Annotated in this window: 61 protein-coding genes (1 of these 61 running past the window's edge); 38 read left to right on the top strand and 23 right to left on the bottom strand. The window is 69.5% G+C overall.

Going from position 1 to position 54,425, the window contains the following annotated elements; all coding sequences use genetic code 11:
* Positions 1 to 499 precede the first annotated feature (499 nt).
* The 31 genes from AC2EAQ_RS13490 to AC2EAQ_RS13640 all read left to right on the top strand — a co-directional run bounded on the left by AC2EAQ_RS13490 (position 500) and on the right by AC2EAQ_RS13640 (position 21,826).
* Complete coding sequence (locus AC2EAQ_RS13490) at positions 500 to 985, top strand: hypothetical protein (RefSeq protein WP_484644853.1); 486 nt, start codon at positions 500 to 502, stop codon at positions 983 to 985.
* Positions 986 to 1,135: 150 nt separating this feature from the next.
* The gene (locus AC2EAQ_RS13495) at positions 1,136 to 1,657 is read left to right on the top strand and encodes a hypothetical protein (protein WP_484644854.1); all 522 of its coding nucleotides are present in this window, start codon (positions 1,136 to 1,138) and stop codon (positions 1,655 to 1,657) included.
* A gap of 1,668 nt (positions 1,658 to 3,325) precedes the next feature.
* On the top strand, positions 3,326 to 3,682 hold the full coding sequence (locus AC2EAQ_RS13500; RefSeq protein WP_484644855.1) for a hypothetical protein: 357 nt from the start codon (positions 3,326 to 3,328) through the stop codon (positions 3,680 to 3,682).
* A gap of 137 nt (positions 3,683 to 3,819) precedes the next feature.
* Positions 3,820 to 4,293, top strand: coding sequence for a hypothetical protein (locus AC2EAQ_RS13505; protein WP_484644856.1), 474 nt, complete (start codon positions 3,820 to 3,822; stop codon positions 4,291 to 4,293).
* A gap of 84 nt (positions 4,294 to 4,377) precedes the next feature.
* On the top strand, positions 4,378 to 4,761 hold the full coding sequence (locus tag AC2EAQ_RS13510; protein WP_484644857.1) for a hypothetical protein: 384 nt from the start codon (positions 4,378 to 4,380) through the stop codon (positions 4,759 to 4,761).
* Between the two features lie 166 nt (positions 4,762 to 4,927).
* A complete protein-coding gene (locus AC2EAQ_RS13515) occupies positions 4,928 to 5,308 on the top strand; it encodes a hypothetical protein (RefSeq protein WP_484644858.1) in 381 nt (126 codons plus the stop codon).
* Between the two features lie 75 nt (positions 5,309 to 5,383).
* Positions 5,384 to 5,941 (top strand): hypothetical protein, encoded by a 558-nt coding sequence (locus AC2EAQ_RS13520; protein ID WP_484644859.1) that lies wholly within the window; start codon positions 5,384 to 5,386, stop codon positions 5,939 to 5,941.
* A gap of 150 nt (positions 5,942 to 6,091) precedes the next feature.
* Positions 6,092 to 6,667, top strand: coding sequence for an HNH endonuclease signature motif containing protein (locus AC2EAQ_RS13525; RefSeq protein WP_484644860.1), 576 nt, complete (start codon positions 6,092 to 6,094; stop codon positions 6,665 to 6,667).
* A 1,716-nt stretch (positions 6,668 to 8,383) separates the two neighbouring features.
* Entirely contained in the window at positions 8,384 to 8,896 is a 513-nt protein-coding gene (locus AC2EAQ_RS13530; protein WP_484644861.1) for a GNAT family N-acetyltransferase, read from the top strand.
* 151 nt (positions 8,897 to 9,047) lie between these two features.
* Positions 9,048 to 9,509 (top strand): cupin domain-containing protein, encoded by a 462-nt coding sequence (locus AC2EAQ_RS13535; protein ID WP_484644862.1) that lies wholly within the window; start codon positions 9,048 to 9,050, stop codon positions 9,507 to 9,509.
* A 186-nt stretch (positions 9,510 to 9,695) separates the two neighbouring features.
* Complete coding sequence (locus AC2EAQ_RS13540) at positions 9,696 to 10,196, top strand: TlpA family protein disulfide reductase (RefSeq protein ID WP_484644863.1); 501 nt, start codon at positions 9,696 to 9,698, stop codon at positions 10,194 to 10,196.
* 246 nt (positions 10,197 to 10,442) lie between these two features.
* Complete coding sequence (locus AC2EAQ_RS13545; protein WP_484644864.1) at positions 10,443 to 10,880, top strand: hypothetical protein; 438 nt, start codon at positions 10,443 to 10,445, stop codon at positions 10,878 to 10,880.
* A gap of 105 nt (positions 10,881 to 10,985) precedes the next feature.
* Complete coding sequence (locus tag AC2EAQ_RS13550) at positions 10,986 to 11,537, top strand: GrpB family protein (RefSeq protein ID WP_484644865.1); 552 nt, start codon at positions 10,986 to 10,988, stop codon at positions 11,535 to 11,537.
* A gap of 143 nt (positions 11,538 to 11,680) precedes the next feature.
* Positions 11,681 to 12,157, top strand: coding sequence for a DM13 domain-containing protein (locus AC2EAQ_RS13555; protein ID WP_484644866.1), 477 nt, complete (start codon positions 11,681 to 11,683; stop codon positions 12,155 to 12,157).
* A gap of 188 nt (positions 12,158 to 12,345) precedes the next feature.
* On the top strand, positions 12,346 to 12,891 hold the full coding sequence (locus tag AC2EAQ_RS13560) for a hypothetical protein (protein WP_484644867.1): 546 nt from the start codon (positions 12,346 to 12,348) through the stop codon (positions 12,889 to 12,891).
* A gap of 105 nt (positions 12,892 to 12,996) precedes the next feature.
* The gene (locus tag AC2EAQ_RS13565; protein ID WP_484644868.1) at positions 12,997 to 13,407 is read left to right on the top strand and encodes a DUF2784 domain-containing protein; all 411 of its coding nucleotides are present in this window, start codon (positions 12,997 to 12,999) and stop codon (positions 13,405 to 13,407) included.
* Positions 13,394 to 13,969 (top strand): aminoglycoside 6'-N-acetyltransferase, encoded by a 576-nt coding sequence (gene aac(6'), locus AC2EAQ_RS13570; RefSeq protein WP_484644869.1) that lies wholly within the window; start codon positions 13,394 to 13,396, stop codon positions 13,967 to 13,969. Before AC2EAQ_RS13565 ends, aac(6') begins: the two co-directional genes overlap by 14 nt.
* A 69-nt stretch (positions 13,970 to 14,038) precedes the next feature.
* Positions 14,039 to 15,061, top strand: a complete 1,023-nt coding sequence (locus AC2EAQ_RS13575; RefSeq protein WP_484644870.1) for a DUF2268 domain-containing putative Zn-dependent protease — start codon at positions 14,039 to 14,041, stop codon at positions 15,059 to 15,061.
* 182 nt (positions 15,062 to 15,243) lie between these two features.
* The gene (locus AC2EAQ_RS13580) at positions 15,244 to 15,666 is read left to right on the top strand and encodes a gamma-glutamylcyclotransferase family protein (RefSeq protein ID WP_484644871.1); all 423 of its coding nucleotides are present in this window, start codon (positions 15,244 to 15,246) and stop codon (positions 15,664 to 15,666) included.
* A gap of 111 nt (positions 15,667 to 15,777) precedes the next feature.
* The gene (locus AC2EAQ_RS13585; RefSeq protein ID WP_484644872.1) at positions 15,778 to 16,026 is read left to right on the top strand and encodes a hypothetical protein; all 249 of its coding nucleotides are present in this window, start codon (positions 15,778 to 15,780) and stop codon (positions 16,024 to 16,026) included.
* Between the two features lie 170 nt (positions 16,027 to 16,196).
* Positions 16,197 to 16,487 carry a cupin domain-containing protein gene (locus AC2EAQ_RS13590; protein WP_484644873.1) on the top strand — a complete coding sequence of 97 codons (291 nt, stop codon included), beginning with the start codon at positions 16,197 to 16,199 and terminating at the stop codon, positions 16,485 to 16,487.
* Between the two features lie 149 nt (positions 16,488 to 16,636).
* Entirely contained in the window at positions 16,637 to 17,095 is a 459-nt protein-coding gene (locus AC2EAQ_RS13595; protein ID WP_484644874.1) for a YybH family protein, read from the top strand.
* Positions 17,096 to 17,195: 100 nt separating this feature from the next.
* Positions 17,196 to 17,648 (top strand): GNAT family N-acetyltransferase, encoded by a 453-nt coding sequence (locus AC2EAQ_RS13600; RefSeq protein WP_484644875.1) that lies wholly within the window; start codon positions 17,196 to 17,198, stop codon positions 17,646 to 17,648.
* 86 nt (positions 17,649 to 17,734) lie between these two features.
* Complete coding sequence (locus AC2EAQ_RS13605; RefSeq protein WP_484645065.1) at positions 17,735 to 18,136, top strand: GFA family protein; 402 nt, start codon at positions 17,735 to 17,737, stop codon at positions 18,134 to 18,136.
* Between the two features lie 48 nt (positions 18,137 to 18,184).
* A complete protein-coding gene (locus AC2EAQ_RS13610; protein WP_484644876.1) occupies positions 18,185 to 18,733 on the top strand; it encodes an AAA family ATPase in 549 nt (182 codons plus the stop codon).
* Between the two features lie 96 nt (positions 18,734 to 18,829).
* On the top strand, positions 18,830 to 19,228 hold the full coding sequence (locus AC2EAQ_RS13615; RefSeq protein WP_484644877.1) for a hypothetical protein: 399 nt from the start codon (positions 18,830 to 18,832) through the stop codon (positions 19,226 to 19,228).
* A gap of 79 nt (positions 19,229 to 19,307) precedes the next feature.
* On the top strand, positions 19,308 to 19,586 hold the full coding sequence (locus tag AC2EAQ_RS13620; protein ID WP_484645066.1) for a DUF1272 domain-containing protein: 279 nt from the start codon (positions 19,308 to 19,310) through the stop codon (positions 19,584 to 19,586).
* Positions 19,587 to 19,648: 62 nt separating this feature from the next.
* On the top strand, positions 19,649 to 20,251 hold the full coding sequence (locus tag AC2EAQ_RS13625) for a YdeI/OmpD-associated family protein (protein WP_484644878.1): 603 nt from the start codon (positions 19,649 to 19,651) through the stop codon (positions 20,249 to 20,251).
* Between the two features lie 34 nt (positions 20,252 to 20,285).
* Entirely contained in the window at positions 20,286 to 20,924 is a 639-nt protein-coding gene (locus tag AC2EAQ_RS13630) for an ureidoglycolate lyase (protein ID WP_484644879.1), read from the top strand.
* A 23-nt stretch (positions 20,925 to 20,947) separates the two neighbouring features.
* Positions 20,948 to 21,382 carry a GNAT family N-acetyltransferase gene (locus AC2EAQ_RS13635; protein ID WP_484644880.1) on the top strand — a complete coding sequence of 145 codons (435 nt, stop codon included), beginning with the start codon at positions 20,948 to 20,950 and terminating at the stop codon, positions 21,380 to 21,382.
* A gap of 84 nt (positions 21,383 to 21,466) precedes the next feature.
* Positions 21,467 to 21,826 (top strand): hypothetical protein, encoded by a 360-nt coding sequence (locus AC2EAQ_RS13640; RefSeq protein ID WP_484644881.1) that lies wholly within the window; start codon positions 21,467 to 21,469, stop codon positions 21,824 to 21,826.
* A gap of 38 nt (positions 21,827 to 21,864) precedes the next feature.
* Here the strand turns inward: AC2EAQ_RS13640 and AC2EAQ_RS13645 are convergent, their stop codons facing one another.
* The 6 genes from AC2EAQ_RS13645 to AC2EAQ_RS13670 all read right to left on the bottom strand — a co-directional run bounded on the left by AC2EAQ_RS13645 (position 21,865) and on the right by AC2EAQ_RS13670 (position 27,356).
* Positions 21,865 to 23,127, bottom strand: a complete 1,263-nt coding sequence (locus AC2EAQ_RS13645) for an FAD-dependent oxidoreductase (RefSeq protein WP_484644882.1) — start codon at positions 23,125 to 23,127, stop codon at positions 21,865 to 21,867.
* A gap of 41 nt (positions 23,128 to 23,168) precedes the next feature.
* Positions 23,169 to 23,867 (bottom strand): ankyrin repeat domain-containing protein, encoded by a 699-nt coding sequence (locus AC2EAQ_RS13650; protein WP_484645067.1) that lies wholly within the window; start codon positions 23,865 to 23,867, stop codon positions 23,169 to 23,171.
* Positions 23,868 to 23,872: 5 nt separating this feature from the next.
* Positions 23,873 to 24,379, bottom strand: a complete 507-nt coding sequence (locus tag AC2EAQ_RS13655; protein WP_484644883.1) for a GlcG/HbpS family heme-binding protein — start codon at positions 24,377 to 24,379, stop codon at positions 23,873 to 23,875.
* A 114-nt stretch (positions 24,380 to 24,493) separates the two neighbouring features.
* Positions 24,494 to 25,162 (bottom strand): response regulator transcription factor, encoded by a 669-nt coding sequence (locus tag AC2EAQ_RS13660; protein WP_484644884.1) that lies wholly within the window; start codon positions 25,160 to 25,162, stop codon positions 24,494 to 24,496.
* Positions 25,163 to 25,165: 3 nt separating this feature from the next.
* The gene (locus AC2EAQ_RS13665; protein ID WP_484644885.1) at positions 25,166 to 26,650 is read right to left on the bottom strand and encodes a sensor histidine kinase; all 1,485 of its coding nucleotides are present in this window, start codon (positions 26,648 to 26,650) and stop codon (positions 25,166 to 25,168) included.
* A 37-nt stretch (positions 26,651 to 26,687) separates the two neighbouring features.
* Entirely contained in the window at positions 26,688 to 27,356 is a 669-nt protein-coding gene (locus tag AC2EAQ_RS13670; RefSeq protein WP_484644886.1) for a hypothetical protein, read from the bottom strand.
* A gap of 162 nt (positions 27,357 to 27,518) precedes the next feature.
* Here AC2EAQ_RS13670 and AC2EAQ_RS13675 point away from each other — a divergent pair, with 162 nt between their 5' ends.
* Positions 27,519 to 27,788 carry a hypothetical protein gene (locus AC2EAQ_RS13675; RefSeq protein WP_484644887.1) on the top strand — a complete coding sequence of 90 codons (270 nt, stop codon included), beginning with the start codon at positions 27,519 to 27,521 and terminating at the stop codon, positions 27,786 to 27,788.
* 22 nt (positions 27,789 to 27,810) lie between these two features.
* On the opposite strand, the gene AC2EAQ_RS13680 is transcribed toward AC2EAQ_RS13675, so the two are convergent.
* The 9 genes from AC2EAQ_RS13680 to AC2EAQ_RS13720 all read right to left on the bottom strand — a co-directional run bounded on the left by AC2EAQ_RS13680 (position 27,811) and on the right by AC2EAQ_RS13720 (position 38,352).
* Positions 27,811 to 29,439: a hypothetical protein gene (locus AC2EAQ_RS13680; protein ID WP_484644888.1), complete on the bottom strand. Its 1,629-nt coding sequence runs from the start codon at positions 29,437 to 29,439 to the stop codon at positions 27,811 to 27,813.
* Between the two features lie 85 nt (positions 29,440 to 29,524).
* Positions 29,525 to 30,367, bottom strand: a complete 843-nt coding sequence (locus tag AC2EAQ_RS13685; protein WP_484644889.1) for an alpha/beta fold hydrolase — start codon at positions 30,365 to 30,367, stop codon at positions 29,525 to 29,527.
* A 140-nt stretch (positions 30,368 to 30,507) separates the two neighbouring features.
* Positions 30,508 to 32,670 (bottom strand): 3-hydroxybutyrate oligomer hydrolase family protein, encoded by a 2,163-nt coding sequence (locus AC2EAQ_RS13690; protein ID WP_484644890.1) that lies wholly within the window; start codon positions 32,668 to 32,670, stop codon positions 30,508 to 30,510.
* A gap of 11 nt (positions 32,671 to 32,681) precedes the next feature.
* Positions 32,682 to 33,764 (bottom strand): branched-chain amino acid ABC transporter permease, encoded by a 1,083-nt coding sequence (locus AC2EAQ_RS13695; protein ID WP_484644891.1) that lies wholly within the window; start codon positions 33,762 to 33,764, stop codon positions 32,682 to 32,684.
* A complete protein-coding gene (locus AC2EAQ_RS13700; RefSeq protein ID WP_484645068.1) occupies positions 33,761 to 34,756 on the bottom strand; it encodes a branched-chain amino acid ABC transporter permease in 996 nt (331 codons plus the stop codon). The genes AC2EAQ_RS13695 and AC2EAQ_RS13700 overlap by 4 nt, the downstream gene beginning before the upstream one ends.
* 106 nt (positions 34,757 to 34,862) lie before the next feature.
* Complete coding sequence (locus AC2EAQ_RS13705; RefSeq protein WP_484644892.1) at positions 34,863 to 35,624, bottom strand: ABC transporter ATP-binding protein; 762 nt, start codon at positions 35,622 to 35,624, stop codon at positions 34,863 to 34,865.
* A complete protein-coding gene (locus AC2EAQ_RS13710; RefSeq protein ID WP_484644893.1) occupies positions 35,621 to 36,385 on the bottom strand; it encodes an ABC transporter ATP-binding protein in 765 nt (254 codons plus the stop codon). The genes AC2EAQ_RS13705 and AC2EAQ_RS13710 overlap by 4 nt, the downstream gene beginning before the upstream one ends.
* Positions 36,386 to 36,486: 101 nt before the next feature.
* The gene (locus AC2EAQ_RS13715) at positions 36,487 to 37,689 is read right to left on the bottom strand and encodes a substrate-binding domain-containing protein (RefSeq protein WP_484645069.1); all 1,203 of its coding nucleotides are present in this window, start codon (positions 37,687 to 37,689) and stop codon (positions 36,487 to 36,489) included.
* A 207-nt stretch (positions 37,690 to 37,896) separates the two neighbouring features.
* Positions 37,897 to 38,352 (bottom strand): hypothetical protein, encoded by a 456-nt coding sequence (locus tag AC2EAQ_RS13720; RefSeq protein WP_484644894.1) that lies wholly within the window; start codon positions 38,350 to 38,352, stop codon positions 37,897 to 37,899.
* 148 nt (positions 38,353 to 38,500) lie between these two features.
* On the opposite strand from AC2EAQ_RS13720, the gene AC2EAQ_RS13725 reads away from it, so the two are divergent.
* Positions 38,501 to 39,976 (top strand): SLC13 family permease, encoded by a 1,476-nt coding sequence (locus AC2EAQ_RS13725; RefSeq protein ID WP_484644895.1) that lies wholly within the window; start codon positions 38,501 to 38,503, stop codon positions 39,974 to 39,976.
* 104 nt (positions 39,977 to 40,080) lie between these two features.
* Positions 40,081 to 41,301, top strand: coding sequence for a glycerate kinase family protein (locus tag AC2EAQ_RS13730; protein WP_484644896.1), 1,221 nt, complete (start codon positions 40,081 to 40,083; stop codon positions 41,299 to 41,301).
* A 9-nt stretch (positions 41,302 to 41,310) separates the two neighbouring features.
* Here AC2EAQ_RS13730 and AC2EAQ_RS13735 read toward each other — a convergent pair whose 3' ends face one another.
* Positions 41,311 to 42,024, bottom strand: a complete 714-nt coding sequence (locus AC2EAQ_RS13735) for an alpha/beta fold hydrolase (RefSeq protein WP_484644897.1) — start codon at positions 42,022 to 42,024, stop codon at positions 41,311 to 41,313.
* Entirely contained in the window at positions 42,021 to 43,502 is a 1,482-nt protein-coding gene (locus AC2EAQ_RS13740; RefSeq protein ID WP_484644898.1) for a sigma-54 interaction domain-containing protein, read from the bottom strand. Before AC2EAQ_RS13740 ends, AC2EAQ_RS13735 begins: the two co-directional genes overlap by 4 nt.
* Positions 43,503 to 43,558: 56 nt before the next feature.
* Here AC2EAQ_RS13740 and AC2EAQ_RS13745 point away from each other — a divergent pair, with 56 nt between their 5' ends.
* Positions 43,559 to 44,410: an endonuclease/exonuclease/phosphatase family protein gene (locus AC2EAQ_RS13745; protein WP_484644899.1), complete on the top strand. Its 852-nt coding sequence runs from the start codon at positions 43,559 to 43,561 to the stop codon at positions 44,408 to 44,410.
* Positions 44,411 to 44,557: 147 nt separating this feature from the next.
* On the opposite strand, the gene AC2EAQ_RS13750 is transcribed toward AC2EAQ_RS13745, so the two are convergent.
* From AC2EAQ_RS13750 to AC2EAQ_RS13775, 6 genes are read right to left on the bottom strand one after another with little or no spacing between them, the layout of a single operon-like run.
* Positions 44,558 to 45,532, bottom strand: a complete 975-nt coding sequence (locus AC2EAQ_RS13750; RefSeq protein WP_484645070.1) for a threo-3-hydroxy-L-aspartate ammonia-lyase — start codon at positions 45,530 to 45,532, stop codon at positions 44,558 to 44,560.
* 33 nt (positions 45,533 to 45,565) lie between these two features.
* Complete coding sequence (locus AC2EAQ_RS13755; RefSeq protein WP_484644900.1) at positions 45,566 to 46,777, bottom strand: MFS transporter; 1,212 nt, start codon at positions 46,775 to 46,777, stop codon at positions 45,566 to 45,568.
* A 25-nt stretch (positions 46,778 to 46,802) separates the two neighbouring features.
* On the bottom strand, positions 46,803 to 47,654 hold the full coding sequence (locus AC2EAQ_RS13760) for an ABC transporter permease (RefSeq protein WP_484644901.1): 852 nt from the start codon (positions 47,652 to 47,654) through the stop codon (positions 46,803 to 46,805).
* Positions 47,651 to 48,517 (bottom strand): ABC transporter permease, encoded by an 867-nt coding sequence (locus AC2EAQ_RS13765; protein ID WP_484644902.1) that lies wholly within the window; start codon positions 48,515 to 48,517, stop codon positions 47,651 to 47,653. Before AC2EAQ_RS13765 ends, AC2EAQ_RS13760 begins: the two co-directional genes overlap by 4 nt.
* A complete protein-coding gene (locus AC2EAQ_RS13770) occupies positions 48,514 to 49,647 on the bottom strand; it encodes an extracellular solute-binding protein (protein ID WP_484644903.1) in 1,134 nt (377 codons plus the stop codon). Before AC2EAQ_RS13770 ends, AC2EAQ_RS13765 begins: the two co-directional genes overlap by 4 nt.
* Before the next feature lie 10 nt (positions 49,648 to 49,657).
* Positions 49,658 to 50,650, bottom strand: coding sequence for an ABC transporter ATP-binding protein (locus AC2EAQ_RS13775; protein ID WP_484644904.1), 993 nt, complete (start codon positions 50,648 to 50,650; stop codon positions 49,658 to 49,660).
* A gap of 193 nt (positions 50,651 to 50,843) precedes the next feature.
* On the opposite strand from AC2EAQ_RS13775, the gene AC2EAQ_RS13780 reads away from it, so the two are divergent.
* The 3 genes in view from AC2EAQ_RS13780 to AC2EAQ_RS13790 are tightly spaced (at most 26 nt apart) and all read left to right on the top strand, a layout consistent with a single transcriptional unit that may run on beyond the window.
* The gene (locus AC2EAQ_RS13780) at positions 50,844 to 52,079 is read left to right on the top strand and encodes a malonyl-CoA decarboxylase domain-containing protein (RefSeq protein WP_484644905.1); all 1,236 of its coding nucleotides are present in this window, start codon (positions 50,844 to 50,846) and stop codon (positions 52,077 to 52,079) included.
* A 26-nt stretch (positions 52,080 to 52,105) separates the two neighbouring features.
* Positions 52,106 to 53,083, top strand: a complete 978-nt coding sequence (locus tag AC2EAQ_RS13785; RefSeq protein WP_484644906.1) for a Bug family tripartite tricarboxylate transporter substrate binding protein — start codon at positions 52,106 to 52,108, stop codon at positions 53,081 to 53,083.
* 19 nt (positions 53,084 to 53,102) lie between these two features.
* On the top strand, positions 53,103 to 54,425 hold the 5' portion of the coding sequence (locus AC2EAQ_RS13790; protein WP_484644907.1) for a malonate--CoA ligase. The gene runs 252 nt beyond the window's last position; 1,323 of the gene's 1,575 nt are visible here — the first part of the coding sequence; its start codon is at positions 53,103 to 53,105; its stop codon lies beyond the right edge, outside the window.

Consider the following 54,425-nt stretch of genomic DNA (forward strand, 5'->3'; position numbering starts at 1 on the left):
CTCCTCAAGGCCCTGGATGGCCGTCGCCCCGAAAGCGACAACGGCGCCGTCTTGAAGGCCGCGTAGCATGTCCACCGAGGAGCCGTCACCGGTCACGGTTCAACAGCGAGCGGGACATCGCCCGCCGACCCAGCAGTCTTGTCAACTTACCCTTTCAACGCAGAAGGCCCGGTCGCTGGTTTCCGGCACTACGCCAATCCGGAGATCTATTCGCGCTCTGCTGCCGTGCAGGGCGTCATCTCCACGGCACTGCTCGCCCTAGCCATCATTGCCGGTTGGCGCCGCTCCAGAAGGCTTCTCGCCAGTTGCATTCTGTTTGCCGTGGTCGCAACCGCGTGGAGCTTCGTGAGTGCGGCCTAACCCCTCGGTCAACCTGACCCGCTACGGCAGGCGCTATAAGCCCGGCCTGAGCCAGCGGTACCATCGTCTCAGGCCGGGCTTACAGCGCCTGCCTCCGCGGGCAGGTTACCTCGAACGTTAGGCCGCATTGGCACCGCTCTTGTCTTTCCTGCTGCATCCCAGTATTCCACTGTGGAAGTTCTGCCTTGTGGCATTTCCGCTTGCCCTCTTTCCTTCGCTGGCTCTGTTTGCTGGCGTCCTCTTCCTGTTTTCGGCCGCTGGCGTGGACACGAGTTCCATTCAGCCGCCTTATCGGTCCGCGACCGCAGGCGAAGTCTTCGGGTCGGTGATCTTCGCCCCTGTGGTTGAAACCTACCTACTGGCTCTCATCCTGCGTGGCCTACTCAAGGCAACCACCCGTCCGCTGTTGGCGGCCACTGCTTCAGCCATCGCGTGGGGCGCGTTTCACGGCCTCATTGCTCCTCTTTGGTTCTTTGGCTCGGTTTGGAGCTTCTTCGTGTTCTCGTGTGCCTTCATTGGTTGGCAGGAGCGCTCGTTCAAGCAAGCCTACATAGCGGCAGCGGTTCCCCATGCGCTCATCAACCTTACGGTCATGGCCACTGTGGCACTCGAGGATGCGGCCTAACCATTCGCTGGAGCCGACTCGCGCCGGCATGGCACTTGGCCCGCTTGCCGGAGTGGTCCATCATCCGTCCAGCGGGCCAAGCGCCACACCGGCGCTCGCGACTCAGCTCAAACGTTAGGCCGCACAAACATGCGCATCGCGTCACGCCACATGCCCAAGTACCAAGCCAAGCCTCTTGGGCTGGCTGGCTGGAGCCTGATTGCGGCACTTGCAGGCGCCTTTGTCTACCTCGTCTTCGCAGAACCGAAGGCCATTGCAGTCGTCCTTGCAGTTCTCTTAGGCGGGTACTTGCTCTCTCGCCCGCGAGTGAAGCGCGAGGAGGAGCAACTTCGCAAGCTAGCGGCAGCACGCAAGGGCCAGTCCATCTGCGAGTTCGCACGAGAGTTCGACCTAAGAGCCGTGGACCCCTGGATTGTCCGCGCCGTCTATGAACAGCTTCAAAGGCAGCTTGTACACGTCCACCCCGCTTTCCCTCTGCGCGCTGCAGACCGCCTCAAAGAGGACCTACGTCTCGATGACGATGACCTGGACATGGAAGTAGCCACTGAAGTGGAGCAACGCACTGGAAGGACCATCAAGGACGTGAGCGCGAACCCGTACTACGGTAAGGTTCGGACAGTTCAAGACTTGGTTCTGTTCTTCCAAGCTCAGGCTCAGCGCGGTGCGGCCTAACCCGTCGCTCAAGCCGACGCGCTACGGCAGGCGTCGTAAGCCTGGTCCGCGGCACACAGTGCATCATCGCGTACCAGGCTTACGCCGCCCGCCTCCGCACGCGGCTTAGCTCCCACGTTAGGCCTCGCATTCCCCTCATGACGCAATGAGTTCAGACGCTGACCTCCTGAAGCTAAGGCTCGACCTGCTGGCCGAAGAGATAAAGACTCTCAATGCCCAAGAGAGCTGGGGCACAACACTCTTCCTTACAGCGATCGCGCTTCTCACAAAGCAGTTGATCGACTGGAGTGTTGCTCCAGGTCCTTCCTTGCTGTCTACGCCTGGCATAGCGAATGCCCTGCATGCCATGCCCGCCCTCATTGGTCTCGTTGGATTCGTCTTCCTGAGAGTGGTCAACTACCGGATTCGTCGCGTTAGAACGCAGGCTTACCTCTTGCTTCAGCCTTCCGCCTCGCGCGTTTTCTCGTCGCTAGGGCTTGTTGGCTGGTCCATGGCTTTCTTGCCACCACTCTTGGGGTACCTGGCAACCGGTTGGTTTCTCTGGTTGAACCCTTCGCTGAAGAGTCTCTTCTACCCTCTACTTGCGGCGCTCTTGGTAGCCTTCGCTGTAGCAGTAGTACTCTTCGTTCGGCAGCCACACGCTAGCTCTGGTGTTCGCGGCGAGGCCTAACCCTTCGCTGGAGCCGACTCGCACCGGCATGGCACTTGGCCCGCCGGCCGGTGTGGTTCATCATCCGTCCGGCGGGCCAAGCGCCATCCCGGCGCTCGCGCCTCAGCTCAAGCGTTAGGTACCGGAAATGCCGTCGCACACACGTCCAGCGCCGCGGAGTTCACGCGGTTCTTGTGGTTCGAGTGAGGCCACTGGCAGCACCGCAGCGCACGGCCGCCTGTCGCCGTGCGCGCCGCACAGTTGACCACGGGCTGCATCGTGCCCTTCGAACTGTCACCCGCGCGCGTAGCGTTTGGCTGTGTCGTTCTGGTCTTCTTCGCCTTCCGCGTAGTCGCATGGCACGAAAAGCGTCGTGCTCTGCGAGACCTTCCACCAAACACATCGGGCGGTACGCCAGTAGCGCACACCACCCGCGAACGCATCTTGGTCGCTCTGTTCTGCTGTTTTGTAGCATGGCTCATCGCATGGTTGTGGTAAAGCCGGCACCTAACCAGTTGCTGGAGCGGACGGTCAAAAGCGGGCTTCGCCCGCTTTCGCCCGCCGCTCAGCGCCAACGTTAGAGCGCATATGTCGGAAGGCGCCCTGGGTCTGCTAGTCCTGCTAACGGTAGCTGTAGTCACGGCGGTGGCATCGCATTGGTTTCTGCGGTCCTTCCCGGTGGCAACATTGCTTGCCACCACCACAGCAGTTGCTCTGTTCCAAGTCGTCGCGTTCGCGCACTTGGGCTACCTAGATCCCTTCTTCATGGTGGCGGTCGCAACGTCGTCGGTGGTTTGCTTTGTGGTGTCTCTGCTTGTAGGCTGGGTGTTTGTTGTCATGCACCGCCGGAAGGGGAAGGCCTCTGTGCTCTAACCAGTCAATCGAGCGGACGGCTTCCGGCGTGCTGCGCACGCCTCCAGCATCCGCTCATCTCCAACGTTAGGCCTCACATGCAGCGCCCACCTACTTCATCGCAATACGAGCTTGAGTTGGTCTACGAGGGCGTACCGGAATCCGCCGTGACCGCAACTTTCCCTACGCCAGAGCAGACGCTGCGGTGGGTGGAGGATCGAGTTCAACCGAACTCCGTGCTCACCGTCGCGAACATGCGCGACGGTGCTGATCTTGGCAACTTCCTCATCTTCAATAACGACGATGGCGTCGCCCATGTTCGCCTACTGGAGCACATGGGCTTCTACGCCAAGCGAACTGAGGCAATCGCTACAGGACGCACAGTCGCGTTTACGAGCGACGTGGGCTCCACGTTCTCTGTAGACGAGAACTCAACTGTTCCGCTCCCGGCCGCCCTTGGAGCGCTAGCGCATTGGCTAGCAACTGGCAAACCCGATCCACGGCTCGTCTGGGGCGAGGAGTGAGGCCTAACCCTTCGCTCGAGCCGATCCGCTCCGGCAAGGCACCCTGGCCGCGAACCGGTGCTGTCTATCATCCGCTTCGCGGCCAGGGCGCCTTGCCTCCACGGTCGGCTCAGCTCAAACGTTAGGCCGCAGCCTTCATGCAGCGCTTCTCATACCTCGCGTGCTTGGTGTTGGTCGGCTGCTCGACCCTCGCGTTGGTCGGCTACTGGGTCGTCGGGCAGGTCGGCCTCACGCCACCATACGGTGTAGGCAACCTCGCCGCGTTCTTCGGTCACCCTGTTCCCGCGGCTATTCGCCCTTGGCTCCCGGGTTGGCTCAGTGTCGGTCTGGTGTTCGTGCAGGCGGCGCTGGTGCTAAGTCGTGTGGCGCAGATGGCCAGAGCCAGAGCACTAACGCCACCGAGCACGTACAAGGGGTTAGTCGCCGTGGTCATCACGGTCGCCATCGCATCAATAGGCCTGGGCATTGTTGTGTTGCTCGCCTCCATGGCGCTGGGTGCGGGATCGGGGGTCCCCGCAGGCATGCTGCTGCTCCCCGCAATCGTTATCCTTCCTTACGCGTGGCTTTGGGTTGAGGTCAGCGCCCTTGGGGTTCAGCGTGCAGCGGCCTAACTCTTCGCTGCACCGGAAGTGCTACAGCGGGCTTTGCCCGCTTTCGCTCTCCGGTAAGCTCAAACGTTAGGCCTCAGAAACTCCATGCAAATGTTCGCCTCAGAAGCTGAACTTCAGCGCTCGCTGGCTCAGCATGACGACCTCGTTCGAAGGTGCGCGCAGGGCGAAATCACCTTCGACCTCTTCTGCGACAAGTACAACAACTACTGGAGTTTCTACGCTCTCGACGGGCACGAGTCGGACGAGGAAGAGCGAGCAATCCTCGAACGTTACGAAGCCCGAATCGAACTGCACAGGCTCATTGCCTTCGAAGTGCTCGGCCGGCTGTGTTCGGACGAAGACGCAAAGAGAGAGATCTACATACAGGCTGGGAGATTCGGCTCAGCCGTCGCACAGCAGAGAATAGCCACCTTATGGCAGGCTCACCAGGGTGCCGCACTTGTGGCGCCACCCAAGTCAACGAAGTGAGCCGAAGGCCAAGTCCCACTTGGTCGCCGCAACTGAGGCCTAACATGTCGTTCAACCGGAGCGCCAACGGCTGGCCACCTTGCCCGCGCGGCGCTCGTTGTCTATCCTGCACCGCGCGGGCAAGGCCTCCATCCGTCGTCGCCCGGTTACCTCTACGTTAGCCCTCATGTTCCGCGCTGCTGCCATCACCGCGTTTGTCGAGTTGTTGCTGTACGTTGCTCTCGCGCTGGTCTCAATGGCAAAGGCAGGGCAAGGGAGCGGCGTCTTCATAGCCTTTCTGCCATTCATGTGGCTTGTCCTTGCTGTTCGGTTGTGGGTTGCCCTGTGGGTGGCGTCTGCACTTGCATCAGACGGCGGTGCACAGTTCCTCGTTGCGGCCGGAGCAGTTGGGCTTTTGTCAACCGTTCTTGTTGCGCTTGTTCTGGCGGGCAATGTGCAAGAGTGGGGTTCCATGTGGGCGTTTGCGCCATCGCTTCTCGCACATCTTTTCGCTGCAGTCCTCGCATTGCAAACGCCTGTCAGAGTCGGTAGTAAGCATGAGGGCTAACCCTTCCATCGAGCGGACGGCTTCCGGCAGGCTTTGCCTGCCTACAGCCACCGCTCACGTCAAACGTTAGCCGTCATGAACCTCCTGTCAAGGCTCTTCGGCAAGAAGTCCACTCCAGCGCCCGCTTCCCGCCATGGTGGCGCGGACATGGTCAGTCTCGTGGCGCTGCTGCCGTCCTGGCGTGAACTCCCACTTGATGAAGTGCGCCAAGCTCTCGACGACCTCTTTCCAGGCGCCTACCTCCCACCTCGCGAAGAAGGCAACTTCGTGATCGAAGGGCCGGTTCCTGGTGCTAGCTATCTCGTTCAGTGCACCGTACCGCAGCACAGTGGCATGTTCCTCATCCACAACGTGCCAGGTCCATACAGCGCCTTCTCAGACTTCCTCGCACACCTCAGCGATCCCGCGCTACGAGAGTTGGCCAGCCGACAACCCAACTGGATGTCGGTTGACATGATGCATCGCCACACGACCGACGACGATGCATACCGCTTTGTCAGTTCAGTCCTGGCAAAGCTCGCCCCATCCGACACCACTCTATTGGTTCACCCTAACCGCTATCTCGCGGTCCCCTTTTCGCCTGAGGTCCGCCGCACGCTCGCCGCTGGCGGTTCGCCATACGGCATAGCCTGAGCGCACCAGCGCAATGACGGCTAACCCTTCGCTGGAGCCGACTCGCACCGGCATGGCACTTGGCCCGCCTCCTGGAGTGGTTCATCATCCATCCGGCGGGCCAAGTGCCACACCGGCGCTCGCGCCTCAGCTCAAACGTTAGCCGTCACTATGGGCCATCCGGACTTCAATCCACCTGGCAAGCCGCCCAAACTCACCGGACGGCGCTCGACGCTCACCGGCTTGTTTTTTACGACGCTCACTCCATACATTGAGCCCACGGCACAGGAGGTTGACGAAGCTCTGGCCGTACTTGGCATGCAACGAGGCAAGTGTGTCTGTGCGTACTGCGGAGATGCGAAGTCTGAGTGGGATCACTTCCGCGCAATCGTTGAGGATCGGAAGCCTACGGGCTACATCACCGAGCTCCATAACCTCGTCCCTGCCTGTGGCAAGTGCAATCAATCTCGTGGCAACAAGCCTTGGCGCCAGTGGATGCTAAGCACTGCGCAGCACTCGCCCAAGTCCAGGGGCAAGGTCGACATCGATGAGCGCATGCGTTGCCTAGAGGCCTACGAACTCTGGTCAAAGCCGGTTCGGCTGGACTACCAAGCTATTGCCGGCGCCGAGCAATGGCATCAGCATGTCGAGAACCTGGAGCAGGTCCTTCGGCAGCTTGAGCACGCCGAGGAACTGGCATCTGCGATTCGTGCCAAGTCGGAAGCAGAGGCTCGACGCCAGCGGTGACGGCTACCCTTCGCTGGAGCGGGACCTCTCCGCCGGCATGGCACTTGGCCCGCGAGGCGCTGCAGGTCTATGCTCCGCCTCGCGGGCCAAGCGCCATTCCGGCTCCGGCCCCTCAGCTCTAACGTTAGGCGTCACCGGGCAGCTGCTGTTCTCCTCAGCGGTTCTCCCATATCCATCTGAAGACCGGGAGAGCGTAGCTCGCTGCAGCCGCTCGCGATCGCACCCCAGTATGGTTTCGGTATGCCTCAAGGTCGTCCACACCGCGACACCAGAGATCCCAGAACTCCATGAACCGGTCGGCGCTAACTGACTTGCTACCACCTGACTCTCGGAGGAACTCAACTCCAAGTCCTCGCCCAGCATCGCGAACGCACACAAAGTAATGCCCACCTCTGCCGCCCTCGGGTACAAACGGATGCTCCCTCGGGCAGAGCCGAAGGGCTGCAATAGGTCTTGGCTCATTCATGGCGGCTAGGGCTTTCTCTTGCTGTGGGCGCCAAGATTACCCGTAGTAACCGGGCGCCCGCAAGTTTGCGCAAAGCACTTCGAGCTCTGAGCGTTGGGCAGCTGCAAGGTGCTATTGCGTTGAACCGGCAAACCGGAGAGTGGCGCCTAACCCTTCACTGGAGCGGGACCTCCACCGACATGGCACTTGGCCCGCGAAGCGCTCGCTGTCATCATCCGCTCCGCGGGCCAAGCGCCATCCCGGTTCCGGCCCTTAGCTCAAACGTTAGCCGTCATGCCAACGCGTCGCTCGCTCGCGCTCCTCCTATTGGGCTTCATTGGCCTTGGCGCGGCGGTCCTGGGCGTTGGTGCCGGCTCGAGCATGCTCCCATCAAGGGGCGTGCTGCCTCCGTACAAGGAGGTCAAGCTGAAGAGTATCGAGCCTGGTTCGATCACCGCCGTTGTCGTTCGAGGTCAGCCGTATGCAGTTGTTCGAGCAACACCAGAAATGATTTCTGACTTGAGGGTGCTTACTCCGCACACCTGGAGTCAGAGGTCGATTCCAGACCCCAGTCCAGGCTACTTTGTCGTCTCTCTAGTGAGCACGAATCGGGGTTGTGGGCTGGTTCACGCACCCAAGGGTCAAGCACCATACGGGCGAGAGGTGATTTGGCTTGGAGGCTTCTATGACCCCTGTCATTATGGTGAGTGGGACTACGCGGGAAGAGCGGTACGACGAGCTCAGTCTCTTCCTGATCTCGTTGCGCCTGAGTACACGCAACCGTCTGATGGCACGCTGCGGTTTCCCAATGACGGCTAACCCCTCCTTCGAGCGGACGGCTTCCGGCAGGCTTCGCCTGCCTTCAGCCTCCGCTTACGTCGAACGTTAGGCGTACTACAACACCCATGCGCGGCTATCTCCTCTACTCGTTGCTCGTGCTAGGCGGGTTCGCGCTCTGGGTCGTCCTCTTCGCCGTTCTGCGCCGGAGTCGTGGTCAGGTCCGCCACGCAACAGGGTTCTTCTTTCTCGGTCCATTCCACTCGTACATGCGCAGTCGCAACTACTCGCTCAGCAAGCGAGAGCTCGTCGGTTGGGGTGTCGTCCTCGTGGTCATGCTGTTGGCACCATGGCTAAGTTGGTGGCTCTCGCGATGAAGGCGCAGCGGCCCGCTTGTACACATAACCCTTCGTTGCACCTGACGTGCTACGGCTGGCTTCGCCTGCCTACAGCCTCCGCACGCAGGTGAACTCAAACGTTTGGCTGCACAGACCATGCATGTCCGCACTCTGACGCCCGAAGATGCAGCCGAGTATCAGGCGCTTCGCCTGCGGGGGCTGGCTGAGGCGCCAACCGCCTTTGCTTCCAGCCACGAGGAAGAGGTCAACACACCGCTAGCTGAGATCTCCCGCCGCCTCCAGCCCAAGGCGTCCGGCGCCATCTTTGGCGCATTTTCCGAGGGTAGGCTTGCTGGTCTGGCAGGCATCGAGCGCGAGTCAATGGCTAAGCTCAGCCATAAGGCCTACCTGTGGGGCATGTATGTCAGTCCGGAGCATCGCGGAGCCGGGGTCGGTTCCCTGCTGCTGGAGCATGCACTGCCCTATGCATGGTGCTCTTTGGGGGTAGTCCAGGTCAACCTTGGCGTCCACACCGAGAACGCAAGCGCTATCGCGCTCTATCGTCGCCTCGGCTTCGTCGTGTGGGGCACGGAGCTCGGAGCGCTTGTCGTAGGTGGCAAGACGCAAGACGAGCATCACATGGTCTGCCGTGTGCCGAGTGCGGCCTGACCCCTCGCTCAATCCCCGACCGGCTACGGCAGGCGCTGTAAGCCCGGCCTGCGGTGTTCGCAGCATCATCGCAGCCCGGGCATACAGCACCTGACCCCGCGGTCGGGGTTGCTCGAACGTTAGGCTGCAGAACCCAAAGGATCGCCCCGTCATGCCCAAGCTCGACGTCACCAAGTGGGAGGTCTTCCCCGCCAAAGTCAATCGCTTCACGGGCTCGTCCAATGGACCCTTCAGCGAAGTCGTGCTCGGAGATCAAGCCGGCTTGTCGCAGTTTGGAGTGCACATCGAGCGCCTGCCTCCTGGCTCTCGATCGTCGTTCAGGCATTGGCATGAGACTGAAGACGAGCTTGTGTACGTGTTGGCAGGCGAAGTCGTTCTCATCGAGGACACTGAGTCAACCTTGAAGGCCGGCGAAGCAGCCGCGTGGAAAGCAGGTATCCCGGTAGGCCACTGCCTTGAAAATCGATCAAGCTGCGACGCCACTGTCTTGGTTGTAGGCACGCGGTCTGTGCACGGAGTGGTTCACTACTCCGATCACGACGTCGTTCTTCATCACGACCAGCACGGCCGGCGCTACTGCCGCAGAGACGGATCCCCTTGGCCCGACGAGTAGTCCAACCCGCAGGTGCGCCCAAGCTGCGGCCTAGCAGGTTGTTCAACCGGGGCGACAACGGCCGGCCACCTTGCCGGCGAGACGCTGCCTGCATATCCTGCGCCTCGCGGGCAAGGCGTCCATCCGCTGTCGCCCTGTTAACTCTGCGATAGGCCGGACAACGCCACCATTACCCCAGGAGCGCGCATGAACCGTCGTCAGTTCACCCTCGCCGCCTCGGCCGTCGCGTTTCCCGTTGGCGCCAGCGCGGGTGTGATGGACTGGTACAACGGCGTCAAGCTCGGCAGCAGGCTGCCCGAGTTCGATACGCAGTTCCTTGGCGCTCAGCCGCCCGCCAACTCGAAGCTGACGCTTATCGACTTTTGGGCCACCTGGTGCGCTCCATGCCGCGAAGAGTTCCCTCACCTCAATCGGTTGAACCAACAACTGGCAGCGCAAGGCCTCTCGGTCATCGGGTTGACCCAGGAGTCCGTGCAGGTCGCAGCGGACTTTCTGCGCAAGGTCAGTATTGAGTACCCCGTTGGTGCTGCGGGTGCTGCGGGGGAGCGGCCGCTCCAGAAGCAACTGGGCATCAAGGCCCTTCCGTATGCCGTGCTCGTCAATAGCAGCAACGTCATCGTTTGGCGCGGCCAGGCCTCCACACTGAGTCAGGACCAGGCGCTCAAGGCGCTGCAAAGTGCGGCCTGACCCCTCGGTCAAATCGAGTCCCAGCGGCGTGCGGCCAAGCCCCGCTCCGGGCTTTGTCTACAGCGCGAAGTCACGTGGTTGGCGGCCATCTATTCCGCAGCCCTTGTTCCGTTGCTCGCTTGGCTGGTCTATGCAGTGTGCTTCTAGTAGTCTTGCGGCATCCCGCCGTGCTGCAATGCCCAACCCTTCGTTCCACCCGACGTTCGCCAGGCGTCGCGCATACAGGCATCGCGCCCCATAGAACCCATGCGAGGAATCTTCTTCATTGCGACGCTCTTCTGCATGGGCGCGTCAGCGCTGCTCGGGGGCGCAATGGCCTTGTACGAGAACGTTGAGTTCGCCCTCTACGGCCGACCGGCCACGATGGAACTCGCCGATCCCGGCAAGAAGGTAATCGTCTCGACCGGCGGGCCGGACTTCCACCTTCTGGATATCCGCTACTCCAGCCCGAAGGGAGAACTTGTCGTGCGAGGCAAGCGGCTGGGAGGTGCCATGGTGGCGCGTCTGGCCGCAGGCGAGAAGATCCCGGTCATCTACTTCGAGAACAACCCGCAGAAGTACCTCCTGTCCCGCGACGATTTGCCAAGTCCTTGGCTTTGGATGGCCTTGGGCATAGCAGCGATGTGGACCTTCCGGTATGCAGTCTTGTTGCGCAGGCGGGAGGCGCTTGAGCGCGACGCCTGACCCCTCGCTCAGCACCGGAACCTCCGCGGTGGGCTGCCTTTCCCGCGAAGTGCTCAGTGTCTATGCTGCGCTTCGCGGGCAAGCCAGCCCACCGCTCCAGGCCGGTTGGCTCAAGCGTTAGCCGGCAAAGGATCCATCCTGATTGACGAGCCGATTCATCTACTGGCCTCCGATGCTGCGTGGCCACGAATTGCGGCAGCTGAATGCGTTCGAATTGCCGAGGCAATGTCGCTGCCACTCAGCCATGTCGAGCACATTGGCAGCACGGCAGTCGCGGGGCTGCTGTCCAAGCCAGTACTCGACATTCAAGTCGGCGTTCTGGACTTCCCTCCTCCGGCAATCGCACTCTCGGCATTGGTTCAGTCCGGCTACACAGGCTTCGGCGAGGCCGGCGTAGTGGGCCGCTTGTATTTCACGGCCCGCGGAACTGTGCCTTTCAATGTCCACGTGGTGCAGTTCGCTGGGCACCATTGGTGCAACAACATCGCGCTGCGGCAGTACCTTCGTACGTCGGCAATGGCGCGGGAGCGCTATGCCTCTGCCAAGCTCGCCGCCCGGAGCGCGGGAGCAATCACGCTTTTGGCTTACTCCGAAGCCAAGGCAGCGGTGCTTGCCGAACTGCTCAACGAGTCCAAGGCCAACGGAATTGATGGCTAACCCCTCGCTCAACCACCGGGCCCACCACGGCAGGCCGCCGTGCCGGCGCGGCCGGCCAAGTGATCCTCGGCCCTGCCTGCGTAGGCTGGTCAGCTCGCACGTTGGGCGTCACACTTCGACCGCGGATCGACCGCTCCCCCACGATGAATGCACGTAGAACTCTTCTGCTCGCGGTTTCCCACTGCGCCGCGGCCGTCGCTGGCTTTGCGGGAGGCATCTACGTCCTACCGATCCTCATTGCACCTGACGCTCCGACCGCGGAGCAGATCAAGGCCGCAACCAGTCAAGCGCTCTTTCGGGGCGAGTTCAGGCGCGACCTGAAGGACAGCGACGCCCTTCACTGGGGAGAAGGCACCGTCACCATCTCTGCCACTGCTGTTTCGTTACAGGGAAGCCTGTCGCCAGGCCCCGACTACAAGCTGTACCTGTCGCCAGAGTTTGTCGAGACCGAGGCCGACTTCAAGCGACTCAAGTCAGCCATGGTCCGGGTCGGTGACGTACGAACGTTCGAGAACTTCGTCGTACCACTGCCTGAAGGAGTCGATCCCGGAAAGTACAAGGCAGTTGTCGTGTGGTGCGAGACTTTCAGCGAGTTCATCTCTGCCGCGAAGTACCGGTAGGCACCGGTCACCGCGCGCGTTTCAAGAGTGACGCCTCATCTCTCGCTCAACACCCGCCCGCCACGGCAGGCCGCCTTGCCAGCACGGCGCACGGGCAGCATCATGTGCTGCGCGGGCAAGGTGCCCTGCTTCTGCGGCCAGGGTTGGCTTGAACGTTGGGCCTCCCAGATGCTTCCATTGGAGTGCACATGCGAATACCCTTCTTCACGCTTCTCTTCTTGCTTCTGGCCGGCTGCACCGCCCTCGAGGCACCACAAGCGGACCATCGTGCCGCACTGATCGCAGAGGCTTTGCCGACCGCACGCTTGACCATCTATCGCCCAAGCCAGAGCGTTCAGTATGCTGCTCGTTCGGCGTCGCTGAAGCTGAACGCCCGATCCATCGGCGGGATCTCGAACGGTGACTTTCGTGTCGTTGAGGTCCCTCCCGGGTCGCACTCCCTTGATGCGGAAATGTGGGACGCACCTGGCCGTTGCACCATCACGTTCACTGTACGAGCTGGCGAGTCTGCCTACTTCGAGGTTGCTCCGCGCCTCGCCAACTTGGCAGCCGGCACTCCGGGTGCGGCACTTCCTGCAGCCGGTGCTGCTGGAACGCTGATTGGTGGAGTCATCATGCTGGCTGGGATGTCTGCGGAGTCCTCAGGAAAGCAATGCGGAGGCGCGTTCTCGATCGAGCAGACAGCACCGGAAGTCGCGAGCGTGCGGCTCGGGAGTCTCCGTGCCGCCAAGTAGTGTGTCGTGTGGCCACCCGCCCGGGGAGGCCTGACCCCTCGGTCATCGCCGACCCGCCGCCGCGGCCGGGGCTGGCTCGAACGCTAGGCGCAGCAAACCGATCCCGTGTCTCACGCCAGCCTTGCCGACCTCGTGCTCGTCGTCCACTTCGGCGTGGTCGTCTTCGTCATCGGCGGGTTGGTTGCCATCTTCGTGGGCAACGCGCTCCGGTGGCGCTGGGTGAACAGCTGGCACTTCCGGCTTGTTCACGCTTTCGCGATCGCGATCATCGCCGCCCAAGCCTGGCTGGGACAGCACTGTCCACTCACGGTCCTGGAGGCGTGGCTGCGAGCCCGGGCGGGTGAGGCTGCGCGCCACGACGTCAGCTTCGTGCAGTACTGGCTGGAGCGGCTCATGTACTTCCAGGCGCCGCTGTGGGTGTTCGCGGTGGCTTACACGGTGTTTGGCGCGCTCGTTGCGCTGGCCTGGTGGCGCTATCCTCCCCGAACCTCCCAGGCCAGGCATGGCAGCGCCTGACCCCTCGCCCGTGCCCAGGATCGAAGCTCCCATCCAACTGCGGCTCATGGCGGAAGATGATCTTCCGATGCTCCATGAGTGGCTCAATCGCCCGCACATCGTCGAGTGGTGGGGAGGCGAGCGCCCAAGCCTCGAGGATGTCCGGGAGAAGTACCTTCCCAGGGTCCTCGCGGCGGGGAGCGTCACGCCGTACATCGGCCTGCTCGACGGGCAGCCGATGGCCTATGCCCAGTCCTACGTTGCGCTTGGAAGCGGAGATGGCTGGTGGGAGGACGAGACGGACCCAGGAGTCCGTGGCATCGACCAGTCCATCGCAGACCCTCGGCTGCTGGGCCTGGGCATCGGCACGCGCCTTGTCCGGGCACTGGTCAACCAGCTGTTCACCGATCCAGCCGTCACCAGGGTGCAGACTGATCCCGCCCCAGCCAACGGCCGCGCCATCCGGTGCTACGAGAAGGCAGGCTTCAGGCGTGTCAAGACGATACTCACGCCCGACGGGCCGGCGGTCTACATGCTCTGCGAGAGGCCACAGGCCCCGCCGCCGGCCGAACGATCTGCCTGACGGGTGGCTCGAACGTCAGGCGTCACACCAACACTCCGGAGCGCTGTGGTCTTCAGGTTTCTCAGTTCGTTGGTCTCCCAGGACAAGCCCACACCGCCCCCGTCCAGGGCAGGGGCGGCAGACACGCTTCAGGCCGGCGACGCGATCTTCGAAGTTCAGCCGTGTGTCACGGTCGACCAGCAAGGCTTTCCTCGCCTCGACTGGGCGGCTGTGCAGGCCTGGGTTGACAGTCTCGAGCCATCCCTGCAGGGCGACGCATGGCTTCAAGCCGAGATGGCCTGGTTGCTGCGTTTGCGAGACGCCCTGGGTGCCCAGTACAGTCTGGATGTCCAGGGCAGCGCGATCGTCCTGTCGTCCCTCGAGGCCAATGTGGCGAGCTCGACGCTGGGCTTCATGACGAAGACGCAGCGGCGGATCTTCGCCGTTCTCGAAGGCGTCGCAGCCTCTCCGGAGTGGGGTCACGACATCCTTGTCGTGTTCGACGACGACGAGACCTACTATCGATACGTTTCTCACTTCTACGCGGAGGAGGGCGAGTTCGCCGCCAGCGGGGGCATGTTCATCATTGACGGTTGCAGCCACTTCGTGACGATAAAGTCTGACCTGCGAGTTGTGGAACCCACGATCGTCCATGAGATGACTCACGCATGCCTGAGCCACTTGCCCATTCCTGCCTGGCTCAACGAAGGACTCGCGGTCAACACGGAGCGGCGTCTGTCGCCTCCTTCGGCGCCTGATCTGCTCACGCCTCGGCAGATGCGCGCGAAACACACAGCGTTCTGGGACCCGGACAAGGTGCAGGAGTTCTGGTCGGGGAAGTCCTGGCTCCGCACCGATGACGGCAACTTGCTGTCGTACGACCTGGCCAGAATCCTTGTCTCGGAGCTCTCGGCCGACTGGGAGCCCTTCCGGCGATTCACCTTGAGTGCCGACATGTCCGACGCGGGGTTCGCATCGGCTCGCGAGCACCTGAACCTGGATCTGGGCGCGGCGGTCTGTGCAGTTCTGGAGCTGGAGCCCAGCGAGGCTTGGCGACCGGCTCCAGGCCGGTGGCCCGAGCCGCCGGAGAGGGGTGCATTCAGTGACGCCTGATCCTCGCCCGAGCCGACCAGCTACCGCAGACCCGAACGCATGAGCGCACAGGAGCCTGAACTCGTGTCGCAGCCGCCACCGCGCGTCAGCTATGAGCCCGCATCGCCAAGCGACTTCGAGGCGCTCGTGGCCAACCGTGCATCGCGCGGATGGCGTGCCGATCCGCTCGAACATCAGGCCGCATGGGAACGCTCTTTGTCTACGGTACGTTGAAGCGAGGGTTTGCGAACCACGGCGCCGAACAGGGCGAAATGGTCGCGACTGGCGTGGACACCGCTTGTCGATACCCCCTCCGGATCGTGGGCCGGTACAAGATCCCCTGGCTCTTCCCCTTGGCGGGCCAAGGCATGCGCGTCACCGGCGAGCTGTATCGGGTGCATTACCGGGCCTTGCGGCGGCTCGACCGACTTGAAGGCGTGCGTCGCCCCGGCTGGTTCATGCGCGATCGGGTCGTCGTTCGTGTTCGGGCGGCGAGCCGCCTGCGTCTGGTTGGCGCCTGGGTCTACTTCGGGAAGCCGACCGAAGCCTCAAGGCAAGGACGATGCAGCGACGCCCTTGCGGAGTTCGCCTTGGTCCACAACCTCGCCTACATCGATGCGGCCTGAGCCCTCGTTGGGCACTGAGCTGCCTCGGAGAGCTGTCTGGTCAGCGCTGCGAGCAGGCATCATCATGCGCCGCGGCGGCTGTGCCAGGCCGCCCGTCGAAAGGACCGCCGAATGAGTGACCACGAACGCATCGTTGCGGCTCTCGATCGCATCGAGGAGAACCAGAACAAGGCTCTTCAGATGCAGGCCGAGCAGCTTTCCATGGCCCGTATGCAGATTGAGAAGACGGACGCCAAGGTGAAGGAGAGCCTTGAACTGCAGCAGCTCGCGCTCAGGCGCCAGGCCAGGGCTCTGGGCTTCCTCGTGCCGGCGATCGCAGTCGTTGGCGCGATCGCGATCTACCTGACGTTCAGTCACTGAGTCACTGCCAGGTGCGCGCCGCGCTCCACGAACCGTATTGACTTGGACCGCGTCGATTGAACATGCCGCATTCCTCTGACTTCGAGACGGTTCCGTTGCCCGAGAACCCTACCGTCATGGCACCCGATGGGTCGGACGTTCGGGTACTCGCTGGCCTTGGTCGCGGCAGCATGGCGCACTTCGAGCTGGCTCCCGGCCGTTGCTCGGCCGCGGTGAAGCACAGGACGGTCGACGAACTCTGGTTCGTGATCAGCGGCGAAGCACAGATGTGGCGAGAGCAGGACGGCAGGGAGCAAACGGTTGTGCTCACCCAGGGGGTGAGCCTGTCCATTCCGCTGGGCACGAGCTTTCAGTTCAGGGCACTCGGCGACACGCCCTTCGCCGCCGTGGCCGTCACCATGCCACCCTGGCCCGGCCCGGACGAAGCGGTCCTTGTGCAGGGCCCCTGGCAAGCCCGGTAGGTCCGGCGTTGCCCGCTCCACTCCGCGACGGGCCCCGCAGGGTCGCTCCTTGGCTCCACGCCGCCAGCGTACCGGTCCTGCTCCACGATCTGTCATGCCTCGGTCGCATCGTCTCTGCCGAGGACACCGCCAACTCCAGAATGCACACCATGAACCTGCACCGCAAGCTCTGCCTGGCCGCTTTCCTTGCCGTCAGCGCCGCACTCTCGAACCAAGCCGTCGCCGCGGAGAGCGATGAGGCTCGGGTGAAGGCCACCGTCTCGGCCTTCCACCAGGCGCTGCTCGACGGTGACCGGGAGGCCGCCCTGCGACTGCTGGCGCCCGACGCGGTGGTCCTGGAAGGCGGCGACCTGGAAACCCGGCAGCAGTACGAGGACCACCATCTCGCCGCGGACATCCAGTTCGCCCGCGCCACGAGGTCCACCCGAAGCTCCGTGTCGGCCACGGTGCACGGGGACGCCGCTTGGGCAAGCTCGGCCAGCACCACGAGCGGTCTCTTCAACGGCAAGCCCATCAACATGATCGGCGCGGAGCTGATGGTTCTGTCGAGGACGCCGAGTGGTTGGGTGATCCGCGCGATCCATTGGTCCTCACGCCAGCGCAAGTGATCGCGCAAGGCGCTCGCTGGCATCATCCGATTCATGGGGCAGGCGCCGTCCTGGCTCGGCCCCCAAGGTCCAACGTCAGGCGTTGCTCTGCACCTCCAACATGATCACCGTTCGCATCTTGGGCGCCACCGAGCACCGGCTGCTGGCGTCGGTTTCTCCGGACGTGTTCGACGACGAACCTGTCGAGCGGTTGACACGCGAGTTTCTGGGCGATCCGCGGCACCACCTCGCGGTGGCGATCACGGAGGACGGCCTGATCGTGGGCATGGCAAGTGGCGTCCACTATGTTCACCCGGACAAGGCTGCGCAGATGTTCATCAACGAGGTCGGCGTGGCGGCCGCCTATGAGGGGCAGGGCATCGGGAAGCGCTTGCTTGCCGTGCTGCTGGAGCGAGCGTCGAGCCTGGGATGCACAGAGGCTTGGACCGCTACCGAGCCCGACAATCTTCGCGCCCAGGCCCTGTACGCCCGGGCTGGGGGTGTCAAGGACCCCACGCCCTTCGTGATGTTCACCTTCCCGGTTGCAGGCGGTGCGACCGCCGACGACGCCTGAGCCCCCGACGGCGCTCGGTCGGGCCTCGCCATCCCACGTGTTCCTGCGTCCCATGCCATCGCAATGACATGAACCCACAAAACGCCATGCTGACGGGTAGCTGCCTCTGCTCTGCCATCGCTTACGAGATTGCGGGCCCGCTGGCTCAGCCCCTGAACTGCCACTGCTCGATGTGTCGCAAGGCGCAGGGTTCGGCCTTTCGAACGCGTGCCCGCGTCATGACCGCAGACTTCAGGTTCACCCGAGGTGAAGAGCTGGTCACTTACTTCGAGTCTTCGCCAGGAAACCACAGAGGGTTCTGCCGAGTCTGTGGCTCTCCGATCCACACGAAGTTCGACAGCAGACCCGATGTCCTGGGGCTGCCTCTCGGGCTCCTTGACCAGGACCCGGGCGTGAAGCCGGGGTTCCACGTGTTTGTCGGCAGCAAGGCGCCCTGGCATGACATCACGGACGACCTTCCCCAGTATCGGGAGTTGCCGGAGAAGTGAGCTCCGGCCCTTCGCCCGGGCGCGCGCCTGTCCGCTTGCGGCCAGGCGGTGGATAGCCGCGTCGTGCCTGGCGTCGTCATCACCGGAGCCCCGGGGTCAGGCAAGACCACGCTGCTGGGCGAGCTGGCGCGCCTCGGACATGCCACCGTGCCCGAATCCGCCAGGGCGGTGATCGCGCAAAGGCGCGCCGCCGGGCTGAGTCCGCGGCCTGACCCGGTTGCGTTTGCCCGGGAGATCTATCGCCGCGACGTGGCCAAGTACGCCGCAATGGGCGAGTCGACGCGGTGGGTCTTCTTCGACCGCTCCGCGGTCGAGTCGCTCGGCATGGTCCACGACGTCGACCCCGTGCCGGCGCAGACCCTGGACACGCTTCTGGCCCGCCACGCCTTCCACAGCACGGTCTTCCTGCTGCCGCCCTGGGAAGCCATCTACGTCAACGACGACGAGCGCGACCAGGATTTCGAGCACGCCTTGCGCGTGCATGCCAGCCTGGCGCGCTGGTACACGGCGTGCGGCTATCGCCTGCAGGAGGTGCCCTGCCGGGAACCCCGCGAGCGTGCCGCATTCGTGCTCGACGTCCTCGCGGGGGCGGGCTGAGGCGCCGTTTGCCGCCGCGGGGACAAGGCTTATGCTGCACCTCGCAGCGCCCGTGGGCCGCCGCCACCGGCCGCTGTGCCCCCGACCTCGGACCGCATGCACGCTCTGCGCTGGATCCTCGCGATCGTCCTCCCGGCCCTGGGCCTGGCCGTCACGTTCGTGCTCGCGGTCCTGCTGACCCACGGCCTGGTGCGTCTTTGCCCAGCCGAGCTGATGGTGTCGGGCGTCTGCACCGCCGCCTGGTATCCCGCTGCCGAGCAGGCGGCGCTGGCGACGGCCGCCTTCCTGGGGGCCGTGGTGTTCGTGTCGCTCCCGGCGCTGGCCGCGCCGTCCCACAAGCCCGCCGTGGCCTGGATTGCCCTGGGTGCTGGCCTCACCTTCGCGAGCATCTTTGTCTGGCAGGCCGGCTCCGGGTTGCTGGCCTCGTTCGCGGCGGCCGTGCTGGGTGGCGCCGTCGCGGCCTTCCGGGTTGGCAGGCCTTGGCTGCCTGCATAGCGGCGACCTGGCCGCCAGACGCTTCGGTGCCGGATGCGCGATGATCACGTCGCCCGATCCCTCACCCTGGAGGCAGTGGATGCTCCAACTTCGGCCCACCTGCGAGTGCTGCGACCGTCTGCTGCCGGCTTCGACGGCCGACGCGCGGATCTGCTCCTTCGAGTGCACGTTCTGCGTCGAATGCGCGGACACGAAGCTCGGCGGTGTCTGTCCCAACTGCGGCGGCGAGCTCGTTCGCAGGCCCACCCGCCCGGCGGCGAAGCTCGCCCGGTTCCCCGCGTCCACCGACCGGGTCTTCAAGCCCCACGGGTGCTTGGCTGCCACGGGGGCACCGGTGACGCAAGGCCATGCCGCCTAGCCGGGCGCTCTGCCTGTCCGGCGTGGCCCGGGAGGCTTCCCGCGGCACCGCGCGAGCCTGACATGGCGACGCTGCCCAAGAACGCCACGCACCCCCGGACCCGCGCCGCCTGGCGACGGTGGCTGGAAGAGCATCACACCCGGGCCGAAGGGGTCTGGCTGGTCAGCCACAAGAAGGCGACCGGCAAGCCGCGCGTCGAGTACGAGGACGCTGTAGAGGAGGCCATCTGCTTCGGCTGGATCGACAGCAAGGTGAACAAGCTCGACGACGAGCGCTCCCTGCTGTGGTTCGCGCCCCGGAAGCCGAAGACCGGCTGGTCCCGGCCGAACAAGCAACGGGTGGCCCGCGTGCTGGCCGCGGGCCTGATGCGAGAGGCCGGCCTGGCCAAGGTCGAGCAGGCCCAGGCCGACGGCTCGTGGAACCTGCTCGACGGCGTCGAGGACCTCGAGGTCCCGGCGGACCTTCGCGAGGCGCTGACGTCCTACCCGAACGCAGAAGCCCACTTCGCGGCATTTCCAAGGTCGGTCAAGCGCGGCATCCTCGAGTGGATCCTGACAGCCCGGAAGCCGGAAACGCGCGCCCGCCGCGTCGGCGAGACCGCGCGCCTGGCCAACGAGAACGTCCGTGCCAACCAGTGGCGGCAGAATCAGGCCGGCAGCCCGTGACCGGCGGCTCGCCGCTTCCAAACCCAGGAACGCCATGCCGATCTTCGACTTCCTGAATCCCGGGCTCCCGGCGGGGCTGCCCACCGTGACGATGCCCGTCGTGGACGCCACCGAGGCCAACCTCGCCGGCTACGGGCACCTCGTCACCGACCCGGCACAGTGCAAGGTGGAGATCGTGCGCTGGCCCGCGCAGGGCACCCGGCCGGTCGACGAGGACACGGGCGACGAAGCCGGCACCACGCGCGGCACCTTCGTCAGCGAGTGGAAGGGCGACATCCTCTACGGCAGGAACGAGGCGGTGTCGGGCCACTACATCCTGGCCTACGGCACCGACCCCGCGCTGGCGCGCGAGGAGCACCAGCGCCCGCCGACGCGCATGCTGCTCTGGCACGCCAACTACCACCCCGACGGGGGCCAGCTGTTCTTCCCGCTCGACCCCAGGCCGTTCTACGTGCCACTGGCCCTGCCGGGCGACGACGTCACGCCGCAGCGCTTCACCTGCTTCCGGTTCGCGGGCGACCGCGGCCTGTACATCCACCCGAACATCTGGCACGAAGGCGTGTTCACCGCGTCGGGCCGGCAACGCTTCTTCGACGAGCAGGGTGCCGTGCACGCCAGGGTCTCGGTGGACTTCGCGCGCGAGTTCGGCTGCCTGCTCGAGGCCCGTCTCTGACCGCGGCCCCCGCCGTTCCCGCCGTGCAGGCCGGCCCCTACACCGACGCGGACGCACCGGATCTGGTGCGGATGTGGCGCGCCAGCTTCGAGCACGGCGTCGGCATCACGGACCCGCATCCGATCGAGGAGCAGCTGCAGTACTTCCTGCGGGAGGTGGTGCCCACGCACGTGGTGCGCGTGGTCCGGGACGACGGCGCCATCGTCGCCTTCATGGCGTCGACGCCGGAGTCGATCGCGCACCTGTACGTCAGGGTGACGCACCTCGGGCGGGGCATCGGGTCCGGGCTCGTGCGCCTGGCGCAGGCCGACTCGCATGGCCGCCTGTGGCTCTACACGTTCGCCCGCAACCACGCGGCCCGCCGCTTCTACCAGCACCACGGGTTCAGCGAGGTGGAGCGCGAGTCGGAGAACATGTTCAAGCTCGAGGCCATCCGGTACCAGTGGGTGCGATCGTGAGCCTTCCATGCATCGCCGTCGCCTCCGCGCAAGGCCCCGGTAGCGGTGCGGCCCACCCCTTCACTTGAGCACAGGAGCATCCGCATGGCCGATCTGAACGCCGTCTTTGCCGAACTCAGGGCCATCATGGCGCCCTACGCCGCAAAGCTCGATCCGAAGAAGGACGACGCGACGGAGCTGTACGTCGACACCAGGTACCTGCAGAAGAACAAGAAGCCCCTGTTCTTCGGTGCGGTCCAGGTGAAGAAGGCCTTCGTGAGCTTTCACCTGATGCCGGTCTACCTGAAGCCGGAACTCCTGGCCACGCTGTCGCCCGCGCTCAGGAGCCGCATGCAGGGCAAGTCCTGCTTCAACTTCGCCGAGGTGGACAAGCCGCTGTTCAAGGAGCTTGCATCGCTCACCAAGGCCGGGTTCGCCAGCTACAAGGAGCAGGGCTTCCTGTGAGGTGACGCCGATCGGCCCCGACGCCGATGCGGCCGCGCCTAGACCAGCGCGCCCTGTTCGACCAGCGTGTGCCGCACCGCGCGCGCGTCGCCCGCGTCGGTGCCGCCGGCGGCCAGCGCCGCGGCCACGCCGGCGGCATGCCCGGTGGCGAAGCCGGTGCCCATCACGCGCAGCGAGCCGTAGGCCCGCGCGTCGCAGCCGGCCACGCGGCCGGCCAGCAGCAGGTTGTCCACGCCCTGGGCGCGCAGCGCGCCCAGCGGCACGTCGGCATGGCCGGCGCCGCCCACGGCTTCGAAGCTGACGCGGCCCGGGCCGAGGTGCACTTCCATCGGCCAGGACGCGCGCGCGATGCCGTCGTCGCGGCGGCGGCCGTCGCGAAGGTCCGCAGCCGACACGTCGTCGCGCGAGCGCGGACGCCGCGTCTCGCGCACGCCCACCTGCGGGCCGGTGGCCAGCAGGTGCGCCTGCTCGAAACCGGGGTGCCGGCGCAGCAGCGCGACGAAGCGCCACGCCTGCTCGCGGCCCAGGCGCTCGGCGGTGCCCAGGTCCACGGGGTCGAGGCCGTTGGTGCGCAGGTCGATCGCCATCGACCAGAAGTCGCCCGACAGCGGCAGGCGCACCAGCACGCCGCCGTCGGCGCGCGGGATCGGCACCTCGGCCGTGGCGTTGTGCTCGGCGATCAGGCGGGTGAGCAATGCGCGGTCCACCACCGCGTCGCGCGCGACGCCGCCGATGCGGACCGGAAACGACGCCGGCTGGCTGGCGTCGTGCCGGCTGTCGTGCGACAGCGGCACGCCGGCCAGCACCGACAGCGTGGCTTCGCCGCTGGCGTCGACGAAGGCGCGTGCGCGCACCCGCTGCAGGCCGGCGTGGCTGGCCACGGTGACGTCGACGACGCGGCCGCCCTCGACCGTCGCACCCACCACATAGGCATGCAGCCACGCCTGCGCCCCCGACTGCGCCACCACGCGGTCGAGCGCGAGCTTGGTGGCTTCGGGGTCGATCTGGATGATCCAGTTGCCGCTGCGCGCCAGCGTGGGCCCGGTGGGCGCGCCGATCGCGCGCAGCGCGGCCAGCACCTCGTCGCCGACGCCGGCCACGCTGCGTTCGGCGTCGGGGCCGAAGCGGTAGAAGCCGCAGTACGACAGCACCTGCGCGTTGGTGGCTGCGCCGCCCAGGAAGCCGTAGCGTTCCAGCAGCAGCGCGCGCGCACCGCAGCGTGCGGCGGCCACGGCGGCGGCGCAGCCGGCGGCGCCGCCGCCGACCACCACCACGTCGAACTCGGTCTGCGGCCCGGTCATCGGGCCAGCATAAACCGCGGGCGGCCGGGCCGCCCTGCGGGCTAACGCGCGCCGGCCTTGACCAGCATCGCCTCCATCGGCGCGAAGCCGCGCTCGCGTGCCAGCGTCAGCGGCGTGCGACCGCTGCGGTCGGCCAGCTGCAGGTTGGCCTTGGCGTCGATCAGCGCCTTGAGCGTGGCCTGGTGCCGCGGGCCGCCGTCGCCCAGCACGATGGACTCGATCACCGCTGTCCAGTGCAGGTTGTTCACATGGTCCAGCGGCGCGCCGGCGGCGATCAGCTGGCGCACCACGCCGTCGTGGCCGAGGTGCGCCGCGGCGATCAGCGCGGTGCCGTCGTAGCGGCTGGTGGTGAGCTTGGCGCTCGCCCCCAGCTGCAGCAGCACGCGCAGCGTCTCCTCGTCGTCGGCCACGGCCACGATGGTCACCGCGTCGTAGCGGTCGTTCTCCAGCAGGCCGAGGTTGGCGCCGGCGGCGGCCAGCGCGCGGATCGCGTCGCGCTGGCGTGCGAACGCCGCCACGTGCACGGCGGTGCGGCCGTACGCATCGCGCGCGTCCACCGGCGTGCCGCCGGCCAGCGCGCGCCGGATGCCTTCGAGGTCGCCCTTGTGCGCGGCGGCGTGCAGCGGGCCGAAGCGCGCCACCTCGTCGCCCCGCGGGCCCACCTGCGCGGCGGCCGGCGCTGCAGCCGCCAGGGCGGCCAGCGCCAGCGCGGCGGCGCCGAGCAGGGATCTGCGCGGCAGGGCGCTCACTTGAGCAGGTCCTTCACCTTGTCCAGCGCGGCGTTGGCGCACTGCTCGTCGAGGTGGCCGCCCGGCGCACCGCCGATGCCCACCGCGCCGATCACCTCGTTGCCCACGCGCACCGGCACGCCGCCGCCGAGCAGCAGGTAGCCGGGGATGTGCACCAGGTTGGCGGCGGCGGGGTTCTTCTGCGCCGCGTCCATCATCGCCAGCGTGGCGTTCTTGGCCGAGGCCGAGGTGTAGGCCTTCAGTCGGCTGGCTTCCAGCGTGTGCGGGCCGGCGTTGTCGGCGCGGGCCACGGCGCGCACGCCGCCGGCCCGGTCCACCACGGTGGTGGTGACGGCGTAGCCGTTGGCGGCGCAGGCAGCGGTGCCGGCCGCGGCGATCTGGCTGGCCAGCTCGAGCGACATGTTGCGCTCGGTGCGCACGGCGGAGGCAGGGGCGGTCTGGGCCTGGGCCAGCGCGGCGGCGGCCAGCAGGGCCAGGGCGGCGAACTTCGGGGTCTTCGTCATGGTGCGGTGTTCCTTCGGTGGGGCAGGCCGGCGTCCGTCGCAGGCCATGGCGGCACTGTAGGAACCGCGCCGCGCGGCGGCCATTCGCACGGCTACGGCGGCCGATGCGTAGAACTACGCGGTGCCGCCCGCGCCCCGCGCCGCCGCGTCGCGCTCCACCAGCGCCGCGTACTGGCGGATCAGCTGCGCCAGCGACCCCGCGCCGAGCTTGTCGAACAGGTGCGCGCGGTGCGCTTCCACCGTGCGCGGCGACAGCGCCAGCGCGCGGCCGATCTCCTTGTTGGTGAGGCCCTCGACGATCAGCGCCAGCACCTCGCGCTCGCGCGGCGACAGCTGCGCATAGCGCGCCGCCATGGCGCCGTCGGCGCCGCGCCGCTCGCGCGAGCGCACATGCGCGCGCACCGCCTGCTGCAGCGCTTCCACGAGGCGTTCGTCGTCGACCGGCTTTTCCAGGAACTCGGCCGCGCCGCCCTTGAACGCGCGGCGGCACATCTCCACCGTGCCGTGGCCGGTGAGCATGATCACCGGCAGGTCCACCCCTTCGGCCACCAGCCGCTCCAGCACCGCCAGGCCGCCGATGCCGGGCATGCGCACGTCCAGCAGCACGGCGCCGATGCCGCCGCGGTCGAAGCCCGCCAGGAACGCCTGCGGGTCGGCCCAGGGCTGCGCGCGCAGGCCGATGCTGCCGATCAGCAGCGCGAGGCCGTGGCGCACCGCGTCGTCGTCGTCCACCACGTGGATCAGCGGCGACTGCTGCAGCGAGGCGTCGGGGGTGGAGGGCATGCGTCAGGCCAGCGGCAGTTCGAGCGCGAACTCGGCGCCGCGCGGCGCGGCCGGGCGTGCGGTGAGCGTGCCGCCGAAGCGCTCGGCCAGCGACAGCGCCAGGCTCAGCCCGAGCCCGAGGCCGCCTTCGCGGGTGGTGAAGAAGGGCTCGAACAGGTGCGGCAGCACGTCGGCCGCGAAGCCGGGGCCGTTGTCGCGCACGACGAGTTGCGCGCGCCCGCCCTGGCGCTGCAGCTCCAGCGTCAGCGTGCGGTCGGCGGCGCCGCCGCGCTCCATCGCCTGCAGCGCATTGGCCAGCAGGTTGTGCAGCACCTGGTCCACGCCCACGGGGTCGGCGCGCACGGCCAGCGCGGGCAGCGCGGCCGGCACGGTCTGCACGTTCACGCCCAGCCGCTGCAGCTCGGGGCGCAGCAGGTCCAGCGCGTGGCGCAGCGCGTCGTCCAACCGCACCGGCTGCAGCGCGGCGCCCGCGTCGGCCGCGGCGCCGGGCTCGATGGTGCGGCGCAGCCGCTGCACCACGTCGGCGGCGCGGCGTGCCTGCGCCGTGGCGTGCGAGATCGCTACGCGCGCCGTGGCCAGGTCGGGCGCGTCGTCGGCGAGCAGGCGCGAGGCCGCCTGCGTGCTGGCCATCAGCGCGGCCAGCGGCTGGTTCAGCTCGTGCGCGAGGCCGGCGCCGATCTCGCCCAGCGTGCCCAGCCGCGTCACCTGGTCGAGCCGGCGCAGCTGCTCGGCGCGGCGGCGCTCGGCGCGCTGGCGCTGCACGGCGGCGGCCAGGGCGGCCAGCGCCGCCACCAGCGCGCCCCAGGCCGCCACCTTGCCCCAGGGCAGCGCCGCCCAGCCCACCGACTGCGCGATGCGCAGGTCGAACGGCTGGCTGTCCGCGGCCAGGTGCTTGGAAAACGCCATCGGCCATGGGCCCGCCGCTGCGGCGTCGGCGCCATGCACGCGCCAGGCGGGCGCGCCGTCCGGGCCGAGCGTCGCGCTCACGGGGCCATTGCGCGCCGCCTCGTCGAACGGCCAGTCGGTCCAGGGCACGGCGCGCTGCAGGTCCACCTCCAGCGCGAAGGACGCCGGGTCGGCGGCGCGCAGGATGACGAAGCGGCCGCGTGCCGCGTCGAACGACGCCAGCACCGCGCGCTGCGACGCGGCGCGCGACTGGGCCTCGGCGGCGTCCCAGGCGGCCACGGGCCAGCGGCCGTCGCCGGCGCGGCGGTGCACGCGCAGCAGCTGCGGGTACAGCGCGATCAGGCGCTGTACCGCGGCGCCGCCGTCGTCAGCCTCGGGCTGAAGCAGGGCCAGCGTGCCGAGGATCGCCTCGTGCTCCACCGCGCGCTGGCTGAGCAGCCGGTGCGCGATGCGCGCGGACGTGTCGAAGGCCTCGCGCTGCGCGGCCAGCTCGGCGCGGCACAGCCACACCGCACCCGCCGCCGCCAGCGCCGCGGCGCCGAGCAGCGCCACCGCGCGCGTTGACCTTGCATGCCCGAACATGGGCGGCGATTGTGTCACCGGGCCTTGCGGCGGCGCGTCAGCGACGGCGCCACCACCACGTCAGCAGCAGCATCGCCAGCCCGACACCGAGCGCGGGCAGCGACAGCAGCGTCTCGCGCCAGCGCGGCCGGGCCACGCCCTGCCACACCTCCACGCGCAGCGACTCCACCTGCAGGTTGCGGGCGCTGACCAGGGCCACCACCGGCAGGGCCTGCCGGTCCGAGCTGAAGCTGGTGCCGCCCGAAGCCACGGTGAACTCCAGCGCCTCGCCGGCCCGCGCCAGGTCGCGCCCGATGCCGGTGACCGGGTCGACACGGTCCTGCGTGCCGCCGTCGCTGAGCTCAATGCGCCAGCCCGCCTGCCACAGCGACGTCACCGCGCCGTCGGCCAGCGCCCGGCCGCGCAGGTGCATCACCACCGTGTACGGGTTGCGGCCGGGGCCGACGTCCAGCGGCGGCCCGGCCCAGTCCACGGTGTCGGCCATCAGCGCACTGACGAGCTTGGACTCGCCGGGCAGCGGCGCGCTGGGCCGGTGGCGCGCATAGCGGGCCACCACCTCGGCGGGCACCACGAACTCGGCCACGCGCTGCTTGCCGAACACGGCGTCCGGCGCGTCGGCAGCGTGCGCGGCGGGCAGCAGCGGCACCGCGAGGCACCACGCCGCGGCGAGCGTCGCGATGCGTCGGTGCAGGGCAGGCGGGGTCAAGGGCGGTCCTCCGGCGTGCCATTGTTCCCGAACGCTGCAGGGGCATCCCGCGCGGCACCCCGATCGCGCCTATGCTCGGCCACACCCGCGACAACCCAGACAACGACAGGTTCGCCCTGCGCCCTTCGGCCCGTTGATCCGTTGCCCGCCCGAAAGGCTGCCATGTGGTTTCTCGTCACCGTCGTCAAGGGCAGCCGCCACTACGAGCCCGACTCGCCCATCGGCAACCGCGTGCTGATCTCGGACACGTCCGAGATGGTGATCTCGGGCCGCGCCTCCTACCACTCGAGCTACAACTTCGAGGCGCGCCAGGGCAACGAGAGCTTCATCGTCAGCGAGTTCGCGGGCAAGCCCGGTTCCGACGTGCTGACCGCGAGGTTCCTCGACATGGCGCGCCAGATGGGCGCGGTGATGGTGGCGGCGCCGGCCTGACGCGCCGGGTCCGCGTGCCGCCTCAGGGAGTGTGGCACCGGGCCAGCAGGGCGGTCTCGGTGGCGGGGTCGTCGAGGAAGTTCAGGGCCTGCTGCAGCGCCAGCACATGGTCGGGCGGCGTCTCGCTCATGGCGAAGCCCTTCATGAAGTCCGACCAGTAGAGCGTGTGCGTGAAGACCCGGCGCAGCAGGCATGTGCCGAAGAGGCCGCCCTGCCGGCGGATGGTGACCTTGACGTCGGCCACGCCGGGGCCGAAGTCCCTGGCGATGGGGCCCGAGATGAGGTCGCCGAGCAGGAACCAGAACGGCGTCGACGCGTCGTGGATGTTGGTCCAGCGCACCGGCGCCATCGCGGCGCCGTGGTGGGTTCTCCACTGGCCGCTGCCCTTGGGGTACTCGTGAATGAAGGACGGCGGGCCGGGCAAGTCACGGGTGCCCGTGGGCTCGAGCACCGGCGGACACCTCAGGGTCTCGCGCATCAGGATGCTGTTTCGCAGGCCTTCCAGACTGTCCGCCAGCAGGAACTCCGCATGGGTGAGGGGGCTGCCCAGCGTCACCAGGTCGGAGATCAGCCAGGCGCTCCGGCGCTGCGTGTTGCCGACGGTCAGGGGGGTGGCAGCGAGCACCTTGAACAGATCCCGCTGGCTCTGGCGGTAGGCCGCGAGCTTGCCGGGGATCTCGGCCGGCCGGGGCTTGCGCGAGAAGTCGCTGACCTTGCTGCGGTCCTCGGGCCTCAGGGTGACTTCCTCGAACTTGTAGCCCGCGGCCCCCAGCAGTTCGTCGCTCGCCTTCTCGCAGGCCCTGAGGGCCTTGTGCAGCGCCGAGTCGGTGGGCGTGAGGATCTTCTGTGCGGCCTGTGCCCAGGCCAGCAGGACCAGGTCGTGGGCGAGGATGCTGCCCAGGCTGTGCCCGGCCACGATGATGCGGCCGTACTCGCCCGACGCCGCCAGTTCGTCCAGCAGCTTGAGCCCGCGCTGCCGGGCTTCCTGCCGAACCCGGATGTTGCGCGGTGCCGCACTGACATAGCGGGCGACGTCGCCGAAGGAGGTGGTCAGGAAGCCCTTCACGCCCCACCCGAACACCGCCAGCAGGGCCGTCACGACGGCCCAGCCGTCCCAGGCCAGCAATGCGCCCGGCAGGCTGCCCGCGAGCGGGTCGCTGCCCCGGTTCTCGACGAAGGCCGCCCATGCGGTGGCGGCTGCGCTGATCCCCAGCGCGATGACCAGGACCCACAGCAGCATCCACACCAGGCGCATGCGCGACGGGACCTTCAGGCGCCACAGCAGGGTGACGAACCATTGGAGGAAGTCGCCCCACGTGGTGTCGGTGGTGAGGTCGGCCCAATGCAGCTCGAAGAAGTCCGCCCGTTGTCCGCGGAGCTTGGCGTCGGCCGGATGCCGGGCGCGGGCGGTCGTGATGCGCCGGAGTTCCGAAGACCCGGACATGGTGTCGGGCTTGGTCCAGACGTCCCAGGGGTCGTGATCGACCTTGGACTCCACGTCGCGGAACAGGTCCCTGTTGCGCTGCCAGGCCGCCACCACGAAGCTGCGCAGGGTCTGCATCGGCTTCTGTTCGCCCATGCCGTGGATGACCACCACCGCAATCTTGGGGTCCTGAACGGCGGCGTCTCTTCGCGCTTCGACCATGGCCATGGTGGCAGCCTCCCGGCAATCCGGGTCGCAGTCTATCGACCGTGCGCAGCGCGTCGATCCCTATACGAGAGGATGGCGCGCCGGTTCAATGCCCGGCCAGGAACCGCTCCACCAGTCCGAACTGCGCCGGCGTGTTCAGCGCCGGGGCGTGGCCGCAGCCGTCGATCTCCACCACCACCGCGCGCGGGCCGCGCTGGCGCATCTGCTCGGCGGTGCCGGGCAGCAGCAGGTCGCTGTCCTTGCCGCGCAGGCACAGCACCGGGATGTCGAGCGAGTCCCACTCGGCCCAGCGCTCGTAGTCGTCGGGGCGGGTCTCGAACTGGCGCACCATCGCCGGGTCGTAGTGCGGTGTCACGCGGCCGTCGGGCAGGCGCCGCACCGAAGTCTCGGTCAGGCGCCGCCACTGCGCGTCGCTGAGCCAGCCGTAAGGCTTGTAGACGGTGCGGAAGTACTGCTCCAGCTCGGTCACCGTGGCAAAGGCCGCGGGCGAACCGGCATAGCTGCGGATGCGCTCGATGGCCGCGCGCGCCAGGCTCGGGCCGTTGTCGTTGAGCACGAGCCGCTCGATGCGGCCGCGCAGCGCGCCGGCCGCGGCCACCAGGCCGATGGCGCCGCCCATCGACGTGCCGACCCAGGCGCAGCGCGGCACGGCCAGCGTGTCGAGCAGCGCAGTGGCCAGCCGCGCGTAGAAGTCGAGGCAGTACTCGTCGTCGGGCGCGGGGCTCCACTGCGACAGGCCGCGCCCGATCGTGTCCGGGCACAGCACGCGCCAGCCGTGGCCGGCGAGGTGCGCGGCCAGGTCGTCCATGTCGCGCCCGGTGCGCGCCAGCCCGTGCCAGGCCACGACCACCGGGTGGCCCGGGTCGCCCCAGGCCGTGAGGTGGAGTTCGCGGCCGAGGCAGCGGACGTAGTGCGACGACGGCTGCATCTCAGTTCTCCATGTCGCCTGCCACCACCCGCGACGCATGAGCCCGACGCATCAAGCGGACGCCGCGGACGGGCTTCGCCCGGCCGCCGGGGTCGCCCCCTGGAGGGGGAGCGCCGAAGGCGCTTCGGGGCTGGTTCATTTCAGTCGGGCACGACCAGGGTGTTGCCGCGCATGGTGATCGCGTCGGCGGTGGCCGGCACGGCGGCGATCGGCGGCACGTTGGCGGCCGTCAGCGCGGGGGCCGCACCCGGCGTGCCGCCGCGCGGCAGGGTGCGCACCACCTGGCTCTTCGGCAGCGGCGCGCCCTCGGCCAGGTGCGCCCACATCGCGTCGAGCGCACGGAACAGGTAGATGTGCAGCGACACGTAGCGCGTGTCGTAGCCCGGCAGCACGGTGGGCAGGCCGATGAAGCCGTCGAAGTGCTGCGCGTTCGTGACCTCGATGTACGCGAGGCGGCTGCGGCGGCCGTCCACCACCTTGTGGAAGGCGGTGTAGGCGCGGCCGGCGTGGTTCACCGGCAGCAGCGCGTCGGCGCGGCCCTGCACCACGATGGCCGGGCGGCCGCGCAGCTCGCCGCTGCGGGTGGCCTCGCCGATGCCCTCGCGCAGCGCCTTGGCGCGCGCGTCGCTGCCGTCGAGCAGGCCGCGCAGGCACAGCGCGCCGTCGACGTTCATGTCGAACGCGCCGGTGCTCGGGCTGACCGAGCCCACGTCGCGCCGCGGCCCGCCCACCGAGCGGTCGTTGATCAGCGCCACGCCCGACGACGGCGGCACGCCGTTGCCGGTGGCGAACATGCCGGCCAGCGCGGCCGGCGCCAGCGGCGTGGGCAGGTTGGTCGCCGGGTTGACCGCGCCGTAGCTGTAGCCGCACAGCGACTCGGTGACCGACGCGCGCGCATACGCATTGGCGAAGGTCACGCTCACCGCCGACGGGATCTCGAACGCCGCGCTCGACGCATGCAGTGCGTCGCTGTCGGGCTCCCAGCCGCGGGCGCGCAGCTTGCCCAGCGCCTCGCTGGCCTGCGCGGCGGTGGTGTCGGCCGTGAGCCAGCCCTTGGCGCGCAGCGACGCGCAGCGGTTGCCGGCCAGGAAGCCGAACAGCGCGGCATAGCTGCCCTGGAACGGCGTGCCCGCCAGTTCCGGCGCGAGGCCGGCGCAGGGCTGGTACAGGTTGGCCCAGGTCATGTAGTCGTACAGCGGCAGGCCGGCGGCGGCCACGCGCGTGCCGCCGCGCTCGATGTGGAACAGGCCCGGCACCTGCGGCAGCTGCACCGCCGGCTCGGTGACCGCGATCCCGTCGATCAGGCCGCGGTGGTCCTGCTCGGCCGCGGCCAGCGCGGCGCCACCGCCGTTGGAGATGGACGACGCGATGACGCGCGTGTTGCGCTTGTGGATCGTGGGCGCCTTGCGGCCGTGGCCGGCGGCCTGTCCGTAGCGCTCGTTGAGCACCCAGAACGCGAACTCGATGGCCTGCAGCGTGCTGCGGCCCCAGTCGCGCTCCGGGTTGGCCTGCGAGTGGGCGTGCTTGAACGCGTAGCGGTCGGGCGTGAGCGCGTTGAAGGCGTTGCGCTCGGCGTCGGTCAGCGGCGCGCGGAACGCGGCCGCGCCGCCGGCGGCGACGGCCGTGGTGCGCGTGCCGTCGATCAGCGGCACGGTGTCGGCCATCAGGTCGTGCGGCGCGGCGCCGGTGCCCTTGTCGCTGTAGGCCACGGCGCAGCCCTTCTTCAGGCCCCACTCGCCGGTGGAGATCGCGCCGTAGACGCCGCGCGAGCCCGAAAAGGTGGCGCTGACGATGCACGGCCGCTTCGGGTCGAAGTGCGCCGGCACCTGCACCATCAGCGTCACGTGGCGCGCGCCCTTGCCGTCGCTGGCGAAGGCGATCGCCTCGATGCCGGCGATCTTGCCGTCGCCGCTGCCGGGCGTGCCCGGCGTCGTGACGTTCGGGCCGTAGAAGACGCCATAGCCGCCGGCGGTGGTCATGTCCACCAGCGCGCGGTAGTTGTTCCAGATCGCGTTGCGGCGCAGCTCGGCCGCGGTGGGCGCCAGCGCATTGGCGTAGCCCGGGGCCAGCGGGCTGGCCAGCCCGGCGGCGCCCAGGCCCGCGGTCAGCAGGTCGTCGTTGACACCGTCGTAGGCGGTCATGCGCACCGGGCCGGACACGAAGCCCGGCAGCGGGTTCGGGCCGGTGTGCGGCGAGGCCTTGCCGTCGGCCAGCGCGGGCGCGGGCAGGGTGGCGACGACTGCCGCGGCGGCCAGGGCCAGCGGCAGGCGATGCGGTATGCGTTTCGGGAGGCGGGCGGACATGGGCGGTCTCCTCATCGGGGGGTGGCGGCGCCGCCGGGGCTGCGCAGCGCGCGCAGCCGGCCGACGATGCCGGTGGGGAAGTGATAGACGGACAGCACGAACAGCACGCCCAGCCAGAGCAGCCAGCGGTCGGGCGTGAACACGGCCCCCACCACCGGCACGCCCTCGAGCGCGCCGCCGGCGAGGCGAAGCAGGTCCTGCAGGTAGTTCTGCGCCAGCACGAACAGTGCCGAGCCGACCACCGCGCCGTACAGCGTGCCCATGCCGCCGATCACGACGATGAGCAGGATGTCGAGCATGATCTCGAACGACAGCGTGGTGTCCGGGCCGGTGTAGCGCAGCGTCAGCGCGAGCAGCGCGCCGGCCACGGTGGCGAAGCCCGCGGCCAGCACGTTGGACACCGTGCGGTAGACCACCGTGCGAAAGCCGATCGCCTCGGCGCGGAAGTCGTTCTCGCGGATCGCCTGCAGCACGCGGCCGAAGGGCGAGTTGACGATGCGCAGCAGCGCCAGGAACAGCACCGCCGTGGCGGCGAACAGCAGGTAGTAGGCGAGCAGGCGGCCGTTGACGGCGACGCCCAGCCACTCGGCCTCGAAGCCGGGCGACAGCCACTCCGGGTTGCGGAAGGTCAGGCCGTCCTCGCCGCCGGTCAGGTCCGACAGCTGCGAGGCCAGGGTCTGGAACGCCGCGGCCACCGCCAGCGTGACCATCGCGAAGAAGATCGCCTTGACGCGCAGGCTGAACAGCCCGATCAGCAGCGACAGCGCCAGCGACAACGCCAGCGCGATGCCCAGGCCCAGCGCCACCGCATCCCAGCCCGGCCCCATGCGCGCGCTGGCGATCGCCACGCCGTAGGCGCCGAGGCCGAAGAACATCGTGTGCGCGAAGCTGACGATGCCGGTGTAGCCCAGCAGCAGGTCGTAGCTGGCCACCAGCAGCACGAACACCAGCACCTTGGACGCCACGCCCAGCGCCTTGCTGCCCGGGAACAGGAAGGGCGCGAAGGCCAGCGCCAGCACCACGACCAGCAGCATCGCGGCGAGCCAGCGGCTGCGCGGCAGGTCGTGCGACAGCAGGCGGCGGATCGCGTTCATCGGGAGGTCACCGGGTACAGGCCGCGCGGGCGCCACAGCAGCACCGCCACCATCAGCGCGATGTTCGACACCAGCGCCACCTTCGGCGCCATGAAGCCGGTGTAGTTGGCCACCAGGCCCACCAGCACCGCGCCCACCAGCGCACCGAGCGTGGAGCCCAGGCCGCCGATGATGATGACGATGAAGATCAGCACGTTGACCTGCGCGCCGATCTGCGGCACCACGCTCTGCTGGTACAGCCCCCACAGCACGCCGCCCAGGCCGGCCAGCGCGCTGCCGGTGACGAACACGCCGACGAACAGGCGCTCGATGCGGTAGCCCAGCGCCTGCACCATCTCGCGGTTCTCGACGCCCGCGCGCACCAGCAGGCCGACCTTGGTGCGCGCCAGCACCCAGGCCAGCGCCACGAACACCAGCACGCCGATGCCGGTGGCCAGCACGCGGTACTTCTCGATCACGGCGTCGCCGACGACGAACGATCCGCGCAGCGACTCGGGCAGCGGCAGCGGGATCGGCACCGGCCCCCACAGCGCCTTGATCAGTTCCTCGCCGACGATCATGCCGCCCATGGTGATGAGGATCTGCTTGAGGTGGTTGCCGTACACCGGCCGCACCACGACGCGCTCGAACGCGAGGCCCAGGCCGCCGGCGGCGAGCATGGCCGCGCCGATGGCGGCGAACACCGCGATCAGGTTGGCGCCCAGCGACGGCGCGTCGACCCAGCCCTGCATCGCGCCGAGCGTGGACACGGCCACGTAGGCGCCCAGCGCGAGGAACACGCCGTGGCCGAAATTGAGCACGTCCATCAGGCCGAACACCAGCGTGAGGCCCGACGCGACGATGAACACGATGGTGCCCATGGCCAGGCCGGCCACCGTGAGCGTGAGCCAGGTGCTGGCGCTGCCGCCGCTGGCCAGCACGGCGGGCAGCGCGCCCAGCGCCACCGCGGCCAGCAGCCACAGCGGTCGGGTGTCGAAGGCCGCGCGCGGCACGGCGGCGGCGTCGGCGGGGGAAGCGGCGGCCGGCACGGCGGGGGTCACTGGGGTACCTTCGTGCTGCGCACTGCGGTGCGAGCCCCTTCGGGCGGCCGGGCGGGGCTCATGCGTGCGCCTCCAGCGACAGGCCGAGCAGGCGCTGCTGCAGCGCGTCGTCGGCGGCCAGGTCGGCCATCGACCCGGCATGCACCACGCGGCCGCCGTCCATCACCGCCACATGCTCGCCCAGCGCCGTGGCCATGGCCACGTTCTGCTCCACCAGCAGCACGGTGGTGCGGTCCTCGGCCTGCACCTGGCGCAGCGCGGCCACGAGGTTGTCGACGATGGCCGGCGCGAGGCCCTTGCTCGGCTCGTCCACCAGCAGCAGCGCGCGCGGCTCGACGATGGCGCGCGCCACCGCCAGCATCTGCTTCTGCCCGCCCGACAGCTTGCCGGCGGGGTAGAGCCAGAACTTCCGCAGCGCGGGGAAGAAGTCGAAGATGCGCGCGAGCCGCGCGGCGTCGAGGTCGGCCTCGCGGCGCGCGCCGCGCGCGGCCAGCAGCAGGTTGTCGCGCACCGTGAGGTCGCCGAAGATGGCCATGCTCTCGGGCACGTAGGCGATGCCGGCGCGCGCGATGTCGGCGGTGTGGCGGCCGTCGATGCGCTGGCCGCCGAAGGTGATGCTGCCGGCCGAGGCGCGCCACAGGCCCATCACCGTGCGCAGCGTGGTCGTCTTGCCGGCGCCGTTGCGGCCCAGCAGCACGGTGATCGCGCCTGCGGGCACCGACAGGTCCACGCCGTGCAGGATGTGATACGCGTCGATGTGCGTGTGCACGCCGCGCAGCTCGAGCGCGGCGGCCGCCGCGGGCGCAGCTGCGACGCTCATGCCGGCTCCTTCACCGCGGCGCGGCCGAGGTAGGCTTCCTGCACCACGGCCGAGGCCATCACGGTGGCCGGGTCGCCGTCGGCCACCAGCCGGCCCTGGTGCAGCACCACGATGCGGTCGGCCAGCTCGCGCACCACGTCCATCTTGTGCTCCACCAGCAGGATCGTGCGGTCGCCACCGGCCTTGAGCGAGCGGATCAGGTCCAGCACCACCGGCGCGTCGTCGGCGCTCATGCCGGCGGTGGGCTCGTCGAACAGGTACACCTTGGGGTCGAGCGCGATCAGCAGCGCCACCTCCAGCTTGCGCTGGTCGCCGTGCGGCAGTTCGGCCGCCAGCGCGTCGCGCTGCGGCGCGAGCTTCACGCGCTCCAGCAGCGCCATCGCCTCGTCGATCCACTCGCGACGGTCCAGCCACACGCGCCACAGGTCGATGCCGTGGCCCTGCGAGCGGCGCGCCTGCACCGCCAGGCGCACGTTCTCCAGCACGCTCAGGCGCGCGAACAGCTGCGTGAGCTGGAACGCGCGCCCGAGGCCGCGCCGCGTGCGCAGCGGCGCCGGCAGCGCGGTGATGTCCTCGCCGTCGAGCCACACCTGCCCCGCACTGGCCGGCAACTGCCCCGACACCAGGTTGAAGTAGGTGGTCTTGCCCGCCCCGTTGGGCCCCACGATGGCCGTGAGCTGCCCCGGCGCGAAGGCGCACGACACCGCATCGACGGCCACGTGGCCGCCGAAGCGGATCGTCAAGTCGCGAGTCTCGAGCATGGTGGAGTTCACTGCCCAGCCCACACCGCGGATCCGGCTCCGCCGGTCCGCCGGTGTGGCCCCCTTGAGGGGGAGCGGCGAAGCCGCAACGGGGGTGGTCGTTATCGCTTGTTGCGGATGGGGACGTTCATGTCCTCGGGCTTGATCTCGCGCACCAGCTCCGGCACGCCCCACTCGAAGGCCGGGTCCACCTTCACCTTGAAGTGGTACATCGACTGCATCGCCTGGTGGTCTTCCTTGCGGAAGGTCATCTTCCCCTTGGGTGTCTCGAAGCTCATGCCTTCCATCGTGGCGATCAGCTTCTCGGTGTTGGTGTCGCCCTTGGTCCTCTTCAGCGCCTCGACCACCGCGATGGCCGCGCTCATGCCGCCGGCGGTGAAGAAGTCCGGCGGCGACTTGAACTGCTTGTAGTGGTTGGCCACCAGCCACTCGTTGGCCGGGTTCTTGGGGATGCCGAAGTAGTAGTACAGCGCGCCTTCCATGCCCGGCACGCGCTTGAACAGCGTCATCGCCGGCAGGATGTTGCCGCCGGTGGCCAGCGTGATGCCGTAGCGCTGCGGCTCCAGGTCGAGCATCTTGAACGGCACGGCCAGGTTGCCGGCCCAGATGATGAACACCACCTTGCGCCCGGGCTGGCCCTTGAGGCGGTCGAAGATGCGCTGCGCGGCGGCGGTGATGTCGGTGGCGTTCTGCGGCACGTACTCCTCGTGCACGACCTTGGCCTTCTTGATCGCGTCCTTGAAGGCCTTGGTGCCGTCACGGCCGAAGGCGTAGTCCTGCGCGAGCGTGGCGATGGACACGCCGTCCTGGTCGAACGCGGCGGCATTGGCCAGCGCGTCCTGCGTGCTGCTGCGGCCGGTGCGGAAGATGTAGCGGTTCCACTTGTCGCCGGTGATCGAGTCGGCCACGGCCGGCTCCACCAGCAGGATCTTCTTGTACTCCTCGGCCACCGGCAGCATGGCCAGCGCGACGCCCGAGCCGGTGGTGCCCACCGCGATGTCCACCTTGTCGTCGCCGTAGGCGGCAGCGAGCAGGTTCTTGCCCACGTCGGGCTTGCCCTGGTCGTCCTTCTCGATCACCACCAGCTTCTTGCCGGCCACGGTCATCGTGCCGCCGGTGGCGTAGTCCAGGCCCATCATGAAGCCCACCGACGATTGCTTGGCATAGGCCTCGAGCGGGCCCGTCTTGCCGTTGATGTGGGCGATGCGGATCTCGTTCTTGCCGGCCTGCGCCAGGGTGGCGGTCGGTGCGGCGAGCACGGCGGCGCCGGTGGCCAGGAGCGCGGCGAGCGCGCGGCGGGACAGGTGGTTCATGGGTCGTGTCTCCTGCGTGGAAGCCGCAGGAGGTGCACGCCACGTGCCAGAACGCGGCGGGCTAGGGGAAGTCCCGAGACGCCCTGGGTACCGAGGGCCGGCGCACCCGCGCGCCGGCGCGCGGGTGCCGCCGCACTGTCCGCACTTCCGACAGCGCCGTGCCGGCACTGTGCGGAAATCAGGCAGGCGGCAGGCGCCTCAGCGCCAGCCCAGCACGTCGTGGCCCTTCTCGCCGAGGCAGCGTTCCACGTACTCCTGGTACACGTCGTCCGGGTCGTTCCACTCCAGCAGGGTCTTGGTCGCGATGCCGGCGGCGCCGCCGGCGGCGCCCGCGCGGGCACGCGCCCAGGCGTCCTTGCTGCCGGCGACCACAGAGCCCACGGCGGTGCCGACGAAGCCGATCAGGCCGGCGCGGCCGCTGGCGCCGGCCACCTGCGTGGTGCTGCGGCCGTTCAGACCGACGGCGGTGCGGGCCCGGTCGCGGCAGGCGGCCACGTCGCGCGAGACGCGCTCGGGCTGTGCCGCGGCGAGCGACTCCTTGGTGTAGACGACCGGCTGGCTGGTGGCGCAGGCGCCGAGCAGGGCCGCCGCGCCCAGCGCGAGGCCCAGGCGGGCGGCGAGGCGGGCGGCAGGACGGATGGTGGCGAGGGGCATGGGGGTCTCCCGGTGGGTCGATGCCTGCACAGAGCACCGACCCCGCCGGCTGATACATGCCGCCGACCGGCCGGCCGCGATGTATCGCGGGCGGCCGCGCCTGCTCTGTGACGGGAGGCGCGCGTCGCGCCACCGTCTGGAGCCCCCGATGTCCGTTGCTACCGTCCCGTCCATCCTGCCGGCTGCCCGCGTGGCGTCGTCCCCGTCCTCCGACGCCGGGCTGCCGGCCGCGCTGCCGGCCGGGCGCGCCCTGCGCTGGGCCGCGGCGGCGAGCCTGGCCGCCGCCACCGCGGCGGCGCTGGCGTTCGGCGTGCCGCACTGGCCCGACGCCGCGCGCCTGACGCTGGGCATCTTCGCGCTGGCCATCGTGGCGTGGACCGTGCTCGGCCTGGACGACACGCCGGTGGCGCTGTGCGCCCTGCTGGCCCTGGCCGGCCTCGGCCTGGTACCGGCCGAGCGCGTGTTCGACGGCCTCGGCAGCAGCCTCGTGTGGCTGATGATCGGCGCCTTCGTGCTGTCGGCGGCGCTCACGCACAGCGGGCTGGCGCAGCGTTGCGCGCTGCGCGCCGTGGCCGGCTCGGCCACCGTGGGCGCGCTGCTGTGGCGCCTGACCTGGGTGGTGGCGGCCACGGCCTTCGTGGTGCCGTCCACGTCGGGTCGGGCGGCGCTGCTGCTGCCGCTGTTCCTGGTGCTGGCGCAGGCCCTGGGCGACCCGCGGCTGTCCCGGGCTCTGGCGCTGCTGTTCGCCAGCACCATCCTGCTGTCGGCCGGCGCGGCACTGCCGGCTGCCGGCGCCCATCTCGTGGCGGTGGACTTCCTGCGCGACCTGGGGGCCCCGGCACCGGACTACCTGGACTGGGCCCTGCTGGCCGCCCCGGTGTCGGCGGCTGCCTGCGCCGTGGCCACGGCGCTGATCGGGCGCCTGTTCCTCACGTCCGCCGAGCGCTCGCGGCCCGTGGCCCTGCCGGCTGCGCCCACGGCGCCATGGACCCCGGCGCAGAAGGCCGTGGGCGCCGTGGTCGTGCTCACCATCGCCGGCTGGACCGGCGGCAGCGCGCTCGGGATCGACCCGGCGCTGGTGGCGCTGGCCGGTGCGCTGGCCGCCACCTGCCGGCCGCTGACCGGCGTCACGCTGAAGTCCGCGCTGAAGTCGGTGGAATGGAACCTCGTGGTGTTCCTGGCGGCCACGATGGTGCTGGGCGAGGCGCTGCTGCACAGCGGCGCGGCGCGGCTGCTGGCCGACGCGATGCTGGCGGCACTGCCCCTGCAGGGGCTGGGCCGCGCCGGGCTGCTGGCGCTGGCCTGCGGGGCGGCGCTGGCCTCGCACCTGCTGATCACGTCGCGCACGGCGCGCGCCGTGGTGCTGCTGCCCACGCTGGCGCTGCCGTTGTCGGCCCAGGGCCTCGACCCCGTGCTGCTGGTGATGCTGGTCACGCTGGCCAGCGGCTACTGCCAGACCTTCGTGATCAGCGCCAAGCCGGTGGCGATGTTCGCCGCCACCGAACTGCCGACCTACGGGCACGCCGACCTGGCCCGCCTGTCCGCGGCCCTGGCGCTGCCGGTGGCGGCGCTGTTCCTCGGCGTGGCGGGGTTCGTCTGGCCCTGGATGGGCCTGGTGCGCTGAACGCCGCGGTGGCACGCGCTCACGTCCTGTTGCGTACCGCATGTATCGGCCGGCCCCCTCGCGGCTCTGTGTGTCATCTCTCAACTGCCTGTCCCGGAGCCGTCATGTCCAACGTCGAATACCTGCCCACCGCGTCGCGGCCCTTCACCGTGCTGATCGCGCCGTCGGGCTTCAAGGAGAGCCTGGGCGCCCAGGCGGTGGCCGACCACATGGCCGACGGCGTGCGCCGTGCCATGCCCCAGGCCCGCGTGCTGACGGCGCCGCTGGCCGACGGCGGCGAGGGCTTCACCGCCGCGCTGGTCGACGCCACCGGCGGCACGATGCACCGCTGCGTGGTCACCGGCCCGGTGGGCGACCCGGTGCCGGCGTTCTTCGGATTCCTCGGCGGCCGCGAGCATCGCACCGCGGTGATCGAGATGGCGGCGGCGGCGGGGCTGCGCCTGGTGCCGCGCGACCGGCGCAACCCGATGCTCACCACCAGCCATGGCGTGGGCGAGCTGATCCGCGCCGCGCTCGACGCCGGCGCGCGGCGCATCCTGCTGGGCTGCGGCGACTCGGGCATCAACGACGGCGGCGCCGGCATGGCGCAGGCGCTGGGCGCGCAGCTGCTCGACGCGGAAGGACGTTCCATCGGTCAGGGCGGCGGCGCGCTGGCGTCGCTGCGCCGCATCGACCTGTCGCGGCTGGACCCGCGCCTGGCCACCGTGCAGCTCGACGCGGCGGTGAACTGGCACAACGTGCTGCTGGGCGAGCGGGGCGTGGCCCGCGTGTTCGGCCCGCAGAAGGGCGCCACGCCAGAGCAGGTGCTGGCGCTGGACGCCGCGCTGCAGCGCTATGCGCGCGAAGTGTTCGACGCCACCGGCATGGAGGTGGGCGACATCCCCGGGGGCGGCGCGTCCGGCGGCCTCGGTGCGGGCTTTGCGGCCCTGCTCGGCGGGCGCCTGCATCCGCGCTACGAGATCGTGATGCAGTACCTGGAGCTGGACCACCTGATCGACCAGGCCGACCTGGTGATGACGGCCGAGGGCAGCCTGGACTTCCAGACGCCGCACGGCAAGATTCCGGCCGAGGTGGCGCGCCGTGCCAAGCGCCGCGGCCTGCCGGTGGTGGCGCTGGCCGGCACCATCGGCAAGGGCGTGCGCATCAACCTGGACCACGGCATCGACGCGTTCGCCAGCATCCTCAAGCGTCCCTGCACGCTCGACGAGGCGATCGCCGACGCCGGCAAGCTGCTCACGCGCGCCACCGAGGACGCGATGCGCATGGTGGGCGTGGGCCTGACGCTGGCGCGCCAGGCACCGCGGCGCGTGCCGCGCGCGGCCTGAGCCGCTGCCTCAGGCCAGCGACAGCAGCAGCCGCACCGTCGGCTGCGGCATCGACACCATCGGGAAGTGCCCGGTGGGCAGCACCTCGATGCGCCAGCCTGGCTGCTGCCGCACGCGCGTGCGCATCGCGTCGATGGTCGGGTAGGCCGGCTGGTTGCAGTCGACGAAGCAGCGCGGCAGCGCGGCCCAGCGGGCGGCGTCGAACTGCAGCGGCACGCGGTACATGCCGAACGGGTGCGGCACGTGGCGGCGGCGCAGCCATTCGCGGTCGGCGTCGTCCAGGCCGAAGGCGCCCGGGTCGGGCGGCGGCAGCGCGTTGTCGTGTTCGCGCGCGGCGGCCAGGCGCGCGTTGGCGATCTCCGGCGGGTGGCCGCTGCCCCAGCCCTCGCCGGGCACCGGCACCATCGCGTCCACGTACACCAGCTGCTTCACGCGGCCGGTGCCGCGCGCGGTGAGCCGGTCGGCGGCGCCGGTGATCACCATGCCGCCGTAGCTGTGGCCCACGAGCACGATGTCGGACAGCTCCTCGGCGTCGACGAGGCCGATCACGTCGGCGATGTGGTCGTCCAGCGTGATGCCGGCGTGGCGCAGGTGGGCGCGCTCGCCGTCGCCGGTGAGCGTGACCGCATGCACCTCGTGGCCGGCCGCGCGCAGCGGGCCGAGCACGCGGCGCCACACCCAGGCACCGCCCCAGGCGCCATGCACCAGCACGAAGGTGCTCACCGCACGCTCTCCAGGCCGGGGTAGCGCGCCAGCCGGTCGTACAGCGCGGCACGCGACATCTTCAGCAGCCGGGCCGCGGCCACGCGGTTGCCGCCGGTGGCCCGCAGCGCCTGCGCGATGGCCTCGCGCTCGACGTCGGCCAGCTGGTCGGGCAGCGGGCGCAGCGGGTCGGCCGGGGTGGTGGTCGAGACGGTCGTGGCGGTAGCGCCGAGCGGCGCCGGCGCTGAGGTGGCGGCCGCGCCCAGCGGCGGCAGCTGCGCCGCATGCAGCAGCAGCTCGTCGTGCATCAGCACCGCCTGCTCCAGCACGTTGCGCAGCTCGCGGATGTTGCCGGGCCATGCGTGCGCGGCCAGCGCCTCCAGCGCGTCGGGCGCGAGGCTGCGCACCGGCAGGCCGCTGCGCCGCGCGATGTCGTCCAGCAGCGTCTCGGCCAGCGCCTCGATGTCGTCGCGCCGGTCGCGCAGCGGCGGCAGCGCGATCGGCAGCACGTTCAGGCGGTAGTACAGGTCGGCGCGGAAGCGCCCCTCGGCCACCATCGCGGCGAGGTCGCGGCTGGTGGCGGCGATGACGCGCACGTCCACCGGCTCGACGCGGTTGCTGCCCAGCGGTTCCACCTCGCGCTCCTGCAGCACGCGCAGCAGCTTGCTCTGCAGCGGCAGCGGCATGTCGCCGATCTCGTCGAGGAACAGCGTGCCGCGGTCGGCCAGCTTGAACTTGCCGTCGCGCGCCTTGCGGTCGGCGCCGGTGTAGGCGCCGGGCGCCACGCCGAAGAACTCGGCCTCCAGTAGCGTCTCGGGGATGGCGGCGATGTTGACGCCGACGAAGGGCTGCGCGGCGCGCGCGCCGGCGGCGTGGATCGCCTGCGCCAGCAGCTCCTTGCCGGTGCCGGTTTCGCCCAGCAGCAGCACGGTGCTGTCGGTGCCGGCCACGCGCCGCGCCTGGCGCTTGACCTCCAGCGCGGCGGCGCTGGCGCCGATGAAGCTGGCGATCGTGTACTTGGGCCGCCGCTGCTCGGCGAGCTGGCGCCGCGCCGCGTCCAGCTCGGCCTGCAAGCGGGTGAACTTCGCCATCAGCGGCTGCATCGTGGTCTCGGGGTGGTCCATCAGCACCAGGCCGATGGCGCCGATCACGAGGCCCGACGCGTCGCGCAGCGGCAGCCGGCTGACGAGGAAGGTGCCGGCCTTGTTGGTGAGCAGGTCCACCAGGATCGGGCGTCCGCTGTCGATCACCTGCGGGATCAGCGTGTTGGGGATCACCTCCTCGACGCGATGGCCGACGAACTGCGATTCGGACTCGAAGCCGAGCGCGGGCAGGAAGCTCTTGTAGCCGTCGCTGATCCAGACCACGCGGTGGTCGCGGTCCACCACCAGCATGCCCATCGCGGTGCGCGCGAACACGTCGAACATGCTCTGCGCGGCCAGCTTGAGCAGGCCGTCGGCGTCGTCGGGCAGCAGGGGCGGGCGACCTGGGGTTTGCATCGCCCGGCCACTGTAGCCCAGCGCCCTACCATCGCGCCTCAGGAGGTGCCCGTGGGATGAGGCTGCTGTCTTGGAATATCCAGTGGTGTCGCGGCGTGGATGGCCGGGTCGACCCCGAGCGCATCGCCCGCGTGGCGCGCGAGCTGGCCGACGCCGACGTGATCTGCCTGCAGGAGGTGGCGCGCGGCTTTCCCACGCTGGCCGGCAGCGGCGGCGAGGACCAGTTCGCCCGCCTGGCGGCGGCGTTCCCCGGCTACGCGGCCTTCGAGGGCGTGGCGGTGGACGTGCCGGCCGACGGCGGCGGCCGGGCCCAGTTCGGCAACCTGCTGCTGTCGCGCCTGCCGGTGCGGCAGGTGTGGCGTCACGTGCTGCCCTGGCCGGCCGACCCCGACCATGCCGACATGCAGCGCATGGCGGTGGAAGCCGTGGTGGAGGCGCCGTCGGTGGGCGCGGTGCGCGTGACCACCACGCACCTGGCCTACTACTCCGCGCTGCAGCGCCTGGCGCAGGCCGACGGCCTGCGTGCCCGCCATGCGCAGGCCAGCGGACACGGCACGCCGCCGGCGCGCGCCGACGTATCGCGCGGGCCCTTCCACTGGCGGCCCCATCCGGCGGCCGGCATCGTCTGCGGCGACTTCAACTGCGAGCCGGGCTCGCCGGCCTACGCGCGCATGCTCGAACCCTTTGCCGACGGCACGCCCGCGTTCGTCGATGCCTGGCAGGTGGCCCACCCGGGCCGGCCGCACGACGAGACCGTGGGCCTGTACGACACGGTGCAGTGGCCGCGCCGCTTCGCCTGCGACTTCGTCTTCGTGTCCGCCGACCTGGCGCCGCGCGTGAAGGCGTTGCAGGTGGACGCCGGCAGCGACGCGTCGGACCACCAGGCCGTGGTGCTGACGCTGGGCTAGCCGCTCGCGCGGCCAGCACGCGGCTTTGCGAACGGCTCCCCCGAGCCCCCTCCATGAAGGGGCTCCAGCGTGTTGGACTGCCCCCTCCAGCCTCCCTCCGGGAGGGAGGCTCCAGCCAGTCCGACGAGCGGAGTGAAGCCCGGGCCGTCAGGACTGTCCGCTGATCAGCGCGGCGAAGCGCGCCAGGTCGACGTTGCCGCCGCTGACGACGATGCCCACGCGCAGGCCGCGCAACTCGTCCTTCATCGTGCGCGCACCGGCCAGCGACAACGCGCCGGTGGGTTCCACCACCAGCTTCATGCGCTCGGCATAGAAGCGCATCGCGTCCACCAGCTGCGCGTCGGTGGCGGTGACGATGTCGGCGCCGGCCTGGCGCAGGATCGCGAAGGGCAGCGCACCGATCTGCTGCGTCTGCGCGCCGTCGGCCAGCGTCTGCGGCGTGGCGATGCGCACGAGGGTGCCGCTGCGCAGCGACTGCTGGCCGTCGTTGCCGGCCTCGGGCTCCACGCCGATGAGGCGCGCGTGCGGCGCGCGGCCGTGCAGCGCGAGCGCGCAGCCGGCCATCAGCCCGGCCCCGCCGACGCAGACGAACAGCGCGTCCAGCGGGCCGGCGTCTTCCAGCAGCTCGAGCGCCGCGGTGCCCTGGCCGGCGATCACGTCGGCGTGGTCATAGGGCGGGATCAGGGCGCAGCCGTCACGCTCGGCGATGTCGCGCGCGATGCGCTCGCGGTCGTCGCGAAAGCGGTCGTAGGTGATGACGGTGGCGCCGTAGCCGCGCGTGGCGGCAAGCTTGGCCGCCGGCGCGTCCCCGGGCATCACGATGGTGGCCGGCAGGCCCAGCATCCGGGCGGCCAGCGCCACCGCCTGTGCATGGTTGCCGGACGAGAACGCCACCACGCCGGCGCGCCGCTGCGCGTCCGTCAGGCACGACAGCGCGTTGAATGCGCCGCGGAACTTGAACGCGCCCATGCGCTGGAAGTTCTCGCACTTGAAGAACACCTGCGCGCCGAACTCGGCGTCGGCGGTGGCCGAGCGCAGCACCGGCGTGCGGTGGGCGTGGCCGTGCAGCCGGCGCGCGGCGGCGGCGACGTCGTCGAAGGTGGGCGGCGCGGTGGTCGGCATCACGGGTGGGGTTCGGTCGGTCGGAGTGAAGGCTTATACGGCATGGGCCGGCGGTGGCGCGTCGCTGACGCGCGGCGCGCAGACCGCCAGCGCCGCGGCGGCCACCACCACCAGGCCCAGCCCGACGGTGAGCGACGTGGCCTGCGCCAGCGACCCCACCAGTGGCGGGCCGAGCACCACCCCGAGCCAGCCGAACGACGAGACGATGGCCAGCCCCGCTGCCGGGCTGGCGCCGGGCAGCCGTGCCGAGGCGATGTAGAGCACCGGGATCACGTTGGCCAGCCCGAGCCCCACGAGCGCCAGCCCGACCAGCGCCACCGGCACCGCGTCGGCCAGCAACACCAGCGCCATCGACACGCCGGCCAGCAGCGCGCTGCCGGCGAGCAGGCGCGACGACGGCATGCGCTCGCGCAGGCGGTCGCCGCCGAAGCGGCCGGCGGCCATCGCGGCGGAGAACGCGGCAAAGCCGAGCGCGGCCACATCGGCCGGCGCGCCGCGCTCGCGCTGCAGGAACAGCACGCTCCAGTCGTAGATGGCGCCTTCGGCCAGCATGCCCAGCACCGCGAGCGCTCCGAGCAGCGCGACGCGGCGGCGCGTCGGCGCGGCCATCTGGCGCCAGCCCGAGGCCGGTGCCGCGCCCCCGGGCGACGCGGCCGCCGCCTGCGCGGCCTGCGCCGCGTGGGCCTGGCGCTGCAGCAGGCCGGCGCAGGCCACGGCGGCGGCCACCAGCGCGCCCACCGCCACCGCGCCGGTCTGCATCGCTGGCGCCACGCCGGTGCGGTTCATCGCCGCGCAGGCGAGCGCGCCGGCCATCCCGCCCAGGCTCCACAGGCCGTGCATCTGGCTCATCACCTTGCGCCCGAGCGCGGTCTCGATCGCGCTGCCCTCGGCATTGATCGCCACGTCGTACAGGCCGACGCAGGCACCGAATACCACCACCGCCACGGCCAGCGCGGCGGGATGCTCGAAGCGCAACAGCAGCGCCAGGGCCACGCACATCGCCAGCGCCGCGGCGGCACAGGTGCGGCGATGGCCGTGGGCGGCGATCAGCCGGCCGGCGTAGGCCAGGCACAGCACGGCGCCGAGCGCCACGCCGAACAGGGCCATCGAGAGCTGGCCGTCGTCGAGCCCGTAGTGCGCCCGGATCGACGGCACGTGCACGCCGAAGGCCGCCATCACGAAACCGAAGACGAAGAACGCGAGATGGGTGGCGCGGCGCGCGCGGACCAGGGCCGACGGGGTCATCGGCCCGCATCCTACGGGCATGCGCTCAGCGCCCGACCATCGCCAGCACGTCGGCCTTGAGGAAGCGCTCCACCAGCAGCATGAAGGCGATCGAAGGCACCAGCAGCAGCAGCGCGGTGATCGACGCGATCTGGTAGTTGCCGCCCATGCTGGCGTTGAACATCAGCAGCGGCAAGGTCGTGACGTCGGGTACGCCGACGAAGTAGGTGCCGGTGAACTCGTCGAGCGATTCGAGGAAGACGAAGATCGCGCTGGCGATCAGACCTGGGGTGGCGAGCGGCAGCGTCACGGTGGCGAAGCATCGCCACGGCCCTGCGCCCAGGTTGCGCGCCGCCTCCTCGAGCTGCACGTCCACCGCGGCGAACGCGGCGCTGGCGATCCACACCGCCAGCACCAGGCCATGCGCCGCATGCACCAGCACCACGCCGGCCACCGTGCCGTTCAGTCGCAGCTCGTAGAACATGCGCGCGATGTTCACGTAGATGGGCAGGTTGGGGATCGCCTGCGGCAACAGGAACAGCAACAGGATGAAGGCCCGCCAGGGCAGCTTCAGTCGCGCCAGCGCGTAGCCTGCCGGCACCGCCACCGCGAGGCAGAACGCCACCGTGAGCAGCGCGATCCAGATGCTGGTGACGAGCGACTGCACGGCGCCGCCGCGCGGCTCGAACACGCGGCCCCAGAAGGTCAGGCCGAACTCCTGCGGAATCTTGCCCGGGAAGTACCAGCGCTCGGCAAAGGCCCACAGCAGCAGGTTGGCCAGAGGGCCGAAGATCACGAAGGCCAGCAGCGCGATGGCCAGCGCCCGCAGCAGCATGCGGCCGGCACGCGCCGCCCGGCCGCCCGGCGCGGCCACGGGCGCAGACAGCACCGCGCTCACGACGCCTGCTCCGCGCGCCGCACGGCGTGGCGCAGGTAGACCCAGGCGCCGGCCGCGCCGAACAGCAAGGACACCAGGCACAGCGCGTTGGCCACCGCATAGTCGCCGTGCGTGCTGATGCGGTAGGCCACGTCCACCGTCATCATCGTCGGCGAGTTCGGGTTGATCATCATCGGCACCGACAGCACCGACAGCATCGTGACGAAGGACAGAACCAGGCCCACGAGCAGCGTGCCGCGCACCTGCGGCAGCACGATGCCGCCGAGCACACGCCAGCGCGGCGCGCCCAGGTTGCGAGCTGCCTCCACGTGCTGCGGGTCCACCGAGGCCATGGCGCCGGCCAGCAGCAGCGTCACGAAGGGCGCCTGTTTCCAGACGAAGGCGATGACGATGCCGCGCCAGTCGAGCAGGCTCTGTGCGGCCAGGGGCTCGATGACACCACTGCCCACCAGCACGTGGTTGAGCATGCCATTCTTGGCGAGAAAGGTGCGCATCACCTGACCAGTGACCACGAAAGGGATGAACAGCGGCCAGCGGTACAGCCAGCGCAGCGCGGCCTTGGTGCGCGGGTGCTCGCCCAGCGTCAGGTAGCCGGCGATGGCGATGGCCACCGCGGCGATCAGCGCGCACGACAGCAGCACGATGGCCACCGTGAACACCATGTCGTTCCAGTAGTACTCGAACGACTTGGCGAAGTGCGCCAGCGTGAACGCGCCGGCCTTGTCGGTGAACGCACTGTGCACCGACAGGCCCAGCGGCACGACGAAGAACAGCGCGATCACGGCCAGCGCCGGCGCCACCAGCAGCAGGCCGGCCACGTAGGGCGGCATCGACCGGGCGCGCACGGCGCTGCCCGCCGTCACTTCATGACCACCCGCTCGTAGCCTTCGACGATGTCGGTGAAGTAGTCGGACAGCGGGAACGGCCGGCCATAGCGCTGCAGCGCGTCGGGCTTGATGTCGGTGAACAACTTGTCCCAGCTGGCCTTGTCGAGTTTGCCCTGCACGTGCTGCGCGTCGATGCCGGGGTACCAGTTGAACTTCTTGACGATGCCTTCGGCCTGGATCTCGGGACTCGCCGCGAACTCGACGAACCTGCGCGCGATGGCGGCGTTGGCAGCCTTGGCCGGCACGGCGTAGTACATCGGCTGGCCGGGCAGGCCCGGCTCGGGCAGCGCGAGCTTGAGCTTCGGGCTCAGCTTGCCGTCGGCCACCCAGGTGTAGAACATGTCCACCCACACCGGGCCCATCGCGATCTCGCCGCGGTTGAGCATGTCCAGCGTGCCGGCGTTGCCCGGCGTAAGCACGACGTTCTTGTTGAACTCCTTCAGGCCGGCGAGCGACTTCTCGATGGCGGCCTTGCGGCCGGCGTCATAGGGGCCCTCCTCGAGCTGCTTGCCCAGGCCGCTGGTGGCCGACACGTAGCCCATCACGAAACCCACGCCGGACATGCCGCCCTTGACGCCGTTGTAGCCGAACTGCTTCGGGTACTGCTTGACCCAGGCCTCGAGCTCGCCGAAGGTCTTCGGCGGAGCCTTGACCAGGTCGGGGTTGTAGGCCAGCGCAATCTGGCTGTGGAACATCGGGATCACGAAGCCGTCGACGTTCTGGCCGAGCGCATTCCTGGCGGTGTCGCGCGACACCAGCTTGTCGGTGGCGATCTGCTTGCGGTAGGACGCCAGCAGGTTCTCCTTGACCATCGTGGCCGCACCACGTTGGTGGATCACGGCCACGTCGACGTCCCAGGTCGCGGCCCCGGCCTTGGCCTGCGCCGACAGCTTCTCGTAGATCTTCTGCGAGCCGGCATCGCCCGGCCCGGTGCCCACGGCCTTGACCGTGACGCCGGGATTGAGCTTCTCGAAGCGCGGTGCGAGGAAGGTGTTGACGTAGTCGACCATGTTCTGGTCGCCGGCAGTCACCACGTTGAGCGTGGTCTGGGCCGCGGCAGGCAGTGCCGCCAGGGCGGCGGCCAGGGTCAGTGCGAGTCTTCTCATCAGTGTCTCCTCAGGGGGTCGGGAACAACAGCAAAGCGTCGCGCGGGACGATGACATGGGTGCGACGGCCCTCGGGCACGAGGGCCGGGTCGTCGACCCAGACCGGGCCGCCCGCCAGGCGCACGCGATGGCGCCAGCCGTGGCCCAGGTAGGCAGCCTGCTCGACGGTGCCTTCCAGGCTGATCGCCGCGTCGGTCGGCGCCGGGGCGTCGGCCAGGCGCGCGCGGTCGCCGCGGAAGTGGGCGCGGCGCGGTGCGCCGCTGCCGTCGGACAGCTCGATGGCGTTGTCGGCGCCCATGAAGCCGGCCACGAAGGGACTGGCCGGCCGGTGGAACACCTCCTCGGGGGTGCCGTACTGCAGCACGCGCCCGCCGTCGATGACGGCGATGCGGTCGGCCAGGGTCAGCGCCTCCTCGCGGTCGTGCGTGACGTACACCGCGGTGATGCCCACGCGCCGCTGCAGCGCGCGCAGCTCGTGGCGCAGGTCCAGGCGCACCTTGTAGTCGAGGTTGCTCATCGGCTCGTCGAGCAGCAGCATCAGCGGGTCCACCGCCAGCGCGCGGCCCATCGCAACGCGCTGGCGCTGGCCGCCCGACAGGGACGAGACGCTGCGGCGCTCGAAGCCCTCGAGCTGGAGCAGGCGAAGCATGTCGGCCACGCGTGCGGCGACTCGGGCCTTGTCCGCGCCGCGCATGCGCAGGCCATAGCCAATGTTGGCCGCCACGTCCATGTGCGGCCACAGGGCGTAGGACTGGAACATCATCGCGGTGTTGCGCGCCTCGGGTGGCAGCGCAGTGATGTCGCGGCTGTCCACGACGATGCGGCCGGCCGACGGCCGCACGAAGCCTGCGATCGATCGCAGCAGCGTCGTCTTGCCGCAACCGGACGCGCCCAGCAGCGCCACCATCTCGCCCCGTTGCACGTCCAGACTCACCCGGTCGAGCACGGGTGGCCCCGAGCCATAGGCCACGGTGATCGAATCGACCGAGAGGTAGGCACTCATGCACGGGAGCGGAGCAAGAGGCCGCCGCTGCGACGAATCTACGCCTGGTCCGCGACACCCGCATGAGGGTCAGTACCGCCCGGGTGAGCACCGATGCGGGGCATCGCAAACAGGGGAGGGCGCGTGGCGCCGCCATCAGGCATGCTGCGGACGCGACTTTCCCGCCCGCTGCCGACCCCGAATCCACCGAGCGATGCCCCGACAACTGCTGACCGACTGCCGCCGCCTGCTGTCGGTGCGCGGCGAAGGCAACAGCACCCAGCTCGCCGCGGCCATCGTGGCGCGGCTGGACAGCCTGCCCGACACCGAGCGCCACCGCTTCTTCGACCGCCTGGCCAGCGACTTCAGCCCCGACCCGGCGCGCGTGCTGGCCGCCGCGCAGGCCTATGCCGCGCAGCCCGACGCCGCGCACCAGGTGGCACTGACGCGCGAGGCCGAGCCGCTGCGGCAGGAGCTGTTCCGGCGCCTGAACCGCGCGCCCGGCGGCACCGCGGCGCTGGTGCGCCTGCGCCGCGCGCTGCTCGAGCGGCTGCCGCGCCAGAAGTCGCTGGCGGCGGTGGAAGCCGACCTGCTGCACCTGCTGTCGAGCTGGTTCAACCCCGGCTTCCTGGAGATGCGGCGCGTGGACTGGGACTCGCCGGCGCAGCTGCTGGAGCAGATCATCCGCCACGAGGCGGTGCACGAGATCGACGGCTGGGACGACCTGCGACGGCGCCTGCAGCCCGACCGCCGCTGCTTCGCGTTCTTCCATCCGCAGCTGCCGCACGAGCCGCTGATCTTCGTCGAGGTGGCGCTGGTGCCGGAGATGTCGGGCGCGATCGCGCCGCTGATCGACAAGCGCGCCACGCCGCTCGCGCCCGAGCACTTCAAGGTGGCGGTGTTCTATTCCATCAGCAACTGCCAGCCGGGCCTGCGCGGCGTGTCGATGGGCAACTTCCTGATCAAGCGCGTGGCCGAGCAGCTCAAGCGCGAGCTGCCGCAGCTCAAGACCTTCTGCACGCTGTCGCCGGTGCCCGGCTTCATGGGCTGGCTCGCCCGCGTGCCGCGCGAGGCGCTGCCCGAGCGCGCCGGCCGGGCCCACGACACGCTGCTGGCGGCCTGCGGCGGCGACTTCGCGGCGCTGACGCAGTCCGCGCGGCTGACCGCGCTGTCGGGTGCGGCGCATCACGCGCTGTGGCGCCTGGCAGCGCACTACCTGGTGCAGCTGTCGCCGCAGCCACACGGCGACCCGGTGGCGCGCTTCCACCTCGACAACGGCGCGCGGCTGGAGCGCCTGAACGCGCAGGCCAACCTGTCGGCCAAGGGCCTGAAGCAATCGGCCGGCCTGATGGTGAATTACCTATATGACCTCGGGCGTGTCGAGAGGCATCATGACCGCTTCGTGCAGGGGACGGTGGTGGCCAGCCGGGCCATCTCCAGCCTGCTGTGAGCTGTCAAGAACCCACGGAGACGCCGATGACCCCCACCTTCCAACGCCGTACCCTGCTGGCTGCCGGTGCCGCCGCCCTGGCCGCCCCGGCACTCGCGCAGGGGGCCTGGCCCTCCAAGCCCGTCACCATCGTGGTGCCGTTTCCGCCCGGCGGCGGCACCGACGCGTTCGCGCGGCCGCTGTTCGCGGTGATGACCAGGAACACCGGTCGCCAGTTCGTCATCGACAACAAGGGCGGCGCCGGCGGCACGCTCGGCGCGGGCATCGCGGCCAAGGCCGCCCCGGACGGCTACACCTTCTTCATGGGCGCGGTGCACCATGCCATCGCGCCGGCGGTGTACCCCAAGCTCGACTACAACCTCGAGAACGACTTCGTGCCGGTGGGCCTGGTGTCGTCGGTGCCGCAGGTCATCGTGGTGCATCCGCAGCGCGTGGCGGCCAAGACGCTGCCCGAGCTGCTGGACTACCTGCGCAAGAACCCCGGCAAGCTCAACTACGGCTCGGCCGGCAACGGCACGTCGCACCACCTCGCCGGCGAGCTGTTCAAGCTGCAGACCAAGACCTTCATCACCCACATCCCCTACCGCGGGGCGGGCCCCGCGCTGCAGGATCTCGTCGCCGGCCAGGTGGACCTGATGTTCGACGGCCTCGGCTCGTCGGCCGGCCACATCAAGGCCGGCCGCATCCGCGCCATCGCGCAGGCGGCTGACAAGCCGGCCCCGGGCTTCGCCGACGTGCCGCTGGCCAAGAACGGCGGCGCGCCGCAGTACCAGGTGGCCACCTGGTACGGCATCTGGGCCCCCAAGGGCACGCCGCGCGACGTGGTCACCGCGATGCAGAACGAGATGCGCAAGGCCCTCAACGGCGACGAGCTCAAGACCACCTGGACCAGCCTCGGCACCGAGACGCCCAACCTGTGGGGCGACGACTTCGGCAAGTTCGTGTCCGCCGAGACGCGCCGCTGGGGCGAGGTGGTCAAGGCCTCGGGGGTAAAGCTCGACTGATGGAGAGACGTCCGTACCCATGCCCCTGAACCACAACCTGTTCGTCGCGCTGCGATCGGCCTTCCCGGAGGACCTCGACGCCACCGCGATAGAGACCTGCGACACGCCCGAGCCGCTGTACTACACCTGGCGCGACCTCGACCGCGCCAGCGCGCGCATCGCCAACCTGCTCGGCTCGCTGGGCCTGCCCGACCAGTCGCGCGTGGCGGTGCACGTGGACAAGAGCGTCGAAGCGCTGATGCTGTACCTGGGCGTGCTGCGCGCCGGCCACGTGTACCTGCCGCTGAACACCGGCTACCAGGCCACCGAGCTGGATTACTTCATCGGCAATGCCGAGCCGGCGGTGGTGGTGTGCGCGCAGCGCAACTTCCCCTGGGTGAGCAAGCTGGCGTTCGCCGCCGGCGTGCACAACGTGTTCACGCTCGACGCCGGCACCGGCGCCCACGGCGCGGGCGGCGGCACGCTGCTCGAGCGCGCGGCCTTCATGGACGACTCGCACGCCGTGGTGCAGCGCGCCGCCGACGACCTCGCCGCCATCCTGTACACCAGCGGCACCACCGGCCGCAGCAAGGGCGCGATGCTGACGCACCGCAACCTGCTGTCCAACGCGCAGATGCTGCATGCCTACTGGGGCTGGCGCACGGCCGAGCAGGGCGGCGACGTGCTGATCCACGCGCTGCCGATCTTCCACGTGCACGGCCTGTTCGTGGCCAGCCATGGCGCGCTGCTGTCGGGCAGCAAGATGCTGTGGTTCGAGAAGTTCGACCCGCGCGCCACCATCCGCGAGATGGCGCGCGCCACCGTGTTCATGGGCGTGCCCACGCTGTACGTGCGCATGCTCGCCGAGCCCTCGCTCACGCGCGAGGCGGCGTCGAGGATGCGCATCTTCATGGCCGGGTCGGCGCCGCTGCTGCCCGAGACCTTCGAGGCCTGGCGCGAGCGCACCGGCCACACCATCGTCGAGCGCTACGGCATGAGCGAGACGGTGATCCTCACGTCCAACGCGTGGTTCCCGAAGGACGGGCAGCGCCGCGCCGGCACCGTGGGCAAGGCGCTGCCGGGGGTGGAACTGCGCGTGCACGACGACAAGGGCCGGCCCTGCCGCAACGGCGACGTCGGCGGCATCGAAGTCAAGGGCCCCAACGTGTTCAAGGGCTACTGGCGCATGCCCGAGAAGACGGCCGAGGAGTTCACCCACGACCTGTGGTTCAAGACCGGCGACGTCGGCCGCGTCGACGAGGACGGCGTGGTCACGATCGTGGGCCGCAGCAAGGACCTCATCATCTCCGGCGGCTACAACGTCTATCCGGCCGAGATCGAGGGCTACCTCAACGAGCAGCCG

This window comes from Aquabacterium sp. T101 (genome assembly GCF_057219775.1).

Bases quoted from the DNA above. Each gene is read 5' to 3' on its own strand.
- AC2EAQ_RS13495 (WP_484644854.1), top strand. From the start codon at position 1,136: ATGCCCAAGTACCAAGCCAAGCCTCTTGGGCTGGCTGGCTGGAGCCTG.
- AC2EAQ_RS13505 (WP_484644856.1), top strand. From the start codon at position 3,820: ATGCAGCGCTTCTCATACCTCGCGTGCTTGGTGTTGGTCGGCTGCTCG.
- AC2EAQ_RS13510 (WP_484644857.1), top strand. From the start codon at position 4,378: ATGCAAATGTTCGCCTCAGAAGCTGAACTTCAGCGCTCGCTGGCTCAG.
- AC2EAQ_RS13515 (WP_484644858.1), top strand. From the start codon at position 4,928: ATGTTCCGCGCTGCTGCCATCACCGCGTTTGTCGAGTTGTTGCTGTAC.
- AC2EAQ_RS13520 (WP_484644859.1), top strand. From the start codon at position 5,384: ATGAACCTCCTGTCAAGGCTCTTCGGCAAGAAGTCCACTCCAGCGCCC.
- AC2EAQ_RS13525 (WP_484644860.1), top strand. From the start codon at position 6,092: ATGGGCCATCCGGACTTCAATCCACCTGGCAAGCCGCCCAAACTCACC.
- AC2EAQ_RS13530 (WP_484644861.1), top strand. From the start codon at position 8,384: ATGCATGTCCGCACTCTGACGCCCGAAGATGCAGCCGAGTATCAGGCG.
- AC2EAQ_RS13535 (WP_484644862.1), top strand. From the start codon at position 9,048: ATGCCCAAGCTCGACGTCACCAAGTGGGAGGTCTTCCCCGCCAAAGTC.
- AC2EAQ_RS13540 (WP_484644863.1), top strand. From the start codon at position 9,696: ATGAACCGTCGTCAGTTCACCCTCGCCGCCTCGGCCGTCGCGTTTCCC.
- AC2EAQ_RS13545 (WP_484644864.1), top strand. From the start codon at position 10,443: ATGCGAGGAATCTTCTTCATTGCGACGCTCTTCTGCATGGGCGCGTCA.
- AC2EAQ_RS13555 (WP_484644866.1), top strand. From the start codon at position 11,681: ATGAATGCACGTAGAACTCTTCTGCTCGCGGTTTCCCACTGCGCCGCG.
- AC2EAQ_RS13560 (WP_484644867.1), top strand. From the start codon at position 12,346: ATGCGAATACCCTTCTTCACGCTTCTCTTCTTGCTTCTGGCCGGCTGC.
- AC2EAQ_RS13580 (WP_484644871.1), top strand. From the start codon at position 15,244: ATGGGAACGCTCTTTGTCTACGGTACGTTGAAGCGAGGGTTTGCGAAC.
- AC2EAQ_RS13585 (WP_484644872.1), top strand. From the start codon at position 15,778: ATGAGTGACCACGAACGCATCGTTGCGGCTCTCGATCGCATCGAGGAG.
- AC2EAQ_RS13590 (WP_484644873.1), top strand. From the start codon at position 16,197: ATGGCGCACTTCGAGCTGGCTCCCGGCCGTTGCTCGGCCGCGGTGAAG.
- AC2EAQ_RS13595 (WP_484644874.1), top strand. From the start codon at position 16,637: ATGAACCTGCACCGCAAGCTCTGCCTGGCCGCTTTCCTTGCCGTCAGC.
- AC2EAQ_RS13600 (WP_484644875.1), top strand. From the start codon at position 17,196: ATGATCACCGTTCGCATCTTGGGCGCCACCGAGCACCGGCTGCTGGCG.
- AC2EAQ_RS13605 (WP_484645065.1), top strand. From the start codon at position 17,735: ATGCTGACGGGTAGCTGCCTCTGCTCTGCCATCGCTTACGAGATTGCG.
- AC2EAQ_RS13615 (WP_484644877.1), top strand. From the start codon at position 18,830: ATGCACGCTCTGCGCTGGATCCTCGCGATCGTCCTCCCGGCCCTGGGC.
- AC2EAQ_RS13620 (WP_484645066.1), top strand. From the start codon at position 19,308: ATGCTCCAACTTCGGCCCACCTGCGAGTGCTGCGACCGTCTGCTGCCG.
- AC2EAQ_RS13625 (WP_484644878.1), top strand. From the start codon at position 19,649: ATGGCGACGCTGCCCAAGAACGCCACGCACCCCCGGACCCGCGCCGCC.
- AC2EAQ_RS13630 (WP_484644879.1), top strand. From the start codon at position 20,286: ATGCCGATCTTCGACTTCCTGAATCCCGGGCTCCCGGCGGGGCTGCCC.
- AC2EAQ_RS13640 (WP_484644881.1), top strand. From the start codon at position 21,467: ATGGCCGATCTGAACGCCGTCTTTGCCGAACTCAGGGCCATCATGGCG.
- AC2EAQ_RS13645 (WP_484644882.1), bottom strand. From the start codon at position 23,127: ATGACCGGGCCGCAGACCGAGTTCGACGTGGTGGTGGTCGGCGGCGGC.
- AC2EAQ_RS13655 (WP_484644883.1), bottom strand. From the start codon at position 24,379: ATGACGAAGACCCCGAAGTTCGCCGCCCTGGCCCTGCTGGCCGCCGCC.
- AC2EAQ_RS13660 (WP_484644884.1), bottom strand. From the start codon at position 25,162: ATGCCCTCCACCCCCGACGCCTCGCTGCAGCAGTCGCCGCTGATCCAC.
- AC2EAQ_RS13665 (WP_484644885.1), bottom strand. From the start codon at position 26,650: ATGTTCGGGCATGCAAGGTCAACGCGCGCGGTGGCGCTGCTCGGCGCC.
- AC2EAQ_RS13675 (WP_484644887.1), top strand. From the start codon at position 27,519: ATGTGGTTTCTCGTCACCGTCGTCAAGGGCAGCCGCCACTACGAGCCC.
- AC2EAQ_RS13680 (WP_484644888.1), bottom strand. From the start codon at position 29,439: ATGGCCATGGTCGAAGCGCGAAGAGACGCCGCCGTTCAGGACCCCAAG.
- AC2EAQ_RS13685 (WP_484644889.1), bottom strand. From the start codon at position 30,367: ATGCAGCCGTCGTCGCACTACGTCCGCTGCCTCGGCCGCGAACTCCAC.
- AC2EAQ_RS13690 (WP_484644890.1), bottom strand. From the start codon at position 32,670: ATGTCCGCCCGCCTCCCGAAACGCATACCGCATCGCCTGCCGCTGGCC.
- AC2EAQ_RS13695 (WP_484644891.1), bottom strand. From the start codon at position 33,764: ATGAACGCGATCCGCCGCCTGCTGTCGCACGACCTGCCGCGCAGCCGC.
- AC2EAQ_RS13705 (WP_484644892.1), bottom strand. From the start codon at position 35,624: ATGAGCGTCGCAGCTGCGCCCGCGGCGGCCGCCGCGCTCGAGCTGCGC.
- AC2EAQ_RS13710 (WP_484644893.1), bottom strand. From the start codon at position 36,385: ATGCTCGAGACTCGCGACTTGACGATCCGCTTCGGCGGCCACGTGGCC.
- AC2EAQ_RS13720 (WP_484644894.1), bottom strand. From the start codon at position 38,352: ATGCCCCTCGCCACCATCCGTCCTGCCGCCCGCCTCGCCGCCCGCCTG.
- AC2EAQ_RS13725 (WP_484644895.1), top strand. From the start codon at position 38,501: ATGTCCGTTGCTACCGTCCCGTCCATCCTGCCGGCTGCCCGCGTGGCG.
- AC2EAQ_RS13730 (WP_484644896.1), top strand. From the start codon at position 40,081: ATGTCCAACGTCGAATACCTGCCCACCGCGTCGCGGCCCTTCACCGTG.
- AC2EAQ_RS13740 (WP_484644898.1), bottom strand. From the start codon at position 43,502: ATGCAAACCCCAGGTCGCCCGCCCCTGCTGCCCGACGACGCCGACGGC.
- AC2EAQ_RS13745 (WP_484644899.1), top strand. From the start codon at position 43,559: ATGAGGCTGCTGTCTTGGAATATCCAGTGGTGTCGCGGCGTGGATGGC.
- AC2EAQ_RS13750 (WP_484645070.1), bottom strand. From the start codon at position 45,532: ATGCCGACCACCGCGCCGCCCACCTTCGACGACGTCGCCGCCGCCGCG.
- AC2EAQ_RS13755 (WP_484644900.1), bottom strand. From the start codon at position 46,777: ATGACCCCGTCGGCCCTGGTCCGCGCGCGCCGCGCCACCCATCTCGCG.
- AC2EAQ_RS13770 (WP_484644903.1), bottom strand. From the start codon at position 49,647: ATGAGAAGACTCGCACTGACCCTGGCCGCCGCCCTGGCGGCACTGCCT.
- AC2EAQ_RS13775 (WP_484644904.1), bottom strand. From the start codon at position 50,650: ATGAGTGCCTACCTCTCGGTCGATTCGATCACCGTGGCCTATGGCTCG.
- AC2EAQ_RS13780 (WP_484644905.1), top strand. From the start codon at position 50,844: ATGCCCCGACAACTGCTGACCGACTGCCGCCGCCTGCTGTCGGTGCGC.
- AC2EAQ_RS13785 (WP_484644906.1), top strand. From the start codon at position 52,106: ATGACCCCCACCTTCCAACGCCGTACCCTGCTGGCTGCCGGTGCCGCC.